This is a genomic window from Klebsiella sp. P1927 (genome assembly GCF_018204675.1).
Taxonomy (GTDB): domain Bacteria; phylum Pseudomonadota; class Gammaproteobacteria; order Enterobacterales; family Enterobacteriaceae; genus Klebsiella; species Klebsiella pneumoniae.
On sequence record NZ_CP073377.1, the window covers coordinates 3,614,153 to 3,671,144 of the forward strand.

General features: G+C 60.6%; 53 protein-coding genes (2 of these 53 cut by a window edge). 30 read left to right on the forward strand and 23 right to left on the reverse strand.

What is annotated here, in order from left to right; translation table 11 throughout:
- Nucleotides 1-678: the 5' portion of a deaminated glutathione amidase gene (locus tag KB892_RS18360; protein WP_002894461.1), read on the reverse strand. The gene continues 111 nt to the left of window position 1, outside the view; the window shows 678 of its 789 coding nt (coding positions 1-678); its start codon is at nt 676-678; the stop codon falls past the left edge of the window.
- 89 nt (nt 679-767) lie between these two features.
- Between KB892_RS18360 and crcB the strand changes: the two genes are divergently transcribed.
- Nucleotides 768-1,151: a fluoride efflux transporter CrcB gene (gene crcB, locus KB892_RS18365; RefSeq protein ID WP_002894459.1), complete on the forward strand. Its 384-nt coding sequence runs from the start codon at nt 768-770 to the stop codon at nt 1,149-1,151.
- 67 nt (nt 1,152-1,218) lie between these two features.
- On the opposite strand, the gene cspE is transcribed toward crcB, so the two are convergent.
- Nucleotides 1,219-1,428 (reverse strand): transcription antiterminator/RNA stability regulator CspE, encoded by a 210-nt coding sequence (gene cspE, locus KB892_RS18370; RefSeq protein WP_002439184.1) that lies wholly within the window; start codon nt 1,426-1,428, stop codon nt 1,219-1,221.
- Nucleotides 1,429-1,622: 194 nt separating this feature from the next.
- A complete protein-coding gene (gene pagP, locus KB892_RS18375) occupies nt 1,623-2,141 on the reverse strand; it encodes a lipid IV(A) palmitoyltransferase PagP (protein ID WP_002894414.1) in 519 nt (172 codons plus the stop codon).
- 338 nt (nt 2,142-2,479) lie between these two features.
- Here pagP and dcuC point away from each other — a divergent pair, with 338 nt between their 5' ends.
- From dcuC to uspG, 4 genes are all read left to right on the forward strand, one after another.
- Nucleotides 2,480-3,853: an anaerobic C4-dicarboxylate transporter DcuC gene (dcuC, locus tag KB892_RS18380; protein WP_002894411.1), complete on the forward strand. Its 1,374-nt coding sequence runs from the start codon at nt 2,480-2,482 to the stop codon at nt 3,851-3,853.
- Nucleotides 3,854-3,945: 92 nt separating this feature from the next.
- On the forward strand, nt 3,946-4,743 hold the full coding sequence (rna, locus tag KB892_RS18385; RefSeq protein WP_002894407.1) for a ribonuclease I: 798 nt from the start codon (nt 3,946-3,948) through the stop codon (nt 4,741-4,743).
- A 178-nt stretch (nt 4,744-4,921) separates the two neighbouring features.
- The gene (gene rnk, locus KB892_RS18390; RefSeq protein ID WP_002894404.1) at nt 4,922-5,332 is read left to right on the forward strand and encodes a nucleoside diphosphate kinase regulator; all 411 of its coding nucleotides are present in this window, start codon (nt 4,922-4,924) and stop codon (nt 5,330-5,332) included.
- 186 nt (nt 5,333-5,518) lie between these two features.
- Complete coding sequence (gene uspG / locus KB892_RS18395) at nt 5,519-5,947, forward strand: universal stress protein UspG (protein WP_002894401.1); 429 nt, start codon at nt 5,519-5,521, stop codon at nt 5,945-5,947.
- 76 nt (nt 5,948-6,023) lie between these two features.
- Here uspG and ahpF read toward each other — a convergent pair whose 3' ends face one another.
- Entirely contained in the window at nt 6,024-7,589 is a 1,566-nt protein-coding gene (gene ahpF, locus KB892_RS18400; protein ID WP_002894398.1) for an alkyl hydroperoxide reductase subunit F, read from the reverse strand.
- Between the two features lie 187 nt (nt 7,590-7,776).
- A complete protein-coding gene (gene ahpC, locus KB892_RS18405; RefSeq protein ID WP_002894394.1) occupies nt 7,777-8,340 on the reverse strand; it encodes an alkyl hydroperoxide reductase subunit C in 564 nt (187 codons plus the stop codon).
- 411 nt (nt 8,341-8,751) lie between these two features.
- Here ahpC and dsbG point away from each other — a divergent pair, with 411 nt between their 5' ends.
- The 4 genes from dsbG (at nt 8,752) to KB892_RS18425 (ending at nt 12,559) form a co-directional block, all read left to right on the forward strand.
- Nucleotides 8,752-9,501 carry a thiol:disulfide interchange protein DsbG gene (gene dsbG, locus KB892_RS18410; RefSeq protein WP_002894375.1) on the forward strand — a complete coding sequence of 250 codons (750 nt, stop codon included), beginning with the start codon at nt 8,752-8,754 and terminating at the stop codon, nt 9,499-9,501.
- Nucleotides 9,502-9,681: 180 nt separating this feature from the next.
- Nucleotides 9,682-10,614 carry a DNA-binding transcriptional repressor CitR gene (gene citR / locus KB892_RS18415; protein WP_002894372.1) on the forward strand — a complete coding sequence of 311 codons (933 nt, stop codon included), beginning with the start codon at nt 9,682-9,684 and terminating at the stop codon, nt 10,612-10,614.
- A gap of 110 nt (nt 10,615-10,724) precedes the next feature.
- Nucleotides 10,725-11,948: a phosphoadenosine phosphosulfate reductase gene (locus tag KB892_RS18420; protein ID WP_002894369.1), complete on the forward strand. Its 1,224-nt coding sequence runs from the start codon at nt 10,725-10,727 to the stop codon at nt 11,946-11,948.
- Nucleotides 11,933-12,559, forward strand: a complete 627-nt coding sequence (locus tag KB892_RS18425) for an IbrB-like domain-containing protein (protein WP_004151651.1) — start codon at nt 11,933-11,935, stop codon at nt 12,557-12,559. The genes KB892_RS18420 and KB892_RS18425 overlap by 16 nt, the downstream gene beginning before the upstream one ends.
- Here the strand turns inward: KB892_RS18425 and KB892_RS18430 are convergent, their stop codons facing one another.
- Nucleotides 12,560-13,705 carry a pyridoxal phosphate-dependent aminotransferase gene (locus tag KB892_RS18430; protein WP_004220148.1) on the reverse strand — a complete coding sequence of 382 codons (1,146 nt, stop codon included), beginning with the start codon at nt 13,703-13,705 and terminating at the stop codon, nt 12,560-12,562.
- 141 nt (nt 13,706-13,846) lie between these two features.
- Here KB892_RS18430 and mtnC point away from each other — a divergent pair, with 141 nt between their 5' ends.
- Nucleotides 13,847-14,536 carry an acireductone synthase gene (gene mtnC / locus KB892_RS18435; RefSeq protein WP_002894359.1) on the forward strand — a complete coding sequence of 230 codons (690 nt, stop codon included), beginning with the start codon at nt 13,847-13,849 and terminating at the stop codon, nt 14,534-14,536.
- Entirely contained in the window at nt 14,533-15,075 is a 543-nt protein-coding gene (locus KB892_RS18440; RefSeq protein WP_002894357.1) for a 1,2-dihydroxy-3-keto-5-methylthiopentene dioxygenase, read from the forward strand. The genes mtnC and KB892_RS18440 overlap by 4 nt, the downstream gene beginning before the upstream one ends.
- A gap of 107 nt (nt 15,076-15,182) precedes the next feature.
- Here the strand turns inward: KB892_RS18440 and KB892_RS18445 are convergent, their stop codons facing one another.
- The gene (locus tag KB892_RS18445) at nt 15,183-17,492 is read right to left on the reverse strand and encodes a molybdopterin-dependent oxidoreductase (RefSeq protein WP_004151652.1); all 2,310 of its coding nucleotides are present in this window, start codon (nt 17,490-17,492) and stop codon (nt 15,183-15,185) included.
- A 408-nt stretch (nt 17,493-17,900) separates the two neighbouring features.
- Between KB892_RS18445 and KB892_RS18450 the strand changes: the two genes are divergently transcribed.
- From KB892_RS18450 to KB892_RS18470, 5 genes are read left to right on the forward strand one after another with little or no spacing between them, the layout of a single operon-like run.
- Nucleotides 17,901-18,881: a sugar ABC transporter substrate-binding protein gene (locus KB892_RS18450; protein WP_002894353.1), complete on the forward strand. Its 981-nt coding sequence runs from the start codon at nt 17,901-17,903 to the stop codon at nt 18,879-18,881.
- A 44-nt stretch (nt 18,882-18,925) separates the two neighbouring features.
- Nucleotides 18,926-20,428, forward strand: coding sequence for a sugar ABC transporter ATP-binding protein (locus tag KB892_RS18455; protein ID WP_004152854.1), 1,503 nt, complete (start codon nt 18,926-18,928; stop codon nt 20,426-20,428).
- Nucleotides 20,425-21,414 (forward strand): ABC transporter permease, encoded by a 990-nt coding sequence (locus KB892_RS18460; protein WP_004147555.1) that lies wholly within the window; start codon nt 20,425-20,427, stop codon nt 21,412-21,414. Before KB892_RS18455 ends, KB892_RS18460 begins: the two co-directional genes overlap by 4 nt.
- A complete protein-coding gene (locus KB892_RS18465) occupies nt 21,411-22,415 on the forward strand; it encodes an ABC transporter permease (protein WP_002894258.1) in 1,005 nt (334 codons plus the stop codon). Before KB892_RS18460 ends, KB892_RS18465 begins: the two co-directional genes overlap by 4 nt.
- An 11-nt stretch (nt 22,416-22,426) precedes the next feature.
- Nucleotides 22,427-23,368 carry a carbohydrate kinase family protein gene (locus KB892_RS18470; protein ID WP_002894256.1) on the forward strand — a complete coding sequence of 314 codons (942 nt, stop codon included), beginning with the start codon at nt 22,427-22,429 and terminating at the stop codon, nt 23,366-23,368.
- A gap of 42 nt (nt 23,369-23,410) precedes the next feature.
- Here KB892_RS18470 and KB892_RS18475 read toward each other — a convergent pair whose 3' ends face one another.
- Genes KB892_RS18475 through KB892_RS18485 form a run of 3 tightly spaced genes read right to left on the reverse strand, consistent with a single transcriptional unit; the run spans nt 23,411 to nt 26,553 of the window.
- On the reverse strand, nt 23,411-24,439 hold the full coding sequence (locus KB892_RS18475; RefSeq protein WP_002894255.1) for a 2-hydroxyacid dehydrogenase: 1,029 nt from the start codon (nt 24,437-24,439) through the stop codon (nt 23,411-23,413).
- Entirely contained in the window at nt 24,436-25,932 is a 1,497-nt protein-coding gene (locus KB892_RS18480; protein ID WP_004151653.1) for an FGGY-family carbohydrate kinase, read from the reverse strand. The genes KB892_RS18475 and KB892_RS18480 overlap by 4 nt, the downstream gene beginning before the upstream one ends.
- 12 nt (nt 25,933-25,944) lie before the next feature.
- A complete protein-coding gene (locus KB892_RS18485; RefSeq protein WP_002894164.1) occupies nt 25,945-26,553 on the reverse strand; it encodes a methylthioribulose 1-phosphate dehydratase in 609 nt (202 codons plus the stop codon).
- A gap of 451 nt (nt 26,554-27,004) precedes the next feature.
- Here KB892_RS18485 and codB point away from each other — a divergent pair, with 451 nt between their 5' ends.
- The 7 genes from codB to KB892_RS18520 all read left to right on the forward strand — a co-directional run bounded on the left by codB (nt 27,005) and on the right by KB892_RS18520 (nt 35,524).
- A complete protein-coding gene (gene codB, locus KB892_RS18490; RefSeq protein WP_002894162.1) occupies nt 27,005-28,267 on the forward strand; it encodes a cytosine permease in 1,263 nt (420 codons plus the stop codon).
- A complete protein-coding gene (locus KB892_RS18495) occupies nt 28,264-29,499 on the forward strand; it encodes a PucR family transcriptional regulator (protein ID WP_002894159.1) in 1,236 nt (411 codons plus the stop codon). Before codB ends, KB892_RS18495 begins: the two co-directional genes overlap by 4 nt.
- The gene (gene codA, locus KB892_RS18500) at nt 29,496-30,734 is read left to right on the forward strand and encodes a cytosine deaminase (protein WP_002894156.1); all 1,239 of its coding nucleotides are present in this window, start codon (nt 29,496-29,498) and stop codon (nt 30,732-30,734) included. The genes KB892_RS18495 and codA overlap by 4 nt, the downstream gene beginning before the upstream one ends.
- 145 nt (nt 30,735-30,879) lie before the next feature.
- Nucleotides 30,880-31,830 (forward strand): LacI family DNA-binding transcriptional regulator, encoded by a 951-nt coding sequence (locus tag KB892_RS18505; protein ID WP_014342939.1) that lies wholly within the window; start codon nt 30,880-30,882, stop codon nt 31,828-31,830.
- Nucleotides 31,831-31,951: 121 nt separating this feature from the next.
- Nucleotides 31,952-32,761, forward strand: coding sequence for an inositol monophosphatase family protein (locus tag KB892_RS18510; RefSeq protein ID WP_004151655.1), 810 nt, complete (start codon nt 31,952-31,954; stop codon nt 32,759-32,761).
- A 110-nt stretch (nt 32,762-32,871) separates the two neighbouring features.
- Nucleotides 32,872-34,230 (forward strand): MFS transporter, encoded by a 1,359-nt coding sequence (locus KB892_RS18515; protein ID WP_002894151.1) that lies wholly within the window; start codon nt 32,872-32,874, stop codon nt 34,228-34,230.
- A gap of 25 nt (nt 34,231-34,255) precedes the next feature.
- On the forward strand, nt 34,256-35,524 hold the full coding sequence (locus KB892_RS18520; protein ID WP_004151656.1) for a histidine phosphatase family protein: 1,269 nt from the start codon (nt 34,256-34,258) through the stop codon (nt 35,522-35,524).
- A gap of 60 nt (nt 35,525-35,584) precedes the next feature.
- Here KB892_RS18520 and mtnA read toward each other — a convergent pair whose 3' ends face one another.
- Nucleotides 35,585-36,613 carry an S-methyl-5-thioribose-1-phosphate isomerase gene (gene mtnA, locus KB892_RS18525; protein ID WP_004147545.1) on the reverse strand — a complete coding sequence of 343 codons (1,029 nt, stop codon included), beginning with the start codon at nt 36,611-36,613 and terminating at the stop codon, nt 35,585-35,587.
- Nucleotides 36,614-36,714: 101 nt separating this feature from the next.
- Between mtnA and mtnK the strand changes: the two genes are divergently transcribed.
- Nucleotides 36,715-37,914 carry an S-methyl-5-thioribose kinase gene (gene mtnK / locus KB892_RS18530; protein WP_004151657.1) on the forward strand — a complete coding sequence of 400 codons (1,200 nt, stop codon included), beginning with the start codon at nt 36,715-36,717 and terminating at the stop codon, nt 37,912-37,914.
- A 213-nt stretch (nt 37,915-38,127) separates the two neighbouring features.
- Here the strand turns inward: mtnK and KB892_RS18535 are convergent, their stop codons facing one another.
- From KB892_RS18535 to KB892_RS18550, 4 genes are all read right to left on the reverse strand, one after another.
- Nucleotides 38,128-39,369: an LVIVD repeat-containing protein gene (locus KB892_RS18535; protein WP_002894038.1), complete on the reverse strand. Its 1,242-nt coding sequence runs from the start codon at nt 39,367-39,369 to the stop codon at nt 38,128-38,130.
- Between the two features lie 101 nt (nt 39,370-39,470).
- Entirely contained in the window at nt 39,471-40,535 is a 1,065-nt protein-coding gene (locus KB892_RS18540; protein WP_002894036.1) for a sugar ABC transporter substrate-binding protein, read from the reverse strand.
- 20 nt (nt 40,536-40,555) lie between these two features.
- The gene (locus tag KB892_RS18545; protein WP_002894035.1) at nt 40,556-41,554 is read right to left on the reverse strand and encodes an ABC transporter permease; all 999 of its coding nucleotides are present in this window, start codon (nt 41,552-41,554) and stop codon (nt 40,556-40,558) included.
- The gene (locus KB892_RS18550; protein ID WP_004151659.1) at nt 41,551-43,053 is read right to left on the reverse strand and encodes a sugar ABC transporter ATP-binding protein; all 1,503 of its coding nucleotides are present in this window, start codon (nt 43,051-43,053) and stop codon (nt 41,551-41,553) included. Before KB892_RS18550 ends, KB892_RS18545 begins: the two co-directional genes overlap by 4 nt.
- 163 nt (nt 43,054-43,216) lie before the next feature.
- Between KB892_RS18550 and KB892_RS18555 the strand changes: the two genes are divergently transcribed.
- The 4 genes from KB892_RS18555 to KB892_RS18570 all read left to right on the forward strand — a co-directional run bounded on the left by KB892_RS18555 (nt 43,217) and on the right by KB892_RS18570 (nt 45,971).
- A complete protein-coding gene (locus tag KB892_RS18555) occupies nt 43,217-44,305 on the forward strand; it encodes an oxidoreductase (RefSeq protein WP_004151660.1) in 1,089 nt (362 codons plus the stop codon).
- A gap of 57 nt (nt 44,306-44,362) precedes the next feature.
- Nucleotides 44,363-45,106 carry an SDR family NAD(P)-dependent oxidoreductase gene (locus KB892_RS18560; protein ID WP_002893908.1) on the forward strand — a complete coding sequence of 248 codons (744 nt, stop codon included), beginning with the start codon at nt 44,363-44,365 and terminating at the stop codon, nt 45,104-45,106.
- Between the two features lie 183 nt (nt 45,107-45,289).
- Nucleotides 45,290-45,592: a type II toxin-antitoxin system RelE family toxin gene (locus KB892_RS18565; RefSeq protein ID WP_002893907.1), complete on the forward strand. Its 303-nt coding sequence runs from the start codon at nt 45,290-45,292 to the stop codon at nt 45,590-45,592.
- A complete protein-coding gene (locus KB892_RS18570) occupies nt 45,567-45,971 on the forward strand; it encodes a helix-turn-helix domain-containing protein (RefSeq protein ID WP_002893905.1) in 405 nt (134 codons plus the stop codon). Before KB892_RS18565 ends, KB892_RS18570 begins: the two co-directional genes overlap by 26 nt.
- Here KB892_RS18570 and KB892_RS18575 read toward each other — a convergent pair.
- The 7 genes from KB892_RS18575 to entC all read right to left on the reverse strand — a co-directional run bounded on the left by KB892_RS18575 (nt 45,968) and on the right by entC (nt 53,558).
- Nucleotides 45,968-46,165, reverse strand: coding sequence for a YbdD/YjiX family protein (locus KB892_RS18575; RefSeq protein WP_002893903.1), 198 nt, complete (start codon nt 46,163-46,165; stop codon nt 45,968-45,970). The genes KB892_RS18570 and KB892_RS18575 overlap by 4 nt on opposite strands.
- Before the next feature lie 104 nt (nt 46,166-46,269).
- Nucleotides 46,270-48,375, reverse strand: a complete 2,106-nt coding sequence (cstA, locus tag KB892_RS18580; RefSeq protein WP_002893896.1) for a pyruvate/proton symporter CstA — start codon at nt 48,373-48,375, stop codon at nt 46,270-46,272.
- A gap of 356 nt (nt 48,376-48,731) precedes the next feature.
- Nucleotides 48,732-49,145, reverse strand: a complete 414-nt coding sequence (gene entH / locus KB892_RS18585) for a proofreading thioesterase EntH (RefSeq protein WP_002893892.1) — start codon at nt 49,143-49,145, stop codon at nt 48,732-48,734.
- A complete protein-coding gene (entA, locus tag KB892_RS18590; RefSeq protein WP_024622880.1) occupies nt 49,146-49,892 on the reverse strand; it encodes a 2,3-dihydro-2,3-dihydroxybenzoate dehydrogenase EntA in 747 nt (248 codons plus the stop codon).
- Between the two features lie 8 nt (nt 49,893-49,900).
- Complete coding sequence (gene entB, locus KB892_RS18595) at nt 49,901-50,752, reverse strand: enterobactin biosynthesis bifunctional isochorismatase/aryl carrier protein EntB (RefSeq protein ID WP_002893884.1); 852 nt, start codon at nt 50,750-50,752, stop codon at nt 49,901-49,903.
- A gap of 13 nt (nt 50,753-50,765) precedes the next feature.
- Nucleotides 50,766-52,373, reverse strand: coding sequence for a (2,3-dihydroxybenzoyl)adenylate synthase EntE (gene entE, locus KB892_RS18600; protein WP_004151661.1), 1,608 nt, complete (start codon nt 52,371-52,373; stop codon nt 50,766-50,768).
- A 9-nt stretch (nt 52,374-52,382) separates the two neighbouring features.
- A complete protein-coding gene (entC, locus tag KB892_RS18605) occupies nt 52,383-53,558 on the reverse strand; it encodes an isochorismate synthase EntC (protein ID WP_002893882.1) in 1,176 nt (391 codons plus the stop codon).
- 188 nt (nt 53,559-53,746) lie between these two features.
- Here entC and fepB point away from each other — a divergent pair, with 188 nt between their 5' ends.
- Nucleotides 53,747-54,706: a Fe2+-enterobactin ABC transporter substrate-binding protein gene (gene fepB, locus KB892_RS18610; RefSeq protein WP_002893881.1), complete on the forward strand. Its 960-nt coding sequence runs from the start codon at nt 53,747-53,749 to the stop codon at nt 54,704-54,706.
- Nucleotides 54,707-54,966: 260 nt separating this feature from the next.
- Here the strand turns inward: fepB and entS are convergent, their stop codons facing one another.
- Nucleotides 54,967-56,208 carry an enterobactin transporter EntS gene (gene entS / locus KB892_RS18615; protein WP_004147525.1) on the reverse strand — a complete coding sequence of 414 codons (1,242 nt, stop codon included), beginning with the start codon at nt 56,206-56,208 and terminating at the stop codon, nt 54,967-54,969.
- A 112-nt stretch (nt 56,209-56,320) separates the two neighbouring features.
- Here entS and fepD point away from each other — a divergent pair, with 112 nt between their 5' ends.
- Nucleotides 56,321-56,992 carry the 5' portion of a Fe(3+)-siderophore ABC transporter permease gene (fepD, locus tag KB892_RS18620; RefSeq protein ID WP_004151662.1) on the forward strand. The gene runs 336 nt beyond the window's last position, so only the first 672 of its 1,008 coding nucleotides appear in the window; the start codon lies at nt 56,321-56,323; the stop codon falls past the right edge of the window.

The following is a 56,992-nucleotide window of genomic DNA, read 5'->3' on the forward strand; positions in this document are numbered from 1 at the left end:
CCCGGCCCCCGCCAGAGTGGTCCCCAGCGGATCGACGATGCGGCTCAGCCCGATATTGCGCGTTCCGCATTCGCCTGCCGCCACGATATAGCAGGTAGTATCGAGAGCGCGTGCCGCCAGCAGCGTCGCCCAGTGATGCTCTTTCTGCGGCCCTTTCACCCATGCAGCGGGCAGCACCAGCAGCTGTGCCCCATTCAGGGCCAACGAAAGCGCCAGTTCCGGAAAGCGAAGATCGTAGCAGGTCATCAGGCCAACGCGTAATCCCGCCACCTCAATCACCGGCGGGATCTGCTGACCGGGATCCACCCGCCGGGACTCCTGCATCGCGAAGGCGTCATATAGATGAAGTTTATGATAATGGGCAATCACTGCGCCTTCCCGCAATACCACCAACGTGTTGGTCGCTCTCCCCTCCCCTGACGGCACATGGAGCGTCAGGACCGTGGTCAGGCTGTTACGCCTGCTCTCGGCCAACAGCGGCTGCAAAAATGCGCCATCCAGCGGCTGGGCCGATTTAACTGACAGATCCGGGTCGTTGTCATCCCGCGCCAGCAACGCCTCCGGCAGCACCAGCAGCGCCGCCCCTTCTCGCTCCGCCTGCTGCATCATCGCCACACAGGTTTGCGCATTCGTCCGCCATACTGGCGTGACGGCAAATTGTCCTGCCGCTACCCGCATGTTCTTCTCCCGTCAGGTTATGGATAGCCAATCGCGCCCGATGCGCGCTACACTTGACACTCTCTTACATCAAATAGCAGGAAACGACCGTGTTTCAACTTCTTTGCGCCGTTTTTATTGGCGGCGGCACCGGCAGCGTATTGCGCTGGTGGCTCGGCATGAAGCTCAATCCTGTGCACCATGCTATCCCGATTGGGACTCTAACGGCCAACCTGTTAGGCGCCTTTGTGATTGGCGCCGGGCTGGCGTGGTTTAATCGTCTGACCGGGATTGACCCGATGTGGAAACTGCTGATTACCACCGGTTTCTGCGGCGGCCTGACCACGTTCTCCACCTTTTCTGCGGAAGTGGTGTTTCTCCTGCAGCAGGGCCGGGTAAGCTGGGCGCTGCTCAACGTCGCGGTGAATTTGCTGGGTTCGTTTGCGATGACGGCGGTCGCCTTCTGGCTTTTCTCGCAGGCGGCCAGCCGCTAAAAGCGAAGGAGACAGGCAAAAAAAAACCCGCTTATTAGCGGGTTTTTATATTCTACTGACGCGTTGCTTACAGAGCGATGACGTTTGCAGCAGAAGGGCCTTTGGCACCGTTAGTGATTTCGAACTCTACGCGCTGACCTTCAGCCAGAGTTTTGAAACCGTTGGACTGGATTGCAGAGAAGTGTACGAATACATCTTTGCTGCCATCTTCCGGAGTAATGAAACCGAATCCTTTGGACTCATTAAACCACTTAACGTTACCTTTAATCTTAGACATCAAAATTACCTTTATATGAAAAATCGACACTAATGCTGTGTCGGGTATCAGTACACCAATTGTGGTACCTTTTGTCCAGTGCAACTTTGCTAAAAAGTGATAAAAGTCGCTATCTTTTTTAGTGGGTAACGCTTTAGTCCTTGTTTTTGCACAAGACCTTCCGCTTATCTCATTTATTGCTAAGACTTAGCGAATTAAAACTGGATGCGCGCCCAGGCGAAGTAAACGTTACCGTTATTGTAGGTGCCGGGAATATAGGTCATCTGGAAAGTTGCCGGACCGTAACCTATTGACGCCAATGGCAAGATCACCGGGATCGGGATGTAGTTCCAGTTATCGCGCGCCGTGACGCCGAGGGTATAGCCAAGGCCGAGGTGGAAATTCTGGTCCGTCAGCGGGCGCCAGGTTTTCTCCCAGCCGTAGCCGCCGATGGGCTCCCACTTATTAAAAGAGTCTTTAAACGCCATCAGGTACAGGCCATGCCAGTTCCCTTTCTCATCCCAGCGCGAGACGCCGAAACCTGCCCCCCACGGACGTTCGTTATACTTATCGGTTTTTTCCTTGTCATAGGCAAAGCGCGCATGCCAGGTGATGGCTGGAACGTACAAATCATAGTGCTCCGGCTCATTCCAGGTCTGCGCTACGTTATTACTTAAGGTATGGTAACCTTCGCTAAGGGTCGATGAAAACGACGCGCTGGCGTTTCCGGACACCAATAACCATCCTAAAAAACCAAGAGAAAACAATGAAAAACGACGTAACATCAACACTTTTCTATTACCACTTTGATTTAAAAGCCACCTAAAATAGCAAAGATAATCTCAATACAGGTTGAACGAAATAAGGCAAACTCCTGATTTTCGCCCGCTGTCCATCAGAACGGCTTAACTATCCATCTGGTGATTATATCCAGGCGTGACGGGGGACGTGTAGTTCTTATCGCTTTATTGATTTGCATCAGCGAGTTTTGTCCGTTTTTTCGGCACATTCGCACATTAAAATTTGGTGTGGTGCTTTTTAGCTACATATTCTTTGGGTTTAGGGGTAATAAATGCTGACGTTTATTGAGATCCTGATAGGGATCGTGGTCATTGTGGGCGTAGCCCGCTATATCATTAAAGGCTACTCGGCCACCGGGGTGCTGTTCGTCGGAGGCTTAATCTTACTGATCGTCAGCGCCCTGCTGGGACATAAAGTGTTACCGGGTAATACCGCGAGCACCGGCTATTCCGCTACCGATATTATTGAATACATTAAGATTCTACTCATGAGCCGCGGCGGCGATCTGGGCATGATGATCATGATGCTGTGCGGCTTCGCCACCTATATGACCCATATTGGCGCCAATGATATGGTGGTCAAATTAGCGTCGAAGCCGTTGCGCTATATTAATTCGCCCTATCTGCTGATGATTGCCGCCTATTTTGTCGCCTGCCTGATGTCGCTGGCCGTCTCCTCCGCGACCGGCCTTGGCGTACTACTGGTGGCGACGCTGTTCCCGGTAATGGTGAATGTCGGTATCAGCCGCGGGGCCGCCGCCGCCATCTGCGCCTCACCGGCGGCGATTATCCTCTCGCCAACCTCGGGTGACGTCGTCCTGGCGGCCAAAGCCGCTGAAATGCCGCTGATCGACTTTGCTTTTAAAACCACGCTGCCGATCTCCATCGCGGCTATTATCTGCATGGCGATCGCCCACTTTTTCTGGCAGCGCTATCTGGATAAAAAAGAGCACATTTCTCACGAGATGCTCGATGTCAACGACATCACCACCACCGCCCCGGCGCTGTATGCCATTCTGCCGTTTACCCCGATCATCGGCGTGCTGATCTTTGACGGTAAATGGGGGCCGGAGCTGCACATTATCACCATCCTCGTTGGCTGCATGCTGCTGGCGGCGATCCTCGAGTTCCTGCGCGGTTTCAACACCAAAAACGTCTTTAGCGGGCTGGAAGTCGCCTACCGTGGAATGGCCGACGCCTTCGCCGGCGTAGTGATGCTGTTGGTTGCCGCCGGCGTCTTTGCCCAGGGGTTAAGCACTATCGGCTTTATCAACGGTCTGATCTCAATCGCCACCTCCTTCGGCTCGGCCAGCATTATTCTGATGCTGGTGCTGGTGATCCTGACCATGCTGGCGGCGATGACCACCGGTTCCGGTAATGCCCCGTTCTACGCCTTCGTTGAGATGATCCCCAAGCTGGCGCACTCCTCCGGCATCAATCCGGCCTACCTGTCGATTCCGATGCTGCAGGCTTCTAACCTCGGCCGCACGATATCGCCCGTCTCCGGGGTGGTGGTCGCCGTTGCCGGGATGGCGAAGATTTCCCCATTCGAAGTGGTCAAGCGCACCTCAGTGCCGGTGCTCGTTGGCCTGCTGGTGGTGATCGTTGCTACTGAAATCCTGGTGCCCGGCAGCGCGCTCCACTAATGGTCTAACCACGCGAAAAGGCGCCAGCGGGCGCCTTTTTTATGCTTTAATAACTCCCCGTTATCTTTTGCCATCCATAATCAGGAATAAAAATGTTCAGGAAGGATTTCGCCGCGATTGCCCTTGTGCTTACCGCCACTCAGGCCGGTGCTGAACCGCTCACCGCGATGCGATACGCTGATTTTGACCGCTACGTCCTTGCCCTCTCCTGGCAAACCGGATTCTGTCAGAGCATGTATGACCGCAATCGCAACGAACCGGAAGAGTGTCGCCTGCAGCAGGACACCGCGAATAAAGCCGACTTTCTGACCGTGCATGGCCTGTGGCCCGGGCTGCCAAAGTCCATTGCCGCGCGCGGAGTGGATGAACGTCGCTGGATGCGCTACGGCTGCGCCACGCGTCCGGTGCCCAACATGCCGGAGGTAAAAGCGAACCGCAAATGCCAGGCGGCGGAGACCGGACTGTCGCTGGAGATGGCCAATAAACTTAATAATGTGATGCCGGGATCGGGCGGCACCTCCTGCCTGGAACGCTACGAATATGCCAAACATGGCGTCTGCTTCGGCTTCGATCCCGACAGCTACTTTGGCGCCATGGTGCGACTAAACGGTGAAATTAAGCGCAGCCCGGTGGGGGATTTTCTCGCGAAGCACTATGGCCAAACGGTCAGCCGCGCCGACTTCGACGCCGCCGTGGCCCGCGCCTGGGGTCCGCAGAGCGTAAAGGCGTTTAAGCTAACCTGCAACGGTAATCCGGCCTATCTGACGGAGATGCAAATCTCGCTCAACGCCGCGACCATCAACGCCCCGCTGGCCACTTCCGCTTTTCTGCCCCAGCCTCACCCGGGTAACTGCGGCGCACAGTTTATCCTCGATAAGGTTGGCCACTAGCGTAAAGCGGGATGCTGATTGGAAAACACCGTCCGCCGGATGGTGTTGCACGCTGAATGTGCGTTTCATCACTTCAAACTGCCGGCAACTCTCAGTATGATGGTAGGACCTTAACCCTTGCCCCTTTCGGCGAGGGTTTTCTTTTACGGACAGGTTCCTGGATAACATGGAGTATGCAATGACCAGACCCGCAATCATCATTAATGAACTGGATGCCGAACGTATCGACAGGCTGCTGGAGCAGCCGGCTTTCGCCAACTCACCGGTTGCCGATGCCCTGAATGAGGAACTCGACCGCGCGCAAATGCTGGCCCCGGAAGCGATGCCGCATGATGTCGTCACCATGAATAGCAGGGTAAAATTCCGCGATTTAACCAGCGGCGAAGAGCGCGTGCGGACGCTGGTGTTTCCGTCACAGGTGACCGACAGCGCCAGCCAGCTCTCCGTCCTCGCGCCGGTGGGCGCCGCGCTGCTGGGCCTGAAAGTCGGCAGCACCATTCACTGGGAGCTGCCGGGCGGCGCATCGACGCACCTGGAAGTGCTGGAGCTATTGTACCAGCCGGAAGCCGCTGGCGAATTCCACCGCTAATCCCGCTGCCTGAGGCGTTTCGCGCTTTATTCAGAGGATGTCCGCACATCCTCTTTCTGCTGTTTTCCCGCCGCTTACCCTTTTTTACGCTTTGCGCCTGCCTGGCTGACAGTTTTGCGACCTGAATGACACAATATCCGCATATAATATGTTGATATAGACGCAAACGAACAAGGAGGATTGCATATGTATAAGACTATCATTATGCCGGTTGATGTCTTTGAGATGGCGCTGAGCGATAAAGCCGTCCGGCACGCGGAGTTTCTGGCCCAGCAGGACGGGGTGATCCATCTGCTCCACGTCTTACCGGGTTCCGCGAGCTTTACCATGAGCCGTTTTACCGCCGACCTGCGGCGGTTTGAGGAACATCTGCAGCATGAGGCGGAGACTCGCCTGCAGACGATGGTCAGCCACTTCAGCATTGACCCGTCTCGTATCAAGCTACATGTCCGTTTTGGCAGCGTGCGCGATATGGTCAACGAGCTGGCCAGCGAAATTAACGCCGACGTGGTAGTTATTGGCTCACGCAATCCCTCCATCAGTACCCACCTGCTCGGCTCCAATGCCTCGAGCGTGATCCGCCATGCCCATATCCCGGTAATGGTCGTCAGGTAAGAATGACGAAAAGAGTATAAAAAAAGAGGCTACCCCTGGGTAGCCTCTTTGTTATGCAGGTCTATTGTCTGACTTGTTATGCGGTTTTCGTGCGGATCAGGTAGTCGAAAGCGCTCAGCGACGCTTTTGCCCCTTCCCCTGCCGCGATAATAATCTGTTTGTACGGCACGGTGGTGCAATCGCCCGCGGCGAACACGCCTTTGACGTTGGTTTCGCACTTCGCATCGATGATGATCTCACCCATGCGGTTGCGCTCAACGGCGCCTTCCAGCCAGGTGGTGTTAGGCAGCAGGCCAATCTGGACGAAGATCCCCGCCAGCGCGATATGATGCTCATCGCCGCTCACCCGGTCACGATACTGCAGGCCGGTGACTTTGCTGCCATCGCCTTTCACTTCCGTGGTCTGCGCATTAAGAATGATGTCGACATTCTTCAGGCTGCGGACTTTATCCTGCAACACCTGGTCGGCTTTCATCTCTGGGGCAAACTCCAGCAGGGTTACGTGCTCTACGACGCCCGCCAGGTCAATGGCGGCTTCCACGCCGGAGTTCCCGCCGCCGATTACCGCTACGCGTTTGCCCTTAAACAGCGGACCATCGCAGTGAGGGCAGTAGGTCACGCCCTTGGTGCGATACTGATCTTCGCCCGGCACGTTCATATTGCGCCATTTCGCCCCGGTGGCGATGATGACGCTACGCGCCTTGAGCACCGCGCCGGAGGCGGTTTCGATCTGATGCAGGCCGCCCTCTGTCGCCGCCGGCGTCAGTTTGGTCGCACTCTGGGAGTCGATCACGTCGACGTTATAGTCATTGACGTGCGCTTTCAGCGCGCCTGCCAGCTTCTGGCCTTCGGTTTTCGGCACCGAAATATAGTTTTCGATATCCACGGTATCCAGCACCTGACCGCCGAAGCGTTCGCCCATCAGGCCGGTACGAATCCCTTTACGTGCAGAGTAGACCGCCGCCGCCGCGCCGGACGGGCCGGAGCCAACGATCAGTACATCGTAAGCGTCACGCTGATTCAGCTCTTCCGCTGCGCGTTTTTCCGCACCGGTATCCACTTTGGCGACGATTTCAGTCAGCGTCATCCGTCCCTGACCAAACTCCTGACCGTTCATGAACACCGCTGGCACGCCCATGACGTTACGCTCGGTGATCTCATTCTGGAAGGTCCCGCCGTCAATCGCCGTGTGTTTGATGCGCGGGTTGAGCACCGCCATCAGGTTCAGGGCCTGGACCACGTCCGGGCAGTTATGACAGGAGAGCGAATAGTAGGTTTCGAATTCGAAATCGCCATCAATATCGCGGATCTGCTCCAGCAGCGACTGGGCCTCTTTCGACGGATGACCGCCGGTCCACAGCAGCGCCAGCACCAGCGAGGTAAACTCGTGGCCCAGCGGCGAGCCCGCAAAACGCGGCCCCTGGTCGGAACCTGGGTTAGTAATCAGGAACGAGGGCTTACGTACCGCGAGCGTGTTGTCTTCTTTAAAGGTGACTTTGTCTGACAGTTCAGCGATTTCAGCCAACAGTTCCTTGATTTCTGCCGATTTAGCGCTGTCATCCAGCGTGGCAATCAGCTCAACAGGCTTGGTCAGCTTCTCAAGGTAGGCCTTGAGCTGGGTTTTCATGTTGGTGTCGAGCATTGTTATCTCCTGGGCTTAAAACATCATCATGCAAGCGGCCTCGTCAGGCTGCCTGAATGCGCTTGCATCATGGTGTTGGAATAAAATGGGCGCGAAAGCGCCCATTGATTGCCGGGTGGCACGCCGTTTACCCGGCCTACGATCTTGTAGGCCCGTGCAAGCGTAGCGCCGCCGGGCACAAACAGACTTAGATCTTACCAACCAGATCTAAAGAAGGAGCCAGCGTCGCTTCGCCTTCTTTCCATTTCGCCGGGCAGACTTCGCCTGGGTGAGAAGCAACGTACTGCGCCGCTTTGATTTTACGCAGCAGGTCAGACGCATCACGGCCGATACCTTCAGCGGTAACTTCGATCGCCTGGATGATACCCTGCGGGTCAACGACGAAGGTAGCGCGGTCAGCCAGACCTTCATCTTCACGCATGTTGTCGAAGTTACGGGTCAGGGCGCCAGTCGGGTCGCCGATCATCGCATATTTGATTTTGGCGATGGTTTCAGAGCTGCTGTGCCACGCTTTGTGGGTGAAGTGGGTATCGGTAGACACAGAGTAAACGTCTACGCCCAGCTTCTGCAGTTCTTCGTAATGGTCAGCCACGTCGCCCAGTTCGGTCGGGCAGACGAAGGTGAAGTCAGCCGGATAGAAGAAGAAGACGCTCCAGCGGCCTTCGGTGTCTTTCTCGGTGACTTCGATGAATTCACCATTTTTGAATGCCTGGTTTTTGAACGGTTTGATTTTGGTGTTAATTAAGGACATCTATACTTCCTCCGTGTTTTCGTTGAGGTCTAAGTTAACGAATTTTTCCTGACTCGACCAATGCGTTTACATTATCGAATCAATAAGCGTTATCTAACAACCGGAACAAGACAACTCTGTGAACCTGTCGACGCGTTCAGCGCTAATCGCTGTTTTTCGCATCATTTGCCGCGACAAAAGTAAAAAGGCCACCTTTTCAGGCGGCCCCGTTACCTGAAATACCCGAGGGTAGGTTCAGCGCCAGTCAGACTGGCTATGTGTTGCGCTCTACATTACCTTAATGTAACAGCATCCAGGATTACATCACCCACGCCAGCAAAGGGCAATCCGTCATTCTGCTGATCTTGCCTATGACTGTGATAGGTTCGACAATCGTTTTGCCCTTTCCTGCTGATTTTACAAGGAATACTTATGTTAAAGCGTCTGCTGTTACTCAGCCTTTTGCCGTTATGCAGCCATGCGGAGGAACTCCCCGCTCCGGTAAAAGCGATTGAAAAACAGGGCATTACCATTATAAAACCCTTTGAGGCGCCGGGGGGAATGAAAGGCTGGCTGGGCAAATACCAGGACATGGGGGTCGCCATCTACCTAACGCCGGATGGTAAACACGCGATCTCCGGCTATATGTATGATGAGAACGGCAGCAACCTCAGCGAGCAGCTGTTTCAGAAAGAACTCTATACCCCGGCGGGACAAGAGATGTGGAAGAAGATGGCCAGCGCACACTGGCTGCAGGATGGTCGCAAGGACGCCCCTATCGTGCTGTATGTCTTTGCCGATCCCTTCTGTCCCTACTGCAAGCAGTTCTGGCAGCAATCCCGCCCCTGGGTAGAGGCCGGTAAAGTGCAGATCCGCACTCTGCTGGTGGGGGTGATTAAGCCGGAGAGCCCGGCCACCGCCGCGGCGATTCTCGCCAGCAGCGATCCGGCGAAAACCTGGCATGATTACGAGCAATCGAATGGGAAAATGGCTCTGACGATCCCGAAAGCAATTCCGCCGGAGAAAATGAAAATGCTCAACGTCAACCAGCAGCTGATGGACGATCTGGGAGCCAACGTGACGCCGGCGATTTATTATATGAATAAAGATAATATGCTGCAGCAGGTGGTCGGCCTACCGGATAAAGAGAAACTGCATATTATGATGGGTGAAAAAGAGTAATTCCATCCCGCAGTGGCGCCTGGCGGAAGCGACCGCTGGCGCCACCGTCGACGATAAGATATATTAAGCAGAACTTAACTGTATTTGCCAATAATTAAATTCACACCGCAAATATTAAGCCACAAAACATTATCATTAAGAATATTATAATCCGCACCGGTAATAAACAGGACTGCATTAATGGCAAATCTTTACGATCTGAAAAAGTTCGATTTGAATTTATTGGTTATTTTCGAATGTATCTATCAACATTTGAGCATCAGCAAAGCGGCGGCGATGTTATTTATCACCCCCTCAGCGGTGAGTCAGTCGTTGCAGCGTCTGCGCCAGCAGTTAAACGATCCGCTATTTGTTCGTGTTGGCAAAGGAATGACGCCCACCACCGCCTGCGTCAATCTTCATTATCATCTACAGCAAAATCTGGAGCAGCTGGAAAAAACCATCAATCTTAATAATCGCTCAGAACTGCGTAAACGTATTGTGATATATGGCCCCCCGCTGTTCTGTTCAGTCAATAGCCACGTTATGATTAACCAGCTCTGTCATCAGGCGAACTTGCAAATTGAGCACCATAACCTGACCACCACCGAATCGGCTGAGGAGCTGCTGGCGTATCGCCAGGCGGACCTGGTGTTCACCCGCATGCCCATTACCAACCGCGCCACGATCTGTCAGCCCTATCAGACGGTGCAGACGCTGGCGGTTTGCCGGGCGGGCCATCCGCGACGCGAAACGCTTACCTCGGTAGAGTCACTGGCGCAGGAGTTTTTCACTCACTATATTACCAACGATCCCGTTATTCAGCGCGTGCAGCAAAGCAGCATCGCCTGGCTGAATCCGCGCAATATTGCCTTTCGCAGCGACTCTTTTATGACCATTCTTAACATGATTAATAAAACCGACTTAATTGGCTTTTTGCCTTCCTATTTATATGACTTTATCTCACCCACTATGCAGCTTCACGCCATCAACATAGATAATCTTTTTCCGGATATCACGATCTACATTAATTACCACCATGCATCTTCGCAAAATCATTTTTTAACTGAATTAATCACCATATTAATGAATGATCGAGAGGCATCACGGCCCAAATTTAATCACAGCGAATAACGCCCTTCTGTTCCCCCGCTGCCAGAAACAATAATCGACCATTAATTTCCTACCCCTCATCGTTTATACTGAGCTAACGGGAATTTTCTACTATTAAAGGATTAATGGTCATGTCGTTTATTAAATATCCCTTACCGGAATCGGTGCTGCAAGCAACTGAGCAGCGGATCCAGTGGGTCATGGATAATTTTTCGCGCATCTGTGTCTCTTTTTCCGGGGGAAAAGACTCCACCGTTATGCTGCATTTAACCGCCCAGGCGGCGCGGTTACAGGGGAAAAAAATCTGCGTGTTGTTTATTGACTGGGAAGCGCAGTTCTCCTGCACCATCGCCCACTGTGAAAAACTGCGTGCGCTGTATGCGGATGTCATCGAAACCTTTTACTGGGTCGCCCTGCCGCTCACCACCCAAAATGCCCTGACGCAGTATAAGCCGCAATGGCAATGCTGGGAGCCCGGAACCGAGTGGGTACGCCAGCCGCCGCCCTGGGCCATTACCCACCCGGGCTATTTTTCATTTTATCAACCCGGAATGAGCTTTGAAGCCTTCGTCAGCCACTTCGCCGAGTGGTTTTCGCAGCGTCGTCCCGCCGCCGTGCTGGTGGGCATTCGCGCCGACGAATCGCTAAATCGCTTTATGACGATTTCTTCACAGCGTAAACAGCGCTTCGCCGACGATAAACCATGGACCACTTCAGCGCCGGGCGGCCATGCCTGGTACATCTACCCGCTCTATGACTGGAAAACCGCCGATATCTGGACCTGGTTTGCCAAAAGCGGCGAGCCCTATAACCCGTTGTACGATCTGATGTATCAGGCCGGGGTGCCGCTGCGCTATATGCGCATTTGCGAACCGTTTGGTCCCGAGCAGCGCCAGGGGCTGTGGCTGTATCACGTGCTGGAACCTGAGCGCTGGGCCGCGATGTGCCAGCGAGTGAGCGGCGCGCACAGCGGCGGGGTCTATGCCGGGCATGATAACCAGTTCTACGGTCATCGGAAAATCGACAAGCCCGACCACCTGACGTGGAAAAGCTACGCCCTGTTCCTGCTCGACAGCATGCCGGAAACCACCGCCGAGCACTACCGCAATAAAATCGCCGTCTACCTGCGCTGGTACCAGAAAAAAGGTATGGAGGATATTCCGGATACCCAACCTGCGGACATTGGCACCAAAGATATCCCATCCTGGCGGCGAGTCTGCAAAGTACTGCTCAATAACGATTACTGGTGCCGTCAGCTTTCGTTTAGCCCAACCAAAAGCAGCCACTATCAGCGCTACCGTAAACGCATGGAAAAACATCGCCAACAATGGGGGATATTATGCAACAACAACTGACGCAGGCGCTGGAAGCTTACCTGCAAAAGCTGGATGACGAGGCGCGCATTGAGGCTATCAACGCGTTTCGCCAGGTGCTCCACCACTACAGCCCCTTCCGCTCGCAGCCCGTCGACTGCGTGCTGTGGGTCAAACAGGAGCTGGTCGCCCCCAACGATTACAACCCGAATAACGTGGCGCCGCCGGAGAAGCGTCTGCTGCAAACGTCGCTGGAGGCCGACGGCTTTACCCAGCCGGTCGTCGTCATCCAGCAACGCCCACAGGCGTATACGATTGTCGATGGTTTTCACCGCCATGAGCTGGCCTGCAGCAAAGCCGCGCTGAAAAAAACGCTAAAAGGCTATTTGCCGGTGACCTGCCTGACGAGTGAAGCTGCCTCGCGTGACGGGCTGATGGCAGCGACCATACGCCATAACCGGGCGCGCGGTCGCCACCAAATCCACGCCATGTCAGAGATCGTCCGCGAGCTGACCCAGCTCGGCTGGACGCCGCAGAAAATCGGCAAAGAGCTGGGGATGGATGCCGATGAAGTGCTGCGTCTGAAGCAAATTAGCGGCCTGACAGAGATGTTCGCCGGCCGCCAGTTCTCCCAGGCGTGGACGATTAAGTAACTACAGCTGGCACAAACGCGCCGCCGCAGCCAGCAGAGTCGCCGGCTGTTTGGCGAAGCACAAGCGGATCAGCTTGTGCGGGAACGGATCGGCGCAGAAGACGGAGAGCGGGATCGCCGCCACGCCGATCTCAGTGGTCAACCAGCGGCAGAAGCTGACATCGTCAAGATCGGAGATGGCGCTGTAGTCCGCCAGCAGGAAATAGGTCCCTTCACAGGGCAGGATTTCCAGCCGGCTTGGGCGCAGCGCTTCAATAAACAGATCGCGACGTTCCCGATAAAACGCCGGCAGCTCACGATAATGCTCCGGCGCTTCGCGCAGCATGTCGGCGATCGCCAGCTGCGCCGGGGTATTCACCGAGAAGGTCAGATACTGGTGCACCTTGCGCAGTTCGGCGCTGATGGCCGCCGGGGCCACGCAGTAGCCGACCTTCCAGCCGGTCATATGAAAGGTTTTGCCAAACGAAGAGACCGCCACCGCCCGCTCGCGCAGCTGCGGATGCGCCAGTACGCTGGCGTGGCCGCCATCGGCAAAGCAGATATGCTCATAGACTTCATCGCTCAGGACATAGATCTCGCGTTCGGCGATCGCCTGCCACAGGGCGGCAAAATCCTCGCGCTGCCAGACGGTGGCCGAAGGGTTGTGCGGGGTGTTGAGGATCACCAGCCGGGTTTTCTCGCTCAGGGCGGCGGCAAATTGCCGCCAGTCGACGCGAAAATGCGGCGGCTGCAGCGCAATACGACGTAACTCGCCGCCGGCCAGCGCCACCGCAGGGGCGTAGCTGTCATAGCTGGGATCGAAACAGATCACCTCGTCGCCGCGGCGCACCAGGGCGGTGATCGCCGCATACAGGGCCTCCGTCGCGCCGGCGGTGACCGTGATCTCGCTGTTAACGTCGGGCTGGTAACCATACAGCTCCGCCGTCTTCCCGGCGATCGCCTCGCGCAGCGCCGGCACGCCGGTCATTGGGGCGTACTGATTCGCCCCCTGCGCCACGTGGTACGCCAGACGCTCCTGCAGATAGCGCGGGCCGTCAAAATCGGGAAAGCCCTGGGACAGGTTTATGGCCTGATGCTGCTGGGCCAGGGCGCTCATCTGGGTAAAAATCGTGGTGCCGAGCGCAGGAAGTTTACTCTCTGGAATCAAGGGGTTATTGTTCATTCTTTTTATACCGATTGTAATGCTGTTGTTGAAGCCACTATAACACGATGTTAATATTTGGCAATCAAGACGCTTAGACGTCTAAATGCTAATGTTATTCCACGCTACGCCCACTCTGGAGAAACCATGATCCGCGCCATCGTGACCGACATAGAAGGCACCACCAGCGATATCCGCTTTGTGCATAACGTGCTGTTCCCCTACGCCCGCGAACGACTGGCCGGCTTTGTGACCGCTCAGCAGCACGCTGAACCGGTCAAAACCATTCTCGACAACCTGCGCCGCGAAACAGACGCCCCCGCCGCCAGCACCGCCGACCTTATCACTACCCTCTTCACCTTTATGGATGAAGACCGTAAATCCACGGCGCTGAAGGCGCTGCAGGGGATCATCTGGCGCGACGGCTATCTCAACGGCGACTTTACCGGCCATCTCTACCCGGACGTACTGCCGGCGCTGGAGCAATGGAAAGCGCAGGGTATTGATCTGTATGTATATTCCTCAGGTTCCGTGGCTGCGCAGAAATTGTTATTTGGCTACAGCGATGAAGGTGATATTACTCATCTGTTCACGGGCTATTTCGATACCCTGGTAGGCGCCAAACGTGAGGTGCAGTCCTACCGTAACATTGCTGAACACCTGGGCCATGCCCCTGGCACCATCCTGTTCCTGTCGGATATCCATCAGGAACTTGATGCCGCCGAGGCCGCGGGTTTGCGCACTGTGCAGCTGGTTCGCGGCGACCGCGACCCGGCGAGCCACCATCCTCAGGTTCAGCGTTTTGACGACATTCATCCGGAGCAGATCCCAGCATGAGCGCATTAACTCTTTTTTCCGTGACCGATCCGCAAACGCCGGTCTGGCACAGCACCGACGCCAAAGCGATTCAGGATCAACTTAACGCCAAAGGCGTCCGCTTCGAGCGCTGGCAGGCCGACCGCGACCTCGGCGCAAATCCCAGCCCAGAAACGGTGATTGCCGCCTATCAGCATGCGATTGATAAACTGGTCGCCGAAAAGGGCTACCAGAGCTGGGACGTCATCAGCCTGCGCGCCGATAACCCGCAAAAAGAGGCGCTGCGGGAAAAGTTCCTGAACGAGCACACCCATGGCGAAGACGAGGTGCGGTTTTTTGTCGAGGGCGCTGGCCTGTTTTGCCTGCACATTGGCGACGAGGTGTTCCAGGTGCTGTGCGAAAAGAACGATCTGATTTCGGTTCCCGCCCACACTCCGCACTGGTTTGATATGGGATCAGAACCGAACTTCACCGCCATTCGCATTTTTGATAACCCGGAAGGCTGGATCGCTCAGTTTACCGGTGACGATATCGCCAGCGCCTACCCGCGGCTGGCGTAACGTCAAACTGTCGTCAGTCTAAAACCGCCAGGCGCGGGCTTTGCCGGAGGCGGCGCATACCGCGCCTTCTCCGGGCTACCCGCCCCGCCGCCGGCGAGCGCCAACGCCTAAACTTCAATAAATTTCGGCGGATCAAAGGCAGTGATCGGCGGCAGCTCCTCTCGCCACGGGGCGATCTCCACCCAGCAGCTCTGGGCGCTACAGCCCTGCCCCAGGCGCGAACTGCCGCGATCCTCGGTTAACACATTGGGATTACCGTGCTTATCGAGCGTTCCTTTTTCATTGGGATCCAGCGGGTCATACCAGGCGCCGGTGGACATCTGTACCACGCCGGGCAAAATCTGCTCGCTCAGGTGCACGCCCGCCAGAATCGCCCCGCGGTCGTTATAGACCTTCACCACGCTGCCTTCGCGGATGTCTCTTGCCTGCGCATCGCTCGGATGCATCCACAGCGGCTCGCGTCCCTGAATTTTCGTCGCCCGGCTGACGCTGCCGTGGTCGTACTGACTGTGCAGGCGGGCGCGCGGCTGGCTGGAGAGCAGATGAAGCGGCCAGCGCGCCGCCTCCTGCCGCTGCCGGGCGGCCTCCTGTTCATCCCACCACGGATGGCCAGGACATTCGCGATAGCCAAACCCGGCGACGGTGGCGGAAAAGAGTTCAATTTTGCCGGAGGGGGTGGAGAGCGGATTGCGCTCAGGATCGGCGCGAAAATCGGCGAGAAAAATTTGCGGCCGCTCCGGCGCGCTGTACTCCAGCACCCCTTGCTGCCAGAAGTCATCGAACGAGGGCAGCGCAATACCCTCCTCCTGCGCCCGCGGTCTTGACTCCTCATAGAGATGACGCAGCCACTGCCCGGCGTCCCGCCCTTCGCTGAACGCTTCTCCGAATCCCAGCCGATCGGCGAGATCGCAGAAAATGGCGTAATCGTCACGCGCTTCGCCCACCGGCGGGATCTGCGCGCTCATGGCGATCATAAACCCGTCGTGACCGCCGCTGCCGATATCCTCTCGCTCCAGCGAGGTGGTGGCCGGCAGAACGATATCGGAGAATTTGGCCTGCGCGGTCCAGTACTGCTCATGCACCACCACCGTCTCCGGGCGGCGCCAGGCCTCGCACAGTCGGTTGAGATCCTGATGATGATGAAACGCATTGCCTCCCGCCCAGTAGACTAAACGGATATCGGGATAGCGCCGCCGCTGACCGTCGAACTCATAGGTTTCTCCCGGGTGCAGCAGCATATCGGACAGCCGCGCCACCGGGATAACGCTGTCCACCGCATTCTCCCCGGCGGGTAAGCGCGGGCCGGAAAACGCTTTTCGTACCGCGCCCGCCAGGTTAGTGCAGGCGTAGCCAAACCCGAGACCGCCGCCCGGCGTGCCGATCTGTCCCAGCAGCGCAGTCAGGGCCACCGTCGCCCAGTAGGCCTGCTCCCCTTGACGGGCGCGCTGGATAGACCATGAGATATTCACCATCGTCCGGTGGCGGGCCATCTCCCGCGCCAGGTCGGCGATGCGCTGGGCGTCCAGGCCGGTAATCGCCGCCGCCCACGCCGGGGTTTTCGCCACGCCATCGTGCTCGCCCAACAGATAAGCGCGATAGGGGGCAAACCCGACGGTATGGCTGGCAACAAACGCCTGGTCGTAAAGGGACTCAGCGATCAGCACATAGCTCAGGGCCAGCAGCAGTGCGGTATCGGTGCCCGGCCGAATGGCCAGCCACTCGGCGTCGGGCACCGCGCTGAGGTCATTGCGCACCGGACTGATATTGATAAACCGCGTGCCGTTGGCCTGCATCTTATCCAGCCAGTACTGGAGCATATGGTCATTGGCGCCGCCGCCGTTGACCTGGGCATTGCGCAGCGGCAGACCACCAATGGCGACAAACAGCTGACACTCCCGGGCCAGCTCGGAAAAATGGGTATGCTGCCGGTGCAGCGGGCTCAGCGGCCCGAGAATATGCGGCAGAATACGCTCGCCCGCGGCGCTGCTATAGGTATTGGTGCTGGCGGTGTACCCGCCAAAGCCCTTGAGAAACCGGTGCAGCTGGCTCTGCGCATGGTGAAAGCGTCCAGCGCTGGCCCAGCCGTAGGAGCCGCCGTAGATCGCCTCATTGCCGCAGCGCGCCTTGACCGAGCGCAGCTCGCGCGCCAGCAGGTCCAGGGCCACCTCCCAGCTGACTTCGACAAAGGGCTCTTTACCTCGCCCTTCTCGTGACGCCGGCCCGTGCTGGAGATAGCCGGCGCGCACCGCCGGACGGCGAATGCGCGTTTGGCTGGTCACCGCGTCGGGAAGCGACTGGCCGATGCGTGAGGGATTTTTATCCCAGGGCACCGGCTTAACCGCCACGATCTCGCCCTCACTGCTCTCCACCTGCCAGGTTCCCCAGTGCATCACCGTATAATTATGCTGTTTCTTCATAGCGCCCGCGTTCTTCTCAGCTTAAGGTTCATTACAATAAAGCGGGGAAATAGGGTAATAATCCTTACCCGGCCAGACATTGCTCTGCTAAAAAAAGCTTTAGCCCGCGCAATCTTCTTTTTTTCTCTGTAGACGCCGTATTTCCCATGCACTCACAATATTAAGAAAATTGTCTTTATCCGCTAAATAAACACGGAATAAGTCAAAAATAAAACCACAAAATAAAAAGGCCTATCCGCCATCATGAAATAATTTCAGGTTCCTCATGACAAAATAAACTTTTTCTCTGACGTTTCTGCGATATAACATTCCTGGCATAACTTAGACTTATTTTGTATTTGAGGTGGCGAGGTGCTTCTTGTCATGCTACCGGTCCGCAACCACCTTCATCACAGGATCATAATAACAATGTCGCAGAAAAGAAAATTATTGCCTGCCGCGCTGGGACTGCTTTCCCTTGCCTCGCTGAGCGTCGCTGCCGCAGACGCCCTCTCCTTACAGGGAAAAACCATTGGCGTTGCCGTGGTCGGCACTCAGCATTTCTGGGATCGCGAGGCCTTTAAAGGCGCGACAGAGGAGGTGGAGAAGCTGGGGGGCAAAGTCATTGGCGTCGATGGCGGCCGCGATAATCAGGTGCATGCCAATAACCACGATATTTTACTGTCACGCAAGGTGGACGCGGTAATTAGTATTCTCGGCGATAGCGCCGTCGAACCAAAATTTAAAGCATTGCGTGATGCCGGTATCCCGGTATTTACCGTAGATCATGTTTCTCAATATTCGGTCAACAATACTACTTCCGATAACTACACCTTAGGCTCAACCATCGGCCGCTACATGGCGGATGAATTAGGCGGCAAAGGCAACGTCGCCGTATTTAACGCGTTCTCCAGCGCGCTGCGTATTTGCGGAATTCGCTACGATCAGTGGAAATATGTCCTTAAGGATTATCCGGATATTCATATTATCCAGCCCGAGCTCGCGGAACAGTTCGCCAACTCGCCGGAAGACGCGCGCAAGAAAACCCTCGAATTACTCAGCCAGTATCCGAAAGGCAAACTGGACGCCATCCATGTCGCCTGCTGGGATCAACCGGCCATCGGCATCGTCCAGGCGCTGGAAGAGACAGGTCGCGATAAAGACGTGAAAGTGACGGCCATCGACGCCGGTCCGGAGACCCTGGAGATCATGGCGGAGCCCGGCAGCCCGTTCGTGGCTAACGTCGCGCAGCAGCCGCATCTGATCGGCCAGACCTCGGCTGACAATGTGGCCCGCTACTTTGCCGGCCAGAAACTACCGGTGCAAACCTTTATTCCGGTGGTTCCGGTGAAAGGTCCGCAGGAAGCGAAAGCGGTGTATAAACAGTTGGGATACGGCGAGCTGCAGTGATTAATCAACATCCAGGCGGGGAACGCCCCGCCGCTGGTCTGGTCATGGAGCAGATCGGTAAACGTTTTGCCAGCGTCACCGCGCTTAATGCGGTTACCCTGCGCCTCAATCCGGGGGAGATTCATGGCCTGATTGGCGAGAACGGCGCCGGTAAATCGACGCTGATCAAGATCCTCGCCGGTGTCTATCAGGCCGACAGCGGCAGCGCCACCCTCGACGGTCACCCGCTGCCCCTCGGCAATCCGGCAGCCATCGAAGCCGCCGGCATCCGCGTTATCCACCAGGAGCTGAACCTGATCCCGCACTTTACCGTCGCGGAATCGGTGTTTCTGGGCCAGGAGTATCGCACCCGCTGGGGGGCGCTGGATCACCGACGGATGAAGGCCGCCACGGCGCAATTTTTCCAGCAAAACTGGCAGCTGGCGATCGACCCCGAACGGCTGGTGCGCGACCTGAGCCTGGCCGAGCGCAAGCTGGTGCAGATTGCCCGCGCGCTGATCGACGGCGCGGCGCGGCTGGTAGTGTTCGACGAGCCCACCGCCCCCCTGGAGGCGCAGGAGGCCAGTCTGGTCTCCTCCGCTATCCTGCGCCTGCGCGACCAGGGCATTGCCATTCTGTATATTTCCCACTACCTCAATGAGATAGCCACCCTCTGCGACCGCGGCACCGTGCTGCGCAACGGGGAAGTGGTCGGCTACCCGGACCGCGACCTGCTGCAGAATACCGAAGCGCTGATCGCCATGATGGTCGGCCGGGAAATCGACCAGCTGTATACTCCGCGCCAGCGCCCGGCGGCAGACAATGGGGCAACCCCGCTGCTCTCGGTGCGCCAGCTGAGCGACGGGCGGCAGCTGCAGGATCTTTCTTTTGATATTCAGCCGGGCGAAATCGTCGGCGTCGCCGGCCTGCTGGGCGCCGGACGCGATGTGCTGGTCGACTTACTCTACGGCTTACGCCCGGCGGAACGCGGCACCATCCACCTCGAGGGCCGGCCGCGGCGCATTCGTACGCCAAAGCAGGCGATCCGCGCCGGCATGGCGCTGGTGCCGCGCGACCGCCGCCATCAGGGGCTGATCCTGCCCTTCACCACCGCCGACAATATTAATCTCGCCTCGCTGCCGGAAACCGCCACCTTTGGCTGGGAGCGGCGGGGTATCGCCGAGCAGAAAGCGCGCGACTGGATAGAACAGCTGGCGATCCGCCCGGGACGACCGGGGCTGCCGGTACGCTACATGAGCGGCGGCAACCAGCAAAAAGCGATCCTCGCCCGCTGGCTGGGGACCGATGCCCGGCTGTTTATTCTCGATGAACCCACCCTTGGGGTCGATATCGGCGCCCGTCGCGATATTTACCAACGGACGCGCCAGCTGGCCGATCAAGGACGGGCGGTGCTGGTCTCCTCCAGCGATGCCCCCGAACTGCTCGGACTATGCGACCGGATCCTGGTCCTCTGGCGCGGCGCGCTGGCGGCCAATCTGCCCACCCGCGGGCTAACGCTGGACGCCCTGCTGGTGGCGATCAACGGCGGACAGGAGCCTTCACCATGAGTACTGCTATCCAGCGTCGCGGCCGTCCGGGCCTGGCGACGCTGATTGAAAAATTTCCCCTGATCCTGTTTCTGGCGCTGCTGGTATGGCTGAGCGTACAGTCGCCCTACTTTCTCAGCTGGCAAAATATCAGCCTGATGCTGGTCCAGAGCGTTCCGCTGGCAATCCTCTGTTTCGGCCTGGTCTGCGTTATCGCCGTGGGCGGAGATGACGTGGTCTCCGGCGGCATCGACCTCTCCCTGCCGGCGACGGCGGTGCTCGGCGTCGCGCTGCTCAGCCTCGGGCTGGCCGAATGGCACACGCCATATCTCCTGCTGCTGGCGCTGCTGGCGGCGGTTTGCCTGCTGTGCGGGGCGATCAATGGCTTGCTGGTGCTGGCGGCCGGCCTGCCGCCGCTGCTGGCCACCCTCTCGACCTCGGTGGCGTTTACCGGTCTGACAGATCTGTTGACCGGCCAGCGGCGCATCGCGGTCAGCGATCCGCTGATGGTCGCCTTTCGCGACAACAGCGTGCTGGGCCTGCCCTGGCCGCTGGTCTACCTGCTGGGGGTGTTTATCCTGTTCCAGTTCCTGCTCCACCACTCCCGCTTCGGCCAGCATGTGCAGGCGGTGGGCGGCAATCGCGATATGGCGCAGATGAGCGGCCTGAACGTGCGCCGCTTGACCCTGCTGGTCTGGCTGTTAGCGGGCATTGCCGCCGGGCTGGCTATTCTGCCGCTGCTCAGCCAGGGCTCCGGCAGCTCAAGCGGGACGGCCACGCCGCTGCTGCTGGAGACCGTGCTGGCGACCTTTATCGGCGCCGCCTTCTCGCGCCGTCGGGTGGTCACCATCTGGGGCGCGCTGCTGGGGGCAATCCTGGTCAACGCCCTCTCTAACGGGCTCGGCCTGCTGGGGGTCAATATCTTCTGGATGGGCGCCATTAAAGGCGGCCTGATCCTGGTGGTGCTGGCGGCCTCGGCGGTCAGACACAAAGGAGGCGAGGCATGAGTCAAATCACTCTGAAAACCTCTGCGTCGGCGGAACAGACGGCCAGCAGCCCGCTGGCCTGGCTGTCGCGGGCCGGATTTGGCGTCATCATCCTGCTGGCCATCGCCCTGTTTGGCTGGGCGAATCCGGTATTTTTAACCGTGGATAACTGGGCCAACCTGCTGCAGGGCAGCGCGATCCTGCTGATTGTGGCGATGGCGATGACCCTGATCGTCAGCGCCGGGGCGATTGATCTGTCGGTGGGCGTCGCGCTCGATTTCGGCGCCGCCTTCGCCCTCGTCGCCCTGAAAACCTGGCATCTGCCGTGGCAGGCCGCGGTGGGCTGCGCTCTGCTCGGCGGCGTGCTGATTGGCCTGCTCAATGCCTTTCTGATCCTCATCTGCCGGATCCGTCCCTTCCTCGCCACGCTCGGCACCTGGTTTATCGCCAGCAGCGCCGAGCGCATCTATACCGACGGCGGCGGCGCGATAGCCTATCGGCGGATGGCCCCGGAGTATCACGACCTGGCGGTGGGCAACCTTGGCGGGATCCCCACGCCGGTAGCGATCGTGCTGGCGCTGTGGCTGGCGGCCTGGCTGGTTACCGAGCGCACCCTGTGGGGCAAATATGTCCGCGCCATCGGTCAGAACAGCGAAGCGGCGCGTATCGCCGGGATCCGCGATCGCCTGACCATGCTCGGCGTGCTGGTGGCCGCCTCGGCGCTCTGCGCCGTCGGCGGGGTGATCCTCTCCGCCAACCTGCGGCAGTTTACCCCGCTGGCCGGGCAGTCTTATCTGATGGACGCCATTGCGGCAGTATTTATCGGCACTGCCTTTACCCGTCTGGGCCGGGTCAGCACCCTCGGCACCCTCGGCGGCGTGCTGTTCCTTGCCATTATTGATAACGGCCTGAACCTGATGGGGCTCAATTATCTGGTGAAGGACGCGCTGGTCGGCGTGATTCTGGTGGTGGCCCTCGCCCTATCCTTCTGGCAGGCGCGCCTGCGCCAAACGCATCGCTAAACGGGAGAACGATGGCAACCTTTGACGCCGTATTTGTCGGCCTGACTATTCTGGATATCGCCGGGCGCCCGGTGGTGGCGATCCCGCCGCGCGGCGGCGTCGCCTTTATTGAGCAAATTCGTCTCAACCCCGCCGGCACCGCCGCCGGGGCTAATATCAACGCCGCGAAGCTCGGGATCCGCACCGCAGCGGTGGCCTGCCTGGGCGAAGATGAAAAGGCCGACTTTATCCTCGCCAGCTATGCCCGGCTGGGCATCGACTGCTCGCTTATCCAGCGCACCGCGCTGAAGGAGACCTCGGCGACGATCCTGCCGATTCGCCCCAACGGCGAACGTCCGGCCCTGCACTGCCGGGGCGCGTCTGACGCCCTGTTTGTCAGTGAAGCGGAATTTGACGCCGTCCTTGACTGTCGTTTCCTGCATCACGGCGGGACCGGGCTGCTGGCGGCAATGGACCAGGGACAGAGCGCGCGGCTGTTGCAGGCGGCCAAAGCGCGCGGAGTCACCACCAGCTTTGACCTTATCGCCCCGAATGAAGAGACCCTCGAACTACTGCGGCCCCTGTTGCCGTCGGTGGATTATTTCATGCCTTCGCTGGAGGAAGCCGCCTTTCTCTCCGGAGAGACGCAGCCGGAGGCCATCGGCCACTTCTTCCTGGCGCTCGGCGTGGGCACCTGCATTCTGAAAGACGGCGAGAACGGCTCCTGGCTTATCGGCCGCGATGGCGGGCCGCAGCATATTGCGCCGTGGCCGGTCGAGGCGGTGGATACCACCGGCTGCGGCGACAGCTACTGCGGCGGGTTTATTGCCGCACTGGCGCGCGGACTCAGCGTGAAAGCAGCGTGTGACGTCGCCTCGGCGGTGGCCGCGCTGGTGGCGACCGGGATGGGATCGGATGCCGGGGGAGTGGACTGGGAACAGACCCAGGCTTTTATGGCGGCCCATCGCCCCTGACGATGGACCCGCGCCGCTGCAGAACGCGGCGGCGCAAGCGGCTTAACGCCACTGGTACAGCAGCGGCTCCCCGGCGACATAGCGCTGAAGATCGGCGGCAATCATCGCCGTGTGTTTGGCGATACTCTCCCGGGTGGCTCCGGCGATATGCGGCGTGATAATCACGTTATCGAACTCGATGACAAAAGGATGATCGCGCCACAGCGGTTCGCGGTGATAGACATCCAGCGCCGCGCCGCCCAGCGGGCCGTGGCGCAGGGCATCAATCAGCGCTGCCTCGTCGACCACCGCCGCGCGAGAGGTATTGATCAGCAGCGCGCCGGGCTTCATACTGTTTAACAGCGCGGCATTCACCAGCCCGTCGCTGTGCGGCCCGCTGCTCAGGTGCAGGCTGACGATATCCGCCTCGCGGAACAGCGCCTCCAGGGTCGTTTTCTGTAGCCCTGGCTCATTGATATCCTCTGCGGCGACGAACGGATCCACCACCAACACCGCCATGCCGAACGCCCGGGCGATACGCGCCACCCGGCGGCCAATGTTGCCATACCCCACCAGCCCCAGCGTTTTATTGCGCAGTTCACTGCCTTTAAACACTTCATAGGGGCTTTCCGGGCTCACGTCCCAGACCACATCCCGCCGCAGACCCTGCTGAGTGGCGGCGGCGGCATTGTCAGCCTGCGTGAATTCCCCCCGCTTCAGCGCCGCATGGGATTGCGGAATATGGCGCGCCAGGCTGAGCATCAGGCCAAGCGTCAGCTCCGCGGCGGCATCGGCATTGCGCCCCGGGGTGTAGAGCACCCGGATGCCGCGCGCCTGGGCGGCCTGGGTATCAATATTCACCGGATTCGCGCGGGTGCAGGCGATCACCTGCAGGCGCGGACAGGCGGCCATCACCGCGTCCGTCACCTCATCATAGCTGGTCACCAGCACCTCGGCGTCGTGGGCCAGCTCAATCAGCTGACCGGCGCTGAGTTTCGGTTTGCCCAGCGCCCACCCCTCCACCAGCAGCTCGCCCAGCTGGTGGAAGGCGCTAAGGTCGCCAGCATGCTCGGCGGTAAAAACGATTTTCATGGTTGTAGGTCCTGAGGAAGAGGTTGAAGGGCGGCCTGTCTGGCCTGCCATACCGGCAGCATCTGCTCGCGCAGCAGGCGGTAAACGGGATACAGCGCCGCGTAGCGGGCATGCGCTTGAGGGCGCGGCTGATAGCGGGTCTGCGCCAGCGGAGGCGTCTCGGCCAGCGCCGCGACGCTACGGGCCGCCAGGATCGCCGCGCCGCGCGCGCTCAGTTCGTTAAAGGCGCTGGAGACCACCGTGCGTCCGGTACAGTCGGCGATAATCTGCAGCCAGGTCGCCGAGGCTGCGCCGCCGCCCGTCAGATACAGCTCGCCGCCCTGCGGATAACCCTGCAGCGCATCGACAATGGCGAAGGCCAGGCCTTCAAACACCGCGCGCTGCAGTTCGGCGCGGGTGGTGTGCGGGCTAATGCCGAAAAAGCCGGCCCGCGCGTCCGGGCTGTAAAACGGCGCACGTTCGCCATTGAGGTACGGCTGCCAGAAGACGCCGCCGCTGCCTGGCTCCACCGCCGCGATCGCCTGCTCCAGGCGCCCCAGATCGGCGTCCAGCGAAATATGCTGCTGCAGCCAGTCAATGTTTGGCATACCGGCCTGCATCGGAAACAGGGAGATCACCTGTCCGGCTTCGGTATGGGTGACAAAGCGCGTCGCCTCGTTCACCGTCTGCGGGCCGCGGCAGACGATCCCGGTGCAGCAGGTGGTGCCGAGGATCGTGTAGATATCCCCTTCGTTGACCGCGCCGCAGCCCAGCGCGGCGCTACAGACATCCAGCGCCCCGGCGGCCACCGGCGTCGCGGCGGGCAGCCCGGTCAGCGCCGCCACCGCGTCGCTCAGCGTGCCGGCCGGGGCATCCGGGGCCAGCAGCGGGGGAAACAGCGGCAGCAGTTCGTTCAGCCCCATCTCGTTCATCACCACCGAGGACCAGCTGCCGGTCTGCTGATTGAGTAACGAGCTGCTGGCGTCCGTCAGCTCCAGCGCCGCCACGCCGGTCAGGCGAAAGCGGATCCAGTCCTTGGCGAAAAAAAGATAGCGCGCGGCCGCCAGCCGCGCCGGCTGATACTGTTTCAGCCAGTACAGCTGCAGGCTGGTATTGCAGGGCTGCAGGTGGGTGCCGGTATCGGCGAAATAGCGGCGGTCGAAGCCGGGTCGGCGCAGCAGGTCGCTCATCAGCTCGTGGCTGCGGGTATCGCTCCACAGGATCCCCGGGCCCACCGGTTCGCCCTGATCATCGCTGAGCCAGACCCCCTCCCCTTGCCCGGCGAGGCCGATAGCCCGCAGCCGCCCCGCCTGTAGCGCCGGATGGCGGGCAATCTGGCGCAGAATAGCCAGCACCGAATGCCACAGCTGGGTCATATCCTGTTCCGCGTAGCCATTGGCCGACAGGCGGGGTGAGGTATTTTCCGCGGCGCTGGCGCAGGCGGTGAAATGCTGATCAAACAGCACCGCTTTCACCCGCGAGGTGCCAATATCGATACCAAGATAAAAATCCATACCTGCTCCGGCTCAGGGCTCGTAGCGGCGGCGCATCAGCTCGCACTCGAACAGGAACTCCAGCCCCTCCAGTTGACGGCGGGCCTCCTGAATATCTTTCCCCCAGCAGGTCAGGCCGTGGCCGCGCAGCAGAAAGCCGTAGCGCAGCGGGCGCGTTTGCGCATAATCGGCAATCCGCGCCGCCAGGGCGTCAATATCCTGGTCATTATCGAAGATGGCGATCGGAACAGTATCGAGATGGCTATGCTGCCCGCTAAGGGTTTTCTGCATTTCATACCCCTGCAGCGCCAGCGTGTCGCTTTTTTCGATGCGCGACAGCACAGTGGCGTTGACGGTATGCACATGCAGCACCACGTTGGCTTCCGGGAACAGGCGATACACCAGGGTGTGCAGACCGGTCTCGGCCGACGGCTTCCGTCCGGAAGGCGCCTGGTTGGTGGCGATCTCAACCTGCAGAAAATCCTCGGTTGTCAGGCTGCCTTTGTCGCGGCCCGACTCGCTTAGCCAGCACCAGGTATCATCCTGACGCACCGACATATTGCCGCCGGTCGCCGGCGCCCAGCCTTTCGCGCCGATCCAATGACAGGTGGTGACCAGTTGCGCGAGTCTTTCTTGCCACATAGCAGTTCCTTAGGTTAGCGATGATTTATTTAGCCGTCTAAATGGCTATTTATCCGATACTAACACCGCTAACCGGAGGGGACAATATTTCAGGAAACACACACAAGACAAATGGTTATATCATAAAAGCATATTAAATAACCTTTATTCACAGTGATTTAACCAACCGTTTTCAGTACACCACTATTCTCCACTACTCTCTGGCCAAAAACAGGCGGATCGTCCTGGCTAAAATTCTCCTCCGGCGCCAGGGATGCGCTCACCGCCCTACTCTGCCCTGGACTGGTGCAAAACCTGGCAGGATGCACAGTAGAATGGCATTACCCCTCCTGGATCCTTCAATAACTGTGCATGTTGCACACCGCGCGCTATTCCCCGTGCCCGGTTTTTCCTGGCACATCTCTTGCTACTTCCGGCTATCACCGCCCATCTACCAGCCAGAGGTTCCAGGATGTCAAACAGCAATGATTTTCCCCTCGTCGAAGCGCCCGCCGCCGGACGCAAAGGCGTATTTTCCATCGCCATGGTGTTGTTCAGCTTTACCTTTTTCACCGGCACGATGTTCGCCGGCGGTAAACTCGGCGTCTCCTTTTCCATCGTCAATCTGCTGTGGATAGCCGTCATCGGCAACGCCTTGCTGGCCCTCTATGCCGCGTCGCTGGGCTGGATCGCCGCGCGCAGCGGCCTGAATACGGTGCTGATGGGCCGCTTCTGCTTCGGGGAGATTGGCAGCAAGCTGGCCGATTTTATTCTTGGCTTTGCCGAGCTGGGCTGGTACGCCTGGGGCACCGCCACGGTCGCTATCTCGTTGGTGAAGATCCTCGCTCTGCCCGAGGCGCTAACCCAGCCGTTGATGGTGCTGTTTGGTATTCTGTTCTGCGTCACCGCGCTGGTGGGCTACAAGGGGCTGGACGCGCTGTCGCGCCTGTCGGTGCCATTGATGTTTGTGCTGCTGATGGTCTCCATGTATCTGGCGCTGCACCACGCCGGCGGCTGGCAGGCGATGACCCGTATTGCGCCGAGCGACACCATGACCTGGTCGGCGGCCATCACCATGGTCTTCGGCACTTTCGCCAGCGGCGCCACCCAGGCGACAAACTGGACCCGGCTGGCCAACTCCAGCCGGACCGCCATTCTCGCCAGCATGGGCAGCTTCCTCATCGGCAACGGGCTGATGATCGTCGCCGGCGCCTGGTGCGCTATCGTCTATCAACAGGCCGATATCGTTGAAGTGCTGATCCTGCAGGGGCTGTCGGTGGCCGCGGTGATCATGCTCTGTCTCAACCTGCTGACCATCCAGGGCCCCACCATCTATAACGTCTCCGCCGCCGCCTGCCATCTGCTGCGCAGCGAACGTCGCCGGACGCTGACCCTCGCCGCCGCCGGGGTGGGCATTGTGCTGGCCATTGGCGGGATGTACGAAATGCTGATCCCCTTCCTCGTGCTGCTGGGCAGTATTATTCCGCCCATCGGCGGGGTGATCCTCGCCGACTACTGGTTCGCCCGCGGCGGGCGCTATCCCCTGCTGCAGAACGCCCGCCTGCCGCGTTTTAACTGGCTGGGACTCGGCGCCTACGCCGCCGGCGCGGTGGTGGCCTATCTTTCGCCGTGGATCGCGCCGCTGGTGGGGATCTCCGTTTCCGCGCTGGTCTATATCGCCCTGACTCTGCTAAGCAAACGCCAGCCTGCCGCCGTCGCGGAGCAGGAGCCATGAGCCTGACGGTCAGCGAACTGCTGGCCCTTGAGGGACTCTCCGCCCTGCGTCTGCGGGCGGGAAAGCAAGGGCTGCAGCGGGCCGTACGCTGGTACTATGTGGCGGAAAATGAACATATCGCCGAGTGGATCATGGGCGGCGAGCTGGTGTTTATCACCGGCATCAACCATCCCCGGGATGAAGCCAACCTGATCCAGTTGCTGATGGAGGGCAAACAGCGCGGCATCGCCGGGATGGTGATCCTCACCGGCGAGGCCTATATCCACGCCATTCCCGCCACGCTGATCGCCCTTGCCGACGAGCTGGGCATGCCGCTGATCGAGCAGCCCTACCTGCTGAAGATGGTGATTGTCACCGAGCGCATCGGCACCGCGCTGGTCCGCAGCGAAAACGTCCTGCAGTCGCAGCGCGACATTCTGATGCAGCTGGTCACCGGCGACTATCCGGACCTGCAGATGCTCCATCAGCGCGCCCTGCACCAGCAGCTCGATTTTACCCGTCCGCTGCGGCTGGCGGCGCTGCGTCTGGAGGGGTTGTCCCGCCTGTTTCGCCAGTTCCCGCCCGAGCAGGCCGAAGCCTGGCTGCTGCAGGCCCACCGCAGCGTGCGTCAGCAGCTGCAGCAGCAGCTCAACCAGCAGGGCAATTCCTTTCCGCTGCTGGAGCGCAGCAACATGTTCCTTTTCCTGCTGCCGGATGAGGAGGGGGAAGGCTTTCAGCAGAAAAAATGGCTACAGCAGTGGCTGCAGGCGCTGGCGGACGGAGAGGAGAGTTTGTCGCTGCTCTGCGGCCTCTCCGCGCCGGTCAGGCAGCTGCAGGGTTACCCGCGGGCGCTGTCGCAGGCGCGCCAGGCGCTGGATCTGTGCGATACCCTGCGGCCAACCCAGCGCATCAGCGACTATCAGCAGCTGGGGTTTATCAAACTGCTGTCCGCGGTCAGCGACCCGGCGCTGCTCAACGATTTTATGCACGACACCCTCGGCTGCCTGATCGAGCCGGGCCGTAAAGCGCCGTGGCTGCTGCTGGAGACCCTCGAGACGCTGCTGCAGGAGAACGGCAACGTGGTGCGGGCCGCCGACCGGCTGGGTCTCCATCGCAACACGTTGCATCAGCGCATCCAGCGCATTGAAAAACTGACCGGCTACCCGGTCAGCCACCCTCAGTTTCATCTCAACGCCTCGGTCGCGCTGGTGATCTGGCGTTTATCGCAAAACCATTTACAGGACCCACCATGAAAATTATTAACGCTCGCCTGCGCCGCCAGGAGGCGCTGTTTACCCTTGACCTGCAGGACGGGATAATTCACCGCATCACCGCCCAGGCCGCGATGCAGACTGCCGACGCCGGGGCTATCGACGCCCAGGGCCGGCTGGCGATCCCGCCCTTCGTCGAGCCGCATATCCATCTTGACGCCACCCTCACCGCGGGTGAGCCGGAGTGGAACCGCAGCGGCACCCTGTTTGAAGGCATCACCCGCTGGAGCCAGCGCAAAGCGAGTATTACCCCGGAGGACACCCGCCAGCGGGCGCTGAAAACCATCGGCATGCTGCGCGATTTCGGGGTCCAGCACGTCCGCACCCATGTGGATGTCACCGACCCGTCGCTGGCGGCCCTGCAGGCGCTGCTGGCGGTGAAACAAGAGGCCGCCGATCTCATCGATCTGCAGATTGTCGCCTTTCCGCAGGAGGGAATCGAATCGTATCCCAACGGCCGGGAGCTGATGACGCGCGCCATCGAGATGGGCGCCGACGTGGTGGGCGGCATTCCGCACTATGAGAACACCCGCGACAAAGGGGTCAGCTCGGTGATGTTTTTGATGGACCTCGCCCAGCGCTACGGCCGCCTGGTGGATGTCCACTGCGATGAAATCGACGATCCGCAGTCGCGTTTCCTCGAAGTGCTGGCGGAGGAGGCGCGGGTGCGCGGCATGGGGGCCCAGGTCACCGCCAGCCACACCTGCGCGATGGGCTCTTATGATAACGCCTACTGCTCAAAGCTGTTTCGCCTGCTGAAAGCCTCGGGCATCAACTTCATCTCCTGCCCGACCGAAAGCATTCATCTGCAGGGCCGGTTTGACAGCTGGCCGAAACGGCGCGGCGTCACCCGGGTGGCGGAGCTGGATCGCGCCGGCATCAACGTCTGCTTTGCCCAGGACTCGATTCAGGATCCGTGGTACCCGCTGGGGAACGGCAATATCCTGCGCATTCTGGATGCCGGGCTGCACATCTGCCATATGCTCGGCTATGACGATCTGCAGCGCTGTCTCGACTTCGTCACCGACAACAGCGCCCGGGCGCTGTGTCTGGGCGATAACTACGGCCTCGCCGAAGGCCGCCCGGCGAACCTGCTGATCCTCGATGCGGAAAACGACTACGAGGCCGTCCGCCGTCAGGCACGGGTGCTGACCTCCATTCGCCACGGCAAGGTGATTTTGCAGCGTGAGGTGGAGCACATCCGCTACCCGGCATAGGGCGCAAGGCGCTGCGCGACGACGCCTTTCTGTGATACCTTTTCAGGCAGTGTGCGTGACCGACGCCCGCCCGGGCGTCGGCATCCTGGAAAACAGACGGCGCGAAACGACGATGAGCGATAAAAAATGGATTAAGGCCGAGGACGTGGCCAGACTGGCCGGCGTCTCGCGCTCGGCGGTCTCCCGCACCTTCACCCCCGGCGCCTCGGTGTCGGAGAAGACCCGGCAGAAGGTGCTGAGCGCCGCGGAAGCCCTGGGCTATCAGGTGAATATCATCGCCCGGACGATGATCACCGGCAGCAGTAATTTTATCGGCATCGTCACCGCCGGTTTCGACAACCCGTTTCGCAGCAAACTACTGGCGCCGCTGGTCCATCAGCTGGCGCTCAATGGCTTTATGCCGCTGCTGATGAACGCTGACGATCCGCAGCAGCTCGCCCCCTCGCTTAAACAACTGCTGAGCTATCACGTCGCCGGGGTGATCATCACCTCCGGCGCGCCGCCGCTGTCGCTGGCGGAAGAGTATCTGGCGCGCAAGATCCCCGTCACCCTGATCAACCGCCATGCGGACCTCGCCGGCTGCGACCGGGTGTGCAGCGATAACGCCCAGGGAGCGAAGCTGGTGGCGGATCTGTTCAGCCGCCGAGGCTGGCGGCAGGTTGGCTTTATTGGCGAAAATCGCGAGAACTTCAGCACCCGCCAGCGCTATGAGGCTTTTATCGCCCGGACGTCGGATATGGCGGTGAGCAGCCGCTTCTGCGACAGCGGCGGCTATCAAGCCGGCTACCAGGCTGCCAGAGAATTGGTTGCTGAAAACCCCGGGATGCAGGCGCTGTTTTGCGCCACCGATATGCTGGCGCTGGGCGCCCAGGACGGCCTGCGGGACGCCGCCGCCCCGCTGCCGGCCATCGTCGGCTTTGACGATATCCCGCAGGCGGACTGGCAGCCCTATCAGCTCACCACCGTTCAGCAGAATACCGCCCTGCTGGCCCACCACGCGGTGGATTTGTTAATGACGCGGATCGCCCGCTTCAGCCTGCCCTCGCGCCATCGCGAAGTGCCGGTGAAACTAATTGTTCGTCATAGTGCGAAATGAAAAAATCATTTTATGCTGGAGCGATCACAGAATCTTCTGCGAAACCCGGCCACACTCATTCGGCCCTTCGGGGCTGTTTTTTTCACGCAAAATGCACACGTGTGCAAAATAGGGAGTCACTATGCAATCTCAGGAATCAGAAGCGCTACAGGCCCGCTACCGTCTGGCCTGCGAGCTGGCGAAAGCGGGGGCTGAGCTGGCGTTTGAATACTATCAACAGCGCGAGGCGTTGACTGTCGACCATAAGGGCGACGACCTGCAGGATGTGGTCAGCGTGGCCGATAAGCGGGTGGAGGCCTTTGTCAAACAGCGCATTCAGAGCGCGTTTCCGGAGGATGGTTTTCTCGGCGAAGAGAGCGGCGCTCGCCTGCCCGACGCGCGAGTGCTGTGGGTGGTCGACCCCATCGATGGCACCAGCTGTTTCCTCAACGGCCTGCACACCTGGTGCCTGTCGCTGGCGATCGTCGCCGACGGCGAACCGGTCATCGGCGTGGTCTACGACCCCAACCATCGGGAGCTGTTTCACGCCCTGCGGGGCCATGGCGCCTGGCTCAACGACGCTCCGATCCGTCCGCACCCGGCGACGACGGTCAAAGAGGGCGTGATGGGCGTCGGCACCTCGCATCGCGTCACCCCGGCGGACTTTCTGCCGTTTCTGCAGGCGCTGCTCAGCGACGGCGGCATGTTTATCCGCAACGGCTCCGGGGCGTTGATGAGCGCCTGGGCGGCGGCGGGCCGGTTGATTGGCTACTACGAGCCGCACATGAACCCGTGGGACGCCCTGCCGGGGCTGGTGCTGATGCGCGAAGCGGGCGGCGCCAGCAACGATTTTCTGGCGCAGGAGGGGATCCAGCGCGGCAATCCGCTGCTGCTGGCCAGCCCAACGCTCTACCCGCAGCTGAAAAAGATGATCCCACAACCATTACATTAACCCTTACGGGTCAGGCTATTTCTGATTATGTACTCTACACAGTAACGATAACTTCATTCACGGACGAACCACATCAATCAGTCAGGCCTCCGACCTGCGGAGAACCACCTATGTCTGGAATTATCGCTTTTTTCCGGGCGTCGCCGCCGAAAGCGGGCGCCGCGTTTGATGAACACCGTTTTCGCCGGGTGCGCTGGCAAACCTTTATCGCCATGACCCTGGCCTACGTCACCTTTTACGTCTGCCGGTTATCCTTCACCGTCGCCAAAAGCGCGCTGGTGGAGCTGGGGATCACCCCGACGGAGCTCGGCATGATCGGCTCTACCCTGTTCTTCAGCTACGCCATCGGCAAACTGGTCAATGGTTTTATCGCCGATCACGCCAACGTGGTGCGCTATATGAGCCTCGGTTTATTGCTCAGCGCCGGGATGAACCTGATGATGGGGATGACCACCAACGCCCTGCTGCTGGCCATCTTCTGGGGGATCAACGGCTGGGCGCAGTCGATGGGCGTCGGCCCCTGCGCGGTCTCGCTGGCGCGCTGGTACGGCGTTAAGGAGCGCGGCACCTTCTATGGCATCTGGTCGACGGCGCATAATATCGGCGAGGCGGTGACCTATATGGTGATCGCCGCGGTGATCGCCGGGTTTGGCTGGCAGATGGGCTACCTGTCCACCGCCGCGCTCGGCGCCGCCGGCGTGGTGCTGCTGGTGCTGTTCATGCACGATTCGCCGCAGAGCAGCGGCTTCCCGTCCATCAACGTCATCCGCGATGAACCGCAGGAAGAGGTCGAAGCCCGCGGCTCGGTGTTTAAAAACCAGCTGCTGGCGCTGCGTAACCCGGCGCTGTGGACCCTCGCCCTCGCCTCCGCCTTTATGTACATCGACCGCTACGCCGTCAACTCCTGGGGGATCTTCTTTCTGGAGCAGGATAAAGCTTATTCCACCCTGGAGGCGTCCGGGATTATCGGCGTCAACGCTATCGCCGGCATCGCCGGGACCATCATCGCCGGCATGCTCTCCGACCGCTTTTTCCCGCGCAACCGCAGCGTGATGGCCGGATTCATCAGCCTGCTGAACACCGCCGGCTTCGCCCTGATGCTCTGGTCGCCGCACAATTACTACACTGATATTCTGGCGATGATTATCTTCGGGGCCACCATTGGCGCTCTGACCTGCTTCCTTGGCGGGCTGATCGCCGTCGATATCTCTTCGCGCAAGGCCGCCGGGGCCGCGCTCGGCACCATCGGCATCGCCAGCTACGCCGGCGCCGGCCTGGGCGAGTTTCTCACCGGGATCATTATTGATAAAACGGCTATCCTTGAAAACGGCAAAACGCTGTATGATTTCAGCACGTTGGCGCTGTTCTGGGTGGGTACCGGTCTGGGTTCCGCGCTACTCTGTTTTACCACTGCCGCCATCGTCGCCCGGCGCCATGCCGTCGAACGGCAGACCTCGTTCTCCTCATAACCGATTAACGAATAAGGAAGAAGATATGATGCCTGCAAGACATCAGGGGCTGTTACGCCTGTTTATCGCCTGCGCGCTGCCGCTGCTGGCGCTGCAATCTGCCGCCGCCGCGGACTGGCAGCTGGAGAAAGTGGTCGAGCTCAGCCGCCACGGTATTCGTCCGCCGACGGCCGGCAACCGGGAAGCCATCGAGGCCGCCACCGGCCGACCGTGGACCGAGTGGACCACCCATGACGGGGAGCTCACCGGCCATGGCTATGCCGCCGTGGTCAACAAAGGGCGTGCGGAAGGCCAGCATTACCGCCAGCTCGGCCTGCTGCAGGCCGGATGCCCGACGGCGGAGTCGATATACGTGCGCGCCAGCCCGCTGCAGCGTACGCGAGCGACCGCCCAGGCGCTGGTGGATGGCGCCTTCCCCGGCTGCGGCGTCGCTATCCATTATGTCAGCGGGGATGCCGATCCCCTGTTTCAGACCGACAAGTTCGCCGCCACGCAAACCGACCCCGCCCGCCAGCTGGCGGCGGTGAAAGAGAAGGCCGGGGATCTGGCGCAGCGTCGGCAGGCGCTGGCGCCGACCATCCAGCTATTGAAACAGGCGGTTTGTCAGGCCGATAAGCCCTGCCCGATCTTCGATACCCCGTGGCAGGTCGAGCAGAGCAAAAGTGGGAAGACCACCATTAGCGGACTGAGCGTGATGGCCAATATGGTGGAGACGCTGCGTCTCGGCTGGAGTGAAAACCTGCCTCTCAGCCAGCTGGCGTGGGGCAAGATCACCCAGGCCAGGCAGATCACCGCCCTGCTGCCGCTGTTAACGGAAAACTACGATCTGAGTAACGATGTGTTGTATACCGCGCAAAAACGCGGGTCGGTGCTGCTCAACGCTATGCTCGATGGCGTCAAACCGGAGGCGGATCCGAACGTACGCTGGCTGCTGCTGGTGGCCCATGACACCAATATCGCCATGGTGCGCACGCTGATGAACTTTAGCTGGCAGCTGCCGGGCTACAGCCGGGGAAATATCCCGCCGGGCAGTAGCCTGGTGCTGGAGCGCTGGCGCAACGCGAAGAGCGGAGAACGCTATCTGCGGGTCTATTTCCAGGCCCAGGGCCTCGACGACCTGCGTCGTCTGCAGACGCCGGACGCGCAGCACCCGATGCTGCGTCAGGAGTGGCATCAGCCGGGCTGCCGTCAGACCGACGTCGGTACGCTGTGTCCCTTCCAGGCGGCCATCACCGCGCTGGGTCAGCGTATCGACCGGTCATCCGCCCCGGCGGTAGCCATGGTCCTGCCGTAGCGGCGCGGTGTTTGTCCGGGCCCGGGAAAACCTTTTTTTCCAGGCCCGGCACGACGTCCGTTATCCGTTGTCCGGCGCAAACGCCCCGGCGGCGACCTGCGCCGGGGTGACCACCCCGCTGTCCAGCACCCAGCCGCTTATCAGCCCAGCAGGCGTGACGTCGAACGCCGGATTGTAAACGGCGGCCCCCGTCGGCGCCCACTGTACCGCGCCGAAGCTGCCCGCCACTCCGGTCACTTCCGCCGCCGCGCGCTGCTCAATGGGGATCGCCGCCCCGTTCGGGCAATGGCGGTCGAGGGTGGTCTGCGGGGCAGCGACGTAAAACGGGATCTGGTGATAATGGGCCAAAACCGCCAGAGAATAGGTGCCGATTTTATTCGCCACGTCGCCGTTGGCGGCGATACGGTCGGCGCCGACCCACACCGCATCCACCTGCCCCTGCGCCATCAGGCTGGCGGCCATTGAATCGGCGATCAGCTGATAGGGCACGCCCAGCTCGCCCAGCTCCCAGGCGGTTAAACGACCGCCCTGCAGCAGCGGCCGGGTTTCATCAACCCATACGTTGGTCACTTTTCCCTGCCGGTGCGCCAGCGCGATAACGCCCAGGGCGGTCCCTACCCCGGCGGTCGCCAGGCCACCGGTGTTGCAGTGGGTCAGCAGTCGACTGCCGGGCTTCACCAGCGCACTGCCCGCCTCAGCGATGCGGTCGCACAACTGTTTATCTTCTTCGACCAGACGCAAGGCTTCCGCTTCCAGCGCCTGCGGGTAATCCTCCAGGGCCAGCGCCTGCTTCATGCGATCCAGATTATTCATCAGGTTGACCGCCGTCGGCCGCGCCGCGCGCAGCGTCTCCAGCGCCTGCTGGAGTGCATCCCGGTTCAGGCCGCGCTGGGCCAGCAGAGCCAGCAGCAGGCTGGCGGACAGGCCAATCAGCGGCGCGCCGCGCACCCGCAGGGTATGAATATGGTCCACCAGCAGCGCAACGTTATCCGCCGCCAGCCAGCGTTTTTCCTGCGGCAAGGCCTGCTGGTCGAGAATAAAAAGCTGATTTTCACTCACCCGCAGGCTGGTGGTCTGTAATGTCTGCATGTCGTTAAATCCCTGTTGCGTTGTTGTATCACATTGTGTCAGGATGGAATCCAGAAGTATAGACGTCTGAACGGCTTAATCAGAATTCGAGGATCGAGGCAATGTCGCAATACCATACCTTCACCGCCCACGATGCCGTGGCTTACGCGCAACAGTTCGCCGGCATCGACAACCCATCTGAGCTGGTCAGCGCGCAGGAAGTGGGCGATGGCAACCTCAATCTGGTGTTTAAAGTGTTCGATCGTCAGGGCGTCAGCCGGGCGATCGTCAAACAGGCCCTGCCCTACGTGCGCTGCGTCGGCGAATCCTGGCCGCTGACCCTCGACCGCGCCCGTCTCGAAGCGCAGACCCTGGTCGCCCACTATCAGCACAGCCCGCAGCACACGGTAAAAATCCATCACTTTGATCCCGAGCTGGCGGTGATGGTGATGGAAGATCTTTCCGACCACCGCATCTGGCGCGGAGAGCTTATCGCTAACGTCTACTATCCCCAGGCGGCCCGCCAGCTTGGCGACTATCTGGCGCAGGTGTTGTTCCACACCAGCGATTTCTACCTCCATCCCCACGAGAAAAAGGCGCAGGTGGCGCAGTTTATTAACCCGGCGATGTGCGAGATCACCGAGGATCTGTTCTTTAACGACCCGTATCAGATCCACGAGCGCAATAACTACCCGGCGGAGCTGGAGGCCGATGTCGCCGCCCTGCGCGACGACGCCCAGCTTAAGCTGGCGGTGGCGGCGCTGAAGCACCGTTTCTTTGCCCATGCGGAAGCGCTGCTGCACGGCGATATCCACAGCGGGTCGATCTTCGTTGCCGAAGGTAGCCTGAAGGCCATCGACGCCGAGTTCGGCTACTTCGGCCCCATCGGCTTCGATATCGGCACCGCCATCGGCAACCTGCTGCTGAACTACTGCGGCCTGCCGGGCCAGCTCGGCATTCGCGATGCCGCCGCCGCGCGCGAGCAGCGGCTGAACGACATCCACCAGCTGTGGACCACCTTCGCCGAGCGCTTCCAGGCGCTGGCGGCGGAGAAAACCCGCGACGCGGCGCTGGCTTACCCCGGCTACGCCTCCGCCTTTCTGAAGAAAGTCTGGGCGGACGCGGTCGGCTTCTGCGGCAGCGAACTGATCCGCCGCAGCGTCGGACTGTCGCACGTCGCGGATATCGACACTATCCAGGACGACGCCATGCGTCATGAGTGCCTGCGCCACGCCATTACCCTGGGCAGAGCGCTGATCGTGCTGGCCGAGCGTATCGACAGCGTCGACGAGCTGCTGGCGCGGGTACGCCAGTACAGCTGAATGCGCCTGTTTCCCTCACCCCAACCCTCTCCCACAGGGAGAGGGAGCCCCCCCTAAAAAAGTGCTATTTTCGGGGATTGCCCGGCGGCGCTGCGCTTGCCGGGCCTACAAATAGCCGCATAACGGTTTGATCTTGCACTCTTTCGTAGGCCGGGTAAGGCGAAAGCCGCCACCCGGCAGACATGCGAGTACAATTTTGCGTTTACCTTACCCTCACCCCAGATACTCAATCACCGACAGCCCGCCGTTGTAATCGGTGCTGTAGATAATGCCTTGCGCATCGACAAACACGTCACAGGACTGGATCACCCGCGGGCGGCCGGGACGGATATCCATCATTCTCTCAGGCGCAGCCGGCACCAGCGCCCCGGTCTCCAGCGGACGATACGGGTTGGAAATGTCGTAAGCCCGCACGCCGGCATTCTGATACGTGGCAAAAATCAGCGTTGAGCTGACAAAGCTGCCGGGACGATTCTCATGCAGGTTGTGCGGACCGAAATGCGCCCCTTTCGCCACATAATCCGCTTCATCCGGCGGCGGGAAGGTGGCGATGCTCACCGGGTTGGTTGGCTCGCGGATATCAAACAGCCAGATCAGCTTCTCGCCGTCCTCCTGGTTGTCGAGCACCGCTTCATCCAGCACCACCAGCAGGTCACGATCCGGCAGCGGCAGCGCGGTATGCGTTCCGCCGCCGAACGGCGGGCTCCAGTTGCGATGACTAATCAGCCTCGGCTGGGTACGGTCTTTGACATCCAGCAGCGTCAGGCCGCCGTCGCGCCAGCTGCCGTAGGCGGTATCCCCGGCAATAATGGCGTGATGCAGCGCATAGCGTTTGCCCTGCGGCCAGTCCGGTGTTTCACCGCCCGCCTGGTGCATCCCCGGCAGCCACCAGCGCCCGGCCACTTTGGGCTTACGCGGATCGGCCAGATCGATGGTCAGGAAGATGTAGTCGGTAAAACCGTCGATCAGCGCAGACACATACGCCCAGCGCCCGCCGACGTACCAGATGCGGTGAATACCGATGCCGTTAAGCGACAGGAAACTGATTTCCCGCGGCTGCGCGGGAGTGGAAATATCAAAGATGCGCAGCCCGGCGCTCCATCCCTTGTCCTGCACATCGCTGACCGTGTCACCCACCGAGCGGGTGTAGTACACCTTCTCATCAGCAAAACGGGCGTCAGCAAACAGATCCCGGGCGTTGATCACCAGCAGCAGATCGTCATGCGCCTGGAGATGCACGTTCCAGGTGCCCGGCGGCGCGGCAATATAGTTGACGGTGGTGGGCCGGGTCGGATCGCGAACATCGACCACGGAAAAACCCTGCGACACCATATGGCCGATATAGGCGAATCCGCGGTGCACCATCAGCTGCACGCCGTCCGGACGACCGCCCTGATCGCTATGGCCAATCAGCCGCATATTGCGGCTGTATTCGGGGGAAGGTAATGCTGACATAGGGGATCCCTCTCGCCCGGTGGCATGGTTTTCCCCCTCTCCCTACGGAGAGGGCCGGGGCGAGGGCACCAGGCCGCCGCCCACCGCCACCCGGCTTGATTTTATTTGTTCTTCGCTTCCAGCGTCGCGAACCACGGCGCGATAAAGTCTTCGGTCTGGCCCCAGCCAGGGATAATTTTCCCCAGCGACGCCACGTTTACCGCTCCCGGCTGGGCCGCCAGCAGCGCCTGGGGAATCGCTGCCGCCTTGAAGTCGTAGGTGGCTGGCGTCGGCTCGCCGGCGATCTTATTGGCGATCAGCCGCACGTTGGTCGCGCCGATAAGCTTCGGATCCACCGCCACGCTCACCTTCCACGGGCTGCCGGCCTCGCGCATCAGCTGCAAATCCTGGTTGGAAATATCAATGCTGTAGAGTTTGATCTCGGTGCGGCCGTTCTCTTTCAGCGCTTTATAGGCTCCCTGGCTAAAGGCATCCCAGGTGCCCCAGATCGCGTCAATTTTCCCTTTCGGATACTTGGCGAGGATCGCCCCCACCTTGTTGGCAGTGTCGCCCTGCACATCGGATGACACGGCGCCGATCGACTCCAGCTCTTTAATCCCCGGGTTTTGCTTCAGCAGCGTCTGGTAAGCCGCCTGACGGCGCTCCATCGGCGGGAAGCCCGCCACCCACAGCTTGACGATATTGGCCTTACCGTTGAAGTCTTTCACCAGCTGGCCAAAGGAGAGCTCGGTCAGTGAGGCGTCATCCTGCTGGCTGACCGTCACCCCGGGGATCTCACCGCTTACCGCGGTATCGAACACCGCCACTTTGATCCCGGCGTCCACCGCCTTCTTCACCAGGGCGGTGGAATACGGGTCACGCCCCTGGGAGAGAATAATGCCATCGTATTTCTGGCTGATGGCCTGGTTGACGAAGTCCTGGAATTTGGCGTCATCGCCGTTGCTCAGGAAGGTGCTGATTTTGAAACCGAGCTTTTTGCCTTCCTGCAGCGCCCCGGCGACAAACTGGGTGGTGTTATCGTCAGACCCGAGGTTGCGGATCACGGCAATGCGGATCGGGCCGTTGTGTTCGGCAATCGCCGCCGGCACCGGCGTCGGGGCGGTGGCCAGCGCCGCCGTCGACTGCAGCAGACCCAGCGTCATCAGAGAGAGTGCGATCTTTTTCATGCGGTTTACCCTGTAAAATGTTAAGTACGGCGCTGAAAATAGGTCAGTGCCAGCGCGCCAGCCAGCACCAACCCTTTAATAATGTCCATCGCGTAATACGGCACCGAGAGCATCACCAGCCCGTTGGAGAGCACGCCGAGGATCACCGCCCCCACCAGCGTTCCCAGGGCGTTTGGTTTGCCGGAGCCCGCCAGCGAAAAGCCGATCCAGGCCGCGGCCACCGCGTCCATCAGATAGCCGCCGCCGGCGTTGACCTGCGAAGAGCCGATGCGCGAGGCCAGCAGAATGCCGCCGAGCCCGGCCAGCAGCGAGGCAATCACGTATGCTGCGACTTTGTAACGCGTGATCCGCAGGCCGGAGAGCCGCGCCGCCTCCGGGTTGCCGCCGATGGCGTACATCCGCCGTCCGTGGGTGGTGAACGACAGCGCGAGCTGGGCGACCAGCGTCACCACCAGCATGATAATGACGATGGTCGGCACCTGCCCCAGCGCGCCAAAGGCCGCCGGGATAGTACCCTCCGCCATCTCGCCGCTCGGCAGCACCATGTTTTCGGTAATCGACCCACCGTAGCTGTATGTCATTGCCACGCCCTGAATCACAAACAGGCTGGCCAGGGTGGCGAGCATGTCAGGAATGCGCAGAACCACGATCAGAAAGGCGTTAAACAGCCCCACCAGGGTGCAGAGCGCGAGGGTTATCAGAATCGCTTCGGTGGTCCCCAGGCCATGCCAGACAAACAGGGAAATCACCAGCGCGTTAGCCAGCGATGCCGTCGATCCGACGGACAGATCGAAGCCGCCGATGGTGAGGGAAATCGACACCCCAATGGCAATCACCGTCACGATGGCGATCGAGCGCAGAATGTTGATGATGTTGAACGGGTCAAGGAAGTTGTCCGAGGCGAGGCCAAAGACCGCCACCAGCAGCACCACGGTCAGCAACATGCCCCACTTATAGAGAAAATCAAAAAATCGCTGACGGCCCGATACCGTCGCGTTCACTGCCAGGGCCTTGCTCACGCTGCCGCTCCTCCGGTTGAATAATAAAGCAGTGTCTCTTCCCGGGCTTCCGCGCCGGGGATCTCCGCTACGATCCGTCCGTCCCACAGTACGCAGATGCGGTCGCATAAACCGACCAGCTCGGCGAATTCACCCGAGGCATAAATCACCCCTTTGCCTTCCCGCGCCAGACCATCGATCAGCATGAACAGATCGGTTTTCGCTTTCACATCGACCCCTTTGGTCGGTTCGTCAAAAATCAAAACGTTGGCATCACCGCGCAGCCATTTGCCAATGGCCACCTTCTGCTGGTTGCCGCCAGAAAGACGGCGCAGCGTCTGACCGGGACCGGTAGCGCGCACGCCGAGGCGGGCAATCACCTCCTCCGCCCAGCGCCAGGCCTGCCGATGGCCGAACAGGCTCCAGCGCGAAAAGCTGTTATCGGCGCTGACCGCCAGGTTCATCGCGATCGGCTCTTCAATGAAAATGCCCTCTTTGCGTCGCTCCTCCGGGACCAGCGCCAGGCCGCGCCCCACCGAGTCGGCCGGATCGCGCGGTCGCCACGGCTGGCCGTTCAGCTCGCCACGCTGCACCCGGCTTTTGCTGGCGCCGAACAGCGCTTTGCACAGCTCGGTTTTGCCCGCGCCGGCCAGCCCGGCGATACCCAGAATTTCCCCCTTCCGCAGGCGCAGCGAAATATCCTGCAGCAACGCCTCATCATGCAGACCGTCAACCTGCAACAGCACCTCTTCGCCGTGCGGCGGGCGCGGCGGCGGGAAGATATCGCTCAGCTCGTGGCCCAGCATCTTTTCGACGATCTGTTCGCCGCTCAGCGGCCCCATCGGGCCGCTCTCAATCAGCCGCCCGTCGCGCAGCACCGTCAGGGTGTCGCAGATCGCCTTCAGCTCATGGATACGATGCGAAATAAACACCACCCCGATCCCCTGATGCTGCAGACGGCGTACTACCGCAAACAGACGCTCACTTTCATGCTGATCCAACGGCGCAGTGGGTTCATCGAGGATCAAAAAGCGGCAATGGTGCGACAGGGCGCGGGCCAGCAGGATTTGCTGTTTTTCGGCGAGCGTGCAGCTGTCAATGGAGCGCCGGACGTCCAGCGCCACGTCCAGCTGCGCCAGCGCCTCGCGCGCCAGCTGCCGAACCCGCGACCAGCGGAAGGTCATGCCCGGCTCCGCCAGCCTGTCCAGCATAATGTTTTCCGCAATGCTCAGGCCCGGCACCAGCGCCACGTCCACCTCCTGCTGCACCAGGTGGATCCCCAGCTGTTTAGCATCCCGCGGCGAACGAATGGTGACCGGCAGGTTGTTGATCGTCACTTCGCCCTCATAGTGGGCGTGGGTGCCGCACAGCACGGCCATCAGCGTCGACTTACCCGCGCCGTTGGCCCCGGTCAGGGCATGCACCGACCCGCCATGGAGGGTAAAGTCCACCTTGTTCAGCGCCTGAAAGCCGGAGAAGGCCAGGCTAATGTTATGCATCTCAAGGCGATTCGTGCTCATCACTGCTCCCGTGCGGCAATTAATCTTCTGATTTAACGAATTTTTCATAGCCGCCGCTGGCTGACAACTGCGTAAAAAGCATAAGATACAACGAAATAATATTAGCCATCTGGATGTCCAGACATAACATCAGGTTAGCCCAACACCTATAAGGACAGCTTCCATGAGCAACAGCGATATCCGCGTCGTGCCCGGCCCGGCCAACTATTTCTCCCACCCCGGCAGCCTTGAGCGACTGAGCGACTTTTTCAGTGCCGACCAGCTCTCGCGAGCGGTGTGGGTCTATGGCGAGCGCGCCCTGGCCGGCGCCGAACCTTTTCTGCCGGCGGCCTTCCACCTGCCGGAGGCGAAAAAGATCCTCTTTACCGGCCACTGCAGCGAACGCGACGTGGCGGGGCTGGTGCAGGCCTCCGGTGACGATCGGGCGGTAGTGATTGGCGTCGGCGGCGGCGCGCTGCTCGACAGCGCGAAAGTGCTGGCCCGCCGCCTGGGGGTACCGCTGGTGGCCATCCCGACTATCGCCGCCACCTGCGCGGCGTGGACGCCGCTGTCGGTGTGGTATAGCGACGCCGGACAGGCCCTGAATTTTGAGATCTTCGATGACGCCAACTTCCTGGTGCTGGTCGAACCGCGCATCATTCTCAACGCCCCGGCGGAGTACCTGCTGGCAGGCATTGGCGACACCTTAGCCAAATGGTATGAGGCCGTGGTGCTGGCGCCGCAGCCGACGGCGCTGCCGCTCACCGTGCGGCTGGGGATTAACGGCGCGCTGGCGATCCGCGATGTGCTGCTGGCCAGCAGCGAAACGGCGCTGGCGGACCAGCGCCGCGGCGATCTGACCCAGGCGTTTCGCGATGTGGTGGAGGCGATTATCGCCGGTGGCGGGATGGTTGGCGGGCTGGGGGAACGTTACACCCGGGTCGCCGCCGCCCATGCGGTGCACAACGGACTGACGGTGCTGCCGCAGACGGATAAATTTCTCCACGGTACCAAAGTGGCCTACGGCATTCTGGTACAGAGCGCCCTGCTTGGTCAGGACGATGTGCTGGCGCAGTTAGTGCAGGCGTATCAGCGCTTTAACCTGCCGACCACCCTGGCGGCGCTGGAAGTCGATATCAATAACCGCGCAGAGCTGGACCGGGTCATTGCCCATACCCTGCGCCCGGGCGAGTCGATTCACTATTTACCGGTGACGTTAACCCCTGAGGTTCTGCGCGCGGCGTTTGAGAAGGTGGAATACTTCAGCCGTTAATCACCCCGACCGTCTATACCTAATGATGATGCTCACCACTCTCGCAACGAGGTCATCATGCAGATCGATTTAACAGGTAAGAAGGCGCTGGTTACCGGCGCCAGCCGTGGGTTGGGTCGCGCCATCGCGCTGTCGCTGGCGCGCGCCGGCGCCGATGTGGTTATTACGTATGAAAAATCGGTCGATAAAGCCCAGGCGGTCGCCGATGAAATAAAGGCCCTGGGTCGGTACGGCGAAGCGGTACAGGCCGACAGCGCCAGCGCGCAGGCGATTCAGGATGCCGTCACCCATGCGGCCCGGTCCCTCGGCGGGCTGGACATTCTGGTCAACAACGCCGGAATAGCCCGCGGCGGTCCACTGGAATCCATGACGCTGGCGGACATTGACGCGCTTATCAACGTCAATATCCGTGGGGTGGTCATCGCCACCCAGGAAGCGCTGGTGCATATGGCCGATGGCGGACGTATCATCAACATCGGCAGCTGTCTGGCTAACCGCGTGGCCATGCCGGGCATCGCGGTTTACGCCATGACCAAGTCCGCCCTCAACGCCCTGACCCGTGGCCTGGCGCGTGATTTAGGCCCTCGCGGGATCACCGTTAACCTTGTCCATCCAGGGCCGACCAACAGCGATATGAACCCGGAGGATGGGGAACAGGCGGAAGCCCAGCGCCAGATGATTGCGGTCGGTCACTACGGCCAGCCGGAAGACATCGCCGCGGCGGTCACCTTCCTCGCCAGCCCGGCCGCCGGGCAGATCTCCGGTACGGGGCTGGACGTGGATGGCGGATTGAACGCCTGATCGCACATTTTCTGCAAGCCTCTGTCGCCCGGCAGAGGCCTTCCCGCGCCGCCTCGACGGGTTGCGTTTTGCCTCTTACCTGCGTTTTTTCTCCGCTCTACAGTACCCCATAAGAAATTCGGAATTTATCTAATAGTCTTATTATTTCCTTATATTTTGTGTGGGCGTACAGTGGAGGGACGGATGAAAATTGTCTGGTCAAAAACGGCAGATAAGCAATTTTCTAAAATCGATACTCGGTATAAGAGCCGCATTAAATCCAGGCTGGAGAAGATGGATGATAAAGCTTCACCTATCTCGGATATCAAAAAATTGTCCTCTCCCGAAAACCACTACCGGCTGCGATTAGGTGATTACAGAGTCATCTACACCTTTGGGGATCCGCCGGGCGATACCTGCTACGTCGTGGCGGTTAAACGCCGAACCACCACCACCTACCTTCATGAGGAAGATACCGAATATGACTATTCAGTACATCAAGGATGAAGAAGGAAAAGACCAGTATGTCGTCATTCCTTACAGCGATTACTTTCGTATGCGCCTGGCTCTGCTGGAGTACGACGACGAGGATGAAAACGACTGGGAAGATATTCCTTATGAATCAGACATCTATGATAACGTCATGCTGCCTGGCGAAGTATGCGACGTGATGCATAAAGAAAACGTCAGCCTGCAGGCCGCGTGGCGTATCCTGCGCGGGCTATCCCAGCAGGAGGTCGCGGCTAAACTCGGCATCAGCCAGTCCGCGGTGTCACAGCTGGAAGCGCTGGACTCCCGTCCGCAGAAGCGCACCCGCGAAAAACTGGCGGCGATTTACGGCTGTACCCAGGAGCAAATCAGCCTCTATCTGCCGAAAGAGGGTTAACAGCACTTCGCCCCGCCCTTGCCGCCGTAGCGCGCGTCCTGGCGTTCGCGAAAGAACTCTTCATAAGTCATCGGCGTCTGATCCGGGTGGGTTATTCGCATGTGCTCGACGTAGTTATCGTAATCCGGCACGCCGATCATCATCTTCGCCGCCTGGCCCAGGTACTTACCTGCTTTGGAAAGGGTGTCAAACATAAGTCATTTCTCTTTTGTATCCCTCACCCCGAGCCTCTCCCAAAGGGAGAGGGAGGATCGGAAATGTAGGCCGGGTAAGGCGAAGCCGCCACCCGGCACACCGGTTAATGCGCCCCTTTCGCCTGGGTCTCAATCGCGTCCAGGTTTTCAGGCATTGGCTCATACGGCGTCTCTTTCGCCGTCGGTTTATCCTCTTTCAGCGCCGCCAGCGCGGTTTTAATCGAGAACAGCGCCAGCACCACCACCACAATCATAAAGAAGATGGTCAGCCCGGCATCGAGACGGTTGTTAAACACCAGCTGCGCCAGCTGTGATTCGGTATATTGCGGCGGAATGTTGCCGCTGTCGATCATCGCCTGGAATTTATTGGCGATGGCCAGGAAACCGACTTTGGTGTCCGGGCTAAACGACTTCTGCCAGCCGGCGGTCAACGTACAGATCAGCAGCCAGCTGGTCGGCAGCAGCGCCACCCACGCATAGCGCTGGCGTTTCATCTTGAACAGGACCACCGCGCAGAGCATCAGCGCCATCCCCGCCAGCATCTGGTTGGCAATACCGAACAGCGGCCATAGGGTGTTAATCCCGCCCAGCGGATCGACCACCCCCTGATGCAGGAAGTAGCCCCAAGCCAGCACGCACAGCGCTGTCGCCAGCAGGTTGGCCGGTAGCGAGCTGGTTTTTTTCAGCCCCGGGCTAATCACGCCCAGCAGATCCTGCAGCATAAAGCGCGCCGCGCGGGTGCCGGCGTCAACCGCCGTCAGGATAAACAGCGCCTCAAACAGAATGGCGAAGTGGTACCAGAACGAGACATCCATCAGTCCGCCCAGCGAGCCGTGCAGGATGTAGGCCATCCCCACCGCCAGCGTTGGCGCGCCGCCGGCGCGGGAGATAATCGACTGTTCGCCGACCTCGCTGGCGATTTGATGCAGCGTATCAGGCGTAATGCTAAAGCCCCAGCCGCTCACCACCTGCGCTGCCGAGGCGACCACATCGGTGGTACCCGCCGGCGCCAGCACCGCCATCGGGCTGTTCATCGCGAAGTAGACGCCCGGATCGATAATACAGGCCGCCACCAGCGCCATAATAGCGACGAAGGATTCCATCAACATGCCGCCGTAGCCGATAAAGCAGGCCTGGCTTTCGTTGGCCAACATTTTCGGCGTGGTGCCGGAGGAGATCAGCGCATGGAAGCCGGAGACCGCGCCGCAGGCGATGGTGATAAACAGGAACGGGAACAGGTTGCCGGTCCATACCGGGCCGGTACCATCGACGAACTTGGTCAGCGCCGGCATCGTCAGGGTCGGGCGCATAATCAGGATGCCAATCGCCAGCCCCACGATGGTGCCGATTTTCAGGAAGGTGGAGAGATAATCGCGCGGAGCCAGCAGCAGCCAGACCGGCAGTACCGCAGCCACAAATCCGTAGCCCACCAGGATCCAGGTCAGCTGTACGCCGGTGTAATCAAACCACGGCGCCCAGGTCGGGCTTTCCGCCACCCAGCCGCCGGAGATGATGGCGAACACCAGCATCACCAGGCCTATCACCGACACCTCGCCGATGCGTCCCGGACGCAGATAGCGGATGTAGATGCCCATAAAGATCGCCAGCGGAATGGTAAAGGCGACGGTGTATGTCCCCCACGGACTGTGGGTCAGCGCTTTCACCACAATCATCGCCAGGACCGCGAGGATGATCACCATGATCATAAAGCAGGCCACCAGCGCCAGGACGCCAGCGGTCGGTCCCATCTCCTCTTTAACCAGTTCGCCAAGCGAACGGCCATCGCGGCGGGTCGAAACAAACAGCACCATAAAGTCCTGTACCGCCCCAGCCAGCACCACGCCGGCGAGGATCCAGATCATCCCCGGCAGGTAGCCCATCTGCGCGGCGAGCACCGGGCCCACCAGCGGCCCCGCGCCGGCAATGGCGGCAAAATGGTGACCGAACAGCACTTTTTTGTCGGTTGGAACGTAGTCGAGGCCATCGTTATGCCGCACCGCGGGCGTCATCCGCGTCGGGTCAACGCCAAGCACGGTTTTAGCGATATACAGGCCGTAGAAACGATACGCGATCAAATAAACGCAGACCGCGGCGACGACAATCCACAGCGCGTTTATCTGCTCACCCCGGTTTAAAGCGATATAGCCGAGGGCGAAGGCTCCGATGACGGAGAGCAGCGCCCAGATAAGGTATTTCCCTGAATTATTCATTGTTGTGGTCCACCGGTAGGGTAATCAGGATGTTACATTTTGTTTCTAGATCACAACGCAGAATTTAACAACACCGAAACATCGCAGATGCCGTACACCCACAGAGATTTGTCTCACATTGCTAGCGAGATCACTTAAGGCAGGAAAATGAATGAAAGGGTTACCGTGAACGGTGCCGTTTTTTTTGTCGGGTGGCGGCTAACGCCTTACCCGACCTACAGATCCGTAGTCCTGCTAAGCGCAATGCGAGCAGGGAAACTCCCGGATGGCGGCGCGCTGCGCCTTATCCGGGCTACCCCATTGCGCCGATACGTAGCCCGGCTAAGCGTAGCGCAAGCCGGGGAAACAGCGGCTTCTTAGCCCAGCACCGCGGTGCCCAGACGACAGGTGCAACAGCGCCGCCCCTTCTCGTCATACACCACAATCTCCCAGCTCTGGCTCTGGCGACCAAGATGCAGCGGACGGCACTCGCCGCGCACTTTCCCGCTGGAGACGGCCCGGTGATGGCTGGCGTTAAGCTCAGTCCCGACGACGCACTGCCCTTCTTCGGTCATCAGCCAACCGGCCATCGAGCCCAGCGTCTCCGCCAGCGCCGCGGAAGCGCCGCCGTGCAGCAGGCCAAACGGCTGATGCGTGCGCGCATCCACCGGCATCTCCGCCTCCAGCAGCCCCTCTTCCAGTCGGGTGTAGATGATGCCAAGATGCGCCACCATGGTATTTTCGCTGCTGGCGTTCAGCGCCGCCAGCGTAAGCTCTCGCTTCCAGGCCATTTACGCCCCCAGCGTCGAGCCGCCATCAACCACGATATCCTGCAGGGTGATATGGCTGGCGTGAGAAGAGGCGAGGAACAGAATGGTATTGGCGATCTCCTGCGGGCGGGCGATTTTACCCAGCGGGATGCCGAGCTTAAACTGCTCGCCGAAGCCGCGGATCCGCTGCTGCTCTGCATCGTCGCTGACCCACAGGGTGCGCTGCATATCGGTATCGGTGGAGCCCGGCGACACCAGATTACAGCGCACCCCGCTGCCCGCTAGCTCAAGGCCGACGGTCAGCGCCAGGCTTTTCAGCGCCGCCTTCGAGGCGCCATAGGCGCTCATGCCGATACGCGGCGTGTGCGCGGCATCGGAGGCGACGGTGACGATCGCCCCGCCCCGCTGGCGACGGAACTGGGCCATCGTCTGCTGAAACAGGTTGAACGCCCCGCCGACGTTGACCGCGAAGGTCTGCTGCCAGTCTTCCGCGCTCAGCTGGTCGGTAGCGCCCATGCGCAGGATCCCGGCGGCGTTCACCAGCACATCTAAACGCTCGGTGTTCGCCAACAGCCGGCTACATGCCTCGCGTACCTGGTCGGCATCGGCGACGTCCAGCGTTTCGGTGGCAAACGGATAGCTTTCGCCGTCAAAGGCGAGGTCGAACCCGGTGACGTTGGCCCCGGCCTCGACGAAAGCCAGCGCGGTGGCATAGCCAATCCCTTTACCTGCGCCGGTCACCCACACGGTCTGACCGCGAAAATCCAGCGCCGCCATTATTGCACCTCGCGGGTGAGCAGCGCCCACCAGGCGTCGATGGTCGGGTTTTTCGCCAGCATCACGAAGTCGATATCGCCGTGCACTTTGCGCCAGCGGGCGGCCAGGGCCATCATCCGCACCGAATCCAGACCGTAGTCGATCAGGTTTTCATCATCCAGCGGTTCATCGGATTCGTCGAGCAGCGGCAGGATCAGCGCGCGCAGCGCCGCTTTGGAGACTGGGATCGGTAGCAGCTCTTCGGTCATCACCACCCGTCCGGAGCGGCCGGCGACGTATTTCAGCGCCATCAGGTGCTCTTCACGGCTGAAATCTGCCAGCGCGTCGGCGACAAAGAACGGTTTGATATCGCGCATGAAAGCATCGGTGGCGGTGGTCATGCAGCCGATATGGGCGTAAACGCCGGTGATGATCAGCTGATCGCGGCCGGTCTCTTTCAGCATCTCCTCCAGCGGCGAGCGATGAAACGCGCTGTAGCGCCATTTCACCAGCACGGTATCGTCTTCATCCGGCGCCAGCGCGGCAATCACCTGCTGCTGCTCCGGCGAGCGGGTCAGACCCGGCCCCCACATATCATTCAGCAGGGCGCGGTCTTCATCGCTCTGCTCTTTCGGCTGGGCGGTGTAGTACACCGGAATGCCGTTCTGTTTGCAGAAGTCGCGCAGGGCGGCGATATTAGCCACCACTTTCTCCATCATCGCGCTGTTTTCGCCCCAGAAGTTGAGGAAATACTCCTGCATGTCGTGGATCAGCAGCGCGGCGCGCGACGGCTCAAAGGCCCAGTTGACCTTGTTCGCCGGGATATCGCTGGCTTCCGGCAGCGCATATGCCTGTAATTTAGGGATTGCCATTCTCTGTTCTCCTTCAGCCCAGCTTGCCTTCGGCCAGCCACTGACGTAATTGTTTTTTATCGACTTTGCCCACCGGCGTCAGCGGCAGCGCGGCAACGCACTCCACGCGGTCCGGCAGTTTAAATTCCGCCACCCCCTGCTCGCGCAGGAAGCGGCGCACGGCGACGGCGCGCAGCGGCGAGGTCACCACCAGATAAGCGCAGCTTTTCTCGCCCAGCAGATTGTCTTCGATGCTGACCAGCGCGGCGTGGATCACCGCCTCATGGCGCAGCAGCAGGTTTTCGATCTCTTCAGCGGCGATCTTCTCGCCGCCGCGGTTGATCTGATCTTTTTCCCGGCCCTGGACGGTGATATAGCCATCTTCATCGATCGAAATCAGATCACCGGAGCAGTAAAATCCATCGGCATCAAAGGCTTCAGCGTTATGTTGCGGACTGTTGTAATAGCCGCGGAAGGTATAAGGACCGCGGGTCATCAGACGGCCAACTTCGCCGCGCGGCAGCGGGTTGCCGTCGGCGTCCGCCACCCACACTTCGTCGTCCGGACACATCGGGCAACCCTGGGTGTTGATAATCCGCTCCGGGCTATCGTTGAGGCGGGTGTAATTCACCAGCCCTTCCGCCATGCCGAACACCTGCTGCAGCTGACAGCCGATTTCCGCCGGAATGCGCGCGGCGAGCGTCGCTGACAGGCGCGCGCCGCCGACCTGCAGCAGCTGCAGCGATTGCAGCTGGGCGTTGCTGCCCCATTCGTGAATCGCCTGCAGCCACAGGCTGACTGCCGGCGGCACCAGCGAGGCAACGTTGATCTGATGTTTTTCGATCAGCGGGAAACAGAGCGTGGCGCTCGGGTCAGCGGCGAGGATCACCCGCCCGCCGGCGAGGAAGACGCCGAGCGAACCCGGGGAACTCATCGCATAGTTATGCGCCGCCGGCAGCGCGTTGAGGTAGCGCGTTTCAGCGTTAATCCCACAGATCTCGTTGCTGCGGCGGATACTGTAGTCGTAATCGTTATGGGTGCGTGGGATAAGCTTCGGCGTCCCGGTGCTGCCGCCGGAGAGCTGGAAAAAGGCCACTTCGTCGGCAGGGGTTGGATTGGCGATAAAGTTATCCGCCGGGCGGTTAATCTCCGTCGCCAGATCGCGCTCGCCGCCGTCGTTACGCAACAGTGCGACGCGCAGGGAAGGATGTTCCGCGATAAACGCGTGGAGAAAGCTATCGTCAGCAAACAGAGCGTGCTCGCGATCGGCAATCAGCAGCGCCGGTTTAATCTGCGCGGCGTAGGCGTTAAGTTCGCTGCGCTGGTGGCTGAACAAAGCGTTCACTGGCGCGACGCCGATGCGCAGCAGCGCAAAGAAGGTCATGTAAAACTCGGCGACATTGCCCAACTGCACCAGCGCGGTCTCCCCGCGCTTCAGTCCCTGGCGCTGCAGCGAGCAGGCGAGGTTGTCCACCAGCTGGTTAAACTGGCGGTAGCTAATCTGCCGCTCGCCATCGATAATCGCCACGGCGTCATTGTCCGCGTGACGGGTGATCAGATTGGTTAACGGCAGATCCTGCCAGTAGCCTTTTTGACGATAGCGGGCCGCAAACTCTTCCGGCCAACGGGTAAATGCAATCATCCTTGCCTCTTAGTTCAAGCCAAATACGTTAAGCATGGTGGTCAGTTTGACGCCGGTTTCGCGCCATTCGCCCAGCGGCGAGGAGGCCGGAACAATGCCCGCGCCGGCAAACAGGCGCAGCGTACGCTGCTGCAGACGCGCGCAGCGGATAGTCACCACCCACTCGCCGTTGCCTTCGTCATCGCACCAGCCGACGATGCCGCCGAACAGCTGGCGATCGAAGGGTTCCAGTTCAGCAATCAGGCGCTTCGCCGCCTGATGCGGGAAACCGCTCAGCGCCGGCGTCGGGTGCAGCAGACAGGCCAGCGACATGGCGTTTTCTTCCGCCAGCGCGGTGCCTGCGATCGGCGTCGCCAGATGCCAGAGCGTCGGGGTGGTAATCAGCTGCGGCGACTCCGGTAGCGACAGCTGACTGCTGCGCGGGCCCAGCACGCTCTTCATCGCCTGGGTCACCAGCTCGTGCTCGTGGCGATCTTTGCCGGAGGCCAACAGCCTGTTGCCTGCTTCCCGATCCAGCACATCGTCCGGCTGGCGACGGGCGGAGCCGGCCAGCGGCAGAGAGCTGAAGTGCTGTCCTTCTTTACGCAGCAGCAGCTCCGGGCTGGCGCCCAGCAGCACGCCGCCGTCGGAGAGCGGCACGTGGAAGTTAAAGCTGGCGGGGTTCTGGGCGATCAGTCGCTCCATCAGCGCGCCGCTGTCGACGCGGTCGCGGGTGGTAATATCGATAAGCCTTGATAGCACCACTTTGTCGACTTCCGGGGTGGCGGTCAGCGCGGCGGCGCGTTCCACCATGGCTAAAAACACGTCCTGCTCCGGGATCTCCCGACGCTCCACCACCTCCATCGCCTCCAGCGGCGCGGCATAGCGGGCGGAACGCTGCTTTTCCGGGCGAGAGAACGCTTCCCAGCGCTCGGGGATATAGAGCTCGGAATGCTGACAGGTGTCGAACGGGATAGCCCCGACCATCACCGGCTTGCGGATCCCCGCCGCCCGGGCCTCGGCAAAGGCGGCCGCCATCTGCTGCTGGAACTCGCCGTTCAGCGCATCGCCGCCAACGGCGGGCTGTGAGAAGCGACGGAAGCAGCCTGAAGTGGTAAAACTGCGGTACGGCGACATAAAGAAGAAGCTGTCCGGCGACAGGGTCCGGGTCGGTTTCTTTACATCCTCAGCCAGTGACGTTTCCATATCATCCTCCAAAAACGATAAAGATATTAAGAATAATTATCATTTATATTTTGGTTGGCTAACCTAAAAGGTATTGCCCGCCATGTCAACCGCGTTACGTCATGGCGCCGCCACTTTGGCTTGCATCCTGCTGACACAAAGTTGAAAATGAGACGCATTTATCACCTTTCAAATCAGGATGCGATGACGTGAACTTCTTTTCTTTCTGCCGCCGCGGTGCGCTGACCGGCATGCTGTTGCTTTTAGGAATTACCTCAGCCCAGGCGGCGGACTGGCCGCGCCAGGTCACCGACAGCTACGGGACGCATACCCTGCCGAGTCAGCCGCTGCGCATTGTCTCCACCAGCGTGACGCTTACCGGTTCGCTGCTGGCGATTGACGCTCCGGTGGTCGCCAGCGGCGCGACCACGCCGAACAACCGCGTCGCCGATAGCCAGGGCTTTCTGCGCCAGTGGAGCGAGGTTGCCAAAGCCCGCAAGCTGGCGCGGCTGTACATCGGCGAACCAAGCGCCGAAGCGGTGGCCGCCCAGATGCCGGATCTGATCCTGGTGAGCGCGACCGGCGGCGACTCCGCCCTGCCGCTGTACGATCAGCTTAAAACCATCGCCCCGACGCTGGTCATCAACTATGACGATAAAAGCTGGCAAACCCTGCTCACCCAGCTGGGGCAGATCACCGGTCATGAACAACAGGCCAGCGCGCGCATTGCCGACTTCAATAAACAGCTCGTTTCGTTAAAAGAAAAAATGAAACTGCCGCCGCAGCCGGTGACCGCCCTGGTCTATACCGCCGCCGCGCACAGCGCCAATATCTGGACGCCGGAATCGGCTCAGGGGCAGATGCTTCAACAGCTGGGCTTTAGCCTGGCGACGCTGCCGGGCGGCCTGCCCGCCAGCCATAGCCAGGGTAAACGCCACGATATCGTGCAGCTGGGCGGGGAGAACCTCGCGGCCGGTCTGAACGGCCAGAGCCTGTTCCTGTTCGCCGGCGACCAGAAAGATGCGGATGCCATCTACGCCAACCCGCTGCTGGCGCATCTCCCGGCGGTCGCAGGCAAACGCGTCTACCCGCTGGGCACCGAGACCTTCCGCCTTGACTACTACAGCGCTCTGCTGGTGCTCCAGCGTCTCTCCAGCCTGTTCGGCTAACGCGGGCTGCGCCATCAGGACGGGAACGCGGCCTGCACACCTTGCCGGGCGGCGCGGCGCTTGCCCGGCCTACTGAGCTTGCACCGGCCTGCCGTACCCCAGGCCCGGTAAGGCGCAGCCGCCACCGGGCATCAGGCCGGGAACCCGGCCTGCACACCTTGCCGGGCGGCGCGGCGCTTGCCCGGCCTACTGAGCTTGCACCTGCCTGCCGTACCCCAGACCCGGTAAGGCGCAGCCGCCACCGGGCAATCGCACCCGACTTAACTTTCGTTGACAATTTCCGGGCGCTGGAAACGGCGCAGCTCGCGTAGCAGCCCAACCAGCAGCACACCGACAAGCGCCAGCGCCCAGCCGCTGGCGCTGGCGGATGCCGCCGGCGTCATTACCGCCCCTAAGCCGCCGAGCAGCGCCGCGCCGATGGCGTCGCCGGTGACGTTTTGCGCGGTCCACAGACCGTTAATCCGCCCGAGCATATGTTCCGGCGTCTGGGTCTGAATCAGGGTGTACTGCAGCAGCGAGCTAATAGCGCTCAGCCAGCCAAACAGCGCCAGGCACAGCGCGCCCAATGCCCAGTGCGGCATCAGGCTGAACAGCGCAATGGCGACAAACGATCCCACCGTCGTCGCCAGCATCAGCGCGCCCGGCCGCACCGTCTGGGCCAGCTGGCCGCTGGTCAACGCCCCCAGCGCCGCACCGAGCGGAATAGCGGCGTACAGCAGGCCAATCTGTCCGGCCGACATCTGCCAGCTACCGGCCAGCGCCGGATAGAGCACCCGCACCGCGCTGGCCATGGTCAGCAGACCGCCAAGCAGCGCAATCCCGCCGATAAGCGGGCTCCGGCAGAGGAAGGTCAGCCCCGCCAGCAGGGAGCGCAGCGGATGCTCGCGCGGCTGCGGAGGCGGCGGCAGCTGCGGCAGACGCAGCAGGGTTAAGGTGGTGATAAAGGTCCCCGCCGCCGCCAGGCCAAAGTTCCAGGCCACGCCGCCGGTGGCCAGCAGCAGGCCGCCGATCATCGGCGAAATCACCGAGCCCAGGCGCACCGTCAACATAGTGATGGCCCCGGCCTGCATCAGGTTTTCCCGTCCCACCAGCGCCGGGGTCGCCGCCAGCAGCGCGGTCACCCCCAACGAGGCGAAGAACCCGTCCCAGATCCCCAGCAGGTAGATCGCCGCCAGCGACGGCTCCGGCAGCAGGGCGTTCAGACACAGGCCGACAAAGCCCACGCCGCAGGTGCCGCGCGCCAGCAGGATCAGGCGTTTACGTTCATAGCGGTCAGCCAGCACGCCCCCCACCATCAGACCAACAAACATCGACGCCCCGGTCAGCGTCACCGACAGCCCGACCTGCCAGGTCGAATGGGTCATCATCTGGATCTGCACCGGAATGGCCACGCCCAGCAGGCCAAGCGACAGAATAGAGATAAAGCGAGCGATAAAAACGGCGCGAAACGCCGGGTGAGTTTTCAGCAGGCTGAGATTGAGCAGCCAGGATTGTCGGTTCATTACAGCGCCTTGTCGTTATTTTTAATACCCTTTTTACTGTGGGTCATGCTACCATAGCTGAATAAAATCGATAACGATAATTACTATCATTATCATATCAGGGATGTCAGTTATGTCGTTTTCTACGACCGCGGTACGCTCTGTCGCCGTGCCCGGATTGTTGCTATTACTCGCCTTAGCCGCCGCGCTTAGCCTGACCATCGGCGCCAAATCGTTGCCGATCGGCACGGTATTCACCGCCTTCAGCGGAACCTGTCAAAGCGCTGATTGCACTATCGTGCTGGACGCGCGCCTGCCGCGCACTCTGGCCGGTCTGCTGGCCGGCGTCGCCCTCGGCCTCGCCGGCGCGCTGATGCAGACGCTCACCCGCAACCCGCTGGCCGACCCCGGCCTGCTGGGGGTCAACTCCGGCGCCAGCTTCGCCATCGTCCTCGGCGCGGCGCTGTTTGGGATCACTTCCCCGCAGGAGCAGCTGCTGCTGGCATTCTGCGGCGCGCTCTGCGCCTCGCTGCTGGTAGCCTTTACCGGCAGCCAGGGCGGCGGTCAGCTGAGCCCGGTGCGCCTCACTCTCGCCGGGGTCGCCCTTGCGGCGGTACTCGAGGGGCTGTCCAACGGCATCGCCCTGCTCAACCCGGACGTCTACGATCAGCTACGCTTCTGGCAGGCCGGTTCGCTGGATATCCGCACCCTGCAAACGCTGAAAATTGTCCTGCTGCCGGTAGTGGTGGCGGGGATCGCCGCTCTGCTGCTGAGCCGGGCGCTGAACAGCCTGAGCCTGGGCAAC

Excerpts from the sequence above, each read along its gene's own strand:
- KB892_RS18440 (WP_002894357.1), top strand. The coding sequence starts at position 14,533 with ATGAGCGCATTAACTCTTTTTTCCGTGACCGATCCGCAAACGCCGGTC.
- KB892_RS18470 (WP_002894256.1), top strand. The coding sequence starts at position 22,427 with ATGGCAACCTTTGACGCCGTATTTGTCGGCCTGACTATTCTGGATATC.
- KB892_RS18510 (WP_004151655.1), top strand. The coding sequence starts at position 31,952 with ATGCAATCTCAGGAATCAGAAGCGCTACAGGCCCGCTACCGTCTGGCC.
- KB892_RS18485 (WP_002894164.1), bottom strand. The coding sequence starts at position 26,553 with ATGTGGCAAGAAAGACTCGCGCAACTGGTCACCACCTGTCATTGGATC.
- citR (WP_002894372.1), top strand. The coding sequence starts at position 9,682 with ATGGCAAATCTTTACGATCTGAAAAAGTTCGATTTGAATTTATTGGTT.
- KB892_RS18460 (WP_004147555.1), top strand. The coding sequence starts at position 20,425 with ATGAGTACTGCTATCCAGCGTCGCGGCCGTCCGGGCCTGGCGACGCTG.
- KB892_RS18560 (WP_002893908.1), top strand. The coding sequence starts at position 44,363 with ATGCAGATCGATTTAACAGGTAAGAAGGCGCTGGTTACCGGCGCCAGC.
- KB892_RS18480 (WP_004151653.1), bottom strand. The coding sequence starts at position 25,932 with ATGGATTTTTATCTTGGTATCGATATTGGCACCTCGCGGGTGAAAGCG.
- KB892_RS18445 (WP_004151652.1), bottom strand. The coding sequence starts at position 17,492 with ATGAAGAAACAGCATAATTATACGGTGATGCACTGGGGAACCTGGCAG.
- KB892_RS18515 (WP_002894151.1), top strand. The coding sequence starts at position 32,872 with ATGTCTGGAATTATCGCTTTTTTCCGGGCGTCGCCGCCGAAAGCGGGC.
- rnk (WP_002894404.1), top strand. The coding sequence starts at position 4,922 with ATGACCAGACCCGCAATCATCATTAATGAACTGGATGCCGAACGTATC.
- ahpC (WP_002894394.1), bottom strand. The coding sequence starts at position 8,340 with ATGTCCTTAATTAACACCAAAATCAAACCGTTCAAAAACCAGGCATTC.
- KB892_RS18420 (WP_002894369.1), top strand. The coding sequence starts at position 10,725 with ATGTCGTTTATTAAATATCCCTTACCGGAATCGGTGCTGCAAGCAACT.
- mtnA (WP_004147545.1), bottom strand. The coding sequence starts at position 36,613 with ATGCAGACATTACAGACCACCAGCCTGCGGGTGAGTGAAAATCAGCTT.
- rna (WP_002894407.1), top strand. The coding sequence starts at position 3,946 with ATGTTCAGGAAGGATTTCGCCGCGATTGCCCTTGTGCTTACCGCCACT.
- dsbG (WP_002894375.1), top strand. The coding sequence starts at position 8,752 with ATGTTAAAGCGTCTGCTGTTACTCAGCCTTTTGCCGTTATGCAGCCAT.
- KB892_RS18575 (WP_002893903.1), bottom strand. The coding sequence starts at position 46,165 with ATGTTTGACACCCTTTCCAAAGCAGGTAAGTACCTGGGCCAGGCGGCG.
- entE (WP_004151661.1), bottom strand. The coding sequence starts at position 52,373 with ATGATTGCATTTACCCGTTGGCCGGAAGAGTTTGCGGCCCGCTATCGT.
- KB892_RS18465 (WP_002894258.1), top strand. The coding sequence starts at position 21,411 with ATGAGTCAAATCACTCTGAAAACCTCTGCGTCGGCGGAACAGACGGCC.
- KB892_RS18425 (WP_004151651.1), top strand. The coding sequence starts at position 11,933 with ATGCAACAACAACTGACGCAGGCGCTGGAAGCTTACCTGCAAAAGCTG.
- mtnC (WP_002894359.1), top strand. The coding sequence starts at position 13,847 with ATGATCCGCGCCATCGTGACCGACATAGAAGGCACCACCAGCGATATC.
- cspE (WP_002439184.1), bottom strand. The coding sequence starts at position 1,428 with ATGTCTAAGATTAAAGGTAACGTTAAGTGGTTTAATGAGTCCAAAGGA.
- KB892_RS18570 (WP_002893905.1), top strand. The coding sequence starts at position 45,567 with ATGACTATTCAGTACATCAAGGATGAAGAAGGAAAAGACCAGTATGTC.
- entH (WP_002893892.1), bottom strand. The coding sequence starts at position 49,145 with ATGGCCTGGAAGCGAGAGCTTACGCTGGCGGCGCTGAACGCCAGCAGC.
- codB (WP_002894162.1), top strand. The coding sequence starts at position 27,005 with ATGTCAAACAGCAATGATTTTCCCCTCGTCGAAGCGCCCGCCGCCGGA.
- KB892_RS18550 (WP_004151659.1), bottom strand. The coding sequence starts at position 43,053 with ATGAGCACGAATCGCCTTGAGATGCATAACATTAGCCTGGCCTTCTCC.
- KB892_RS18535 (WP_002894038.1), bottom strand. The coding sequence starts at position 39,369 with ATGTCAGCATTACCTTCCCCCGAATACAGCCGCAATATGCGGCTGATT.
- cstA (WP_002893896.1), bottom strand. The coding sequence starts at position 48,375 with ATGAATAATTCAGGGAAATACCTTATCTGGGCGCTGCTCTCCGTCATC.
- mtnK (WP_004151657.1), top strand. The coding sequence starts at position 36,715 with ATGTCGCAATACCATACCTTCACCGCCCACGATGCCGTGGCTTACGCG.
- ahpF (WP_002894398.1), bottom strand. The coding sequence starts at position 7,589 with ATGCTCGACACCAACATGAAAACCCAGCTCAAGGCCTACCTTGAGAAG.
- codA (WP_002894156.1), top strand. The coding sequence starts at position 29,496 with ATGAAAATTATTAACGCTCGCCTGCGCCGCCAGGAGGCGCTGTTTACC.
- KB892_RS18495 (WP_002894159.1), top strand. The coding sequence starts at position 28,264 with ATGAGCCTGACGGTCAGCGAACTGCTGGCCCTTGAGGGACTCTCCGCC.
- KB892_RS18455 (WP_004152854.1), top strand. The coding sequence starts at position 18,926 with ATGGAGCAGATCGGTAAACGTTTTGCCAGCGTCACCGCGCTTAATGCG.
- uspG (WP_002894401.1), top strand. The coding sequence starts at position 5,519 with ATGTATAAGACTATCATTATGCCGGTTGATGTCTTTGAGATGGCGCTG.
- entS (WP_004147525.1), bottom strand. The coding sequence starts at position 56,208 with ATGAACCGACAATCCTGGCTGCTCAATCTCAGCCTGCTGAAAACTCAC.
- entC (WP_002893882.1), bottom strand. The coding sequence starts at position 53,558 with ATGGAAACGTCACTGGCTGAGGATGTAAAGAAACCGACCCGGACCCTG.
- KB892_RS18475 (WP_002894255.1), bottom strand. The coding sequence starts at position 24,439 with ATGAAAATCGTTTTTACCGCCGAGCATGCTGGCGACCTTAGCGCCTTC.
- KB892_RS18450 (WP_002894353.1), top strand. The coding sequence starts at position 17,901 with ATGTCGCAGAAAAGAAAATTATTGCCTGCCGCGCTGGGACTGCTTTCC.
- KB892_RS18555 (WP_004151660.1), top strand. The coding sequence starts at position 43,217 with ATGAGCAACAGCGATATCCGCGTCGTGCCCGGCCCGGCCAACTATTTC.
- KB892_RS18565 (WP_002893907.1), top strand. The coding sequence starts at position 45,290 with ATGAAAATTGTCTGGTCAAAAACGGCAGATAAGCAATTTTCTAAAATC.
- dcuC (WP_002894411.1), top strand. The coding sequence starts at position 2,480 with ATGCTGACGTTTATTGAGATCCTGATAGGGATCGTGGTCATTGTGGGC.
- entB (WP_002893884.1), bottom strand. The coding sequence starts at position 50,752 with ATGGCAATCCCTAAATTACAGGCATATGCGCTGCCGGAAGCCAGCGAT.
- KB892_RS18520 (WP_004151656.1), top strand. The coding sequence starts at position 34,256 with ATGATGCCTGCAAGACATCAGGGGCTGTTACGCCTGTTTATCGCCTGC.
- KB892_RS18540 (WP_002894036.1), bottom strand. The coding sequence starts at position 40,535 with ATGAAAAAGATCGCACTCTCTCTGATGACGCTGGGTCTGCTGCAGTCG.